46 protein-coding genes, 3 tRNA genes and 3 pseudogenes (1 of these 52 cut by a window edge) are annotated in these 53,978 nt (G+C 73.4%); 25 read left to right on the top strand and 27 right to left on the bottom strand.

Features of this window, described 5'->3' with window-relative positions:
* Positions 1-125: 125 nt before the first annotated feature.
* Positions 126-713 carry a TetR/AcrR family transcriptional regulator gene (locus ACZ7H1_RS08835; protein WP_470784926.1) on the bottom strand — a complete coding sequence of 196 codons (588 nt, stop codon included), beginning with the start codon at positions 711-713 and terminating at the stop codon, positions 126-128.
* 20 nt (positions 714-733) lie between these two features.
* Complete coding sequence (locus tag ACZ7H1_RS08830) at positions 734-1,750, bottom strand: aldo/keto reductase (protein WP_470784925.1); 1,017 nt, start codon at positions 1,748-1,750, stop codon at positions 734-736.
* Positions 1,751-1,882: 132 nt separating this feature from the next.
* Here ACZ7H1_RS08830 and dusB point away from each other — a divergent pair, with 132 nt between their 5' ends.
* The 3 genes from dusB (at position 1,883) to ACZ7H1_RS08815 (ending at position 7,552) form a co-directional block, all read left to right on the top strand.
* Entirely contained in the window at positions 1,883-3,043 is a 1,161-nt protein-coding gene (gene dusB / locus ACZ7H1_RS08825) for a tRNA dihydrouridine synthase DusB (protein ID WP_470784923.1), read from the top strand.
* Between the two features lie 354 nt (positions 3,044-3,397).
* On the top strand, positions 3,398-6,106 hold the full coding sequence (ppdK, locus tag ACZ7H1_RS08820; RefSeq protein ID WP_470784921.1) for a pyruvate, phosphate dikinase: 2,709 nt from the start codon (positions 3,398-3,400) through the stop codon (positions 6,104-6,106).
* A 444-nt stretch (positions 6,107-6,550) separates the two neighbouring features.
* Positions 6,551-7,552, top strand: coding sequence for an ArsR/SmtB family transcription factor (locus tag ACZ7H1_RS08815; protein ID WP_470784919.1), 1,002 nt, complete (start codon positions 6,551-6,553; stop codon positions 7,550-7,552).
* A gap of 108 nt (positions 7,553-7,660) precedes the next feature.
* On the opposite strand, the gene ACZ7H1_RS08810 is transcribed toward ACZ7H1_RS08815, so the two are convergent.
* Positions 7,661-8,818, bottom strand: coding sequence for an alkaline phosphatase PhoX (locus tag ACZ7H1_RS08810; protein ID WP_470784917.1), 1,158 nt, complete (start codon positions 8,816-8,818; stop codon positions 7,661-7,663).
* 134 nt (positions 8,819-8,952) lie between these two features.
* Positions 8,953-9,537 carry an SRPBCC family protein gene (locus ACZ7H1_RS08805; protein WP_470784915.1) on the bottom strand — a complete coding sequence of 195 codons (585 nt, stop codon included), beginning with the start codon at positions 9,535-9,537 and terminating at the stop codon, positions 8,953-8,955.
* 160 nt (positions 9,538-9,697) lie between these two features.
* On the opposite strand from ACZ7H1_RS08805, the gene ACZ7H1_RS08800 reads away from it, so the two are divergent.
* A complete protein-coding gene (locus tag ACZ7H1_RS08800) occupies positions 9,698-10,105 on the top strand; it encodes a VOC family protein (RefSeq protein ID WP_470784914.1) in 408 nt (135 codons plus the stop codon).
* Positions 10,106-10,114: 9 nt separating this feature from the next.
* Here ACZ7H1_RS08800 and nirD read toward each other — a convergent pair whose 3' ends face one another.
* The 3 genes from nirD to ACZ7H1_RS08785 are packed head-to-tail and all read right to left on the bottom strand — an operon-like array spanning position 10,115 to position 14,257.
* Positions 10,115-10,465, bottom strand: coding sequence for a nitrite reductase small subunit NirD (gene nirD / locus ACZ7H1_RS08795; RefSeq protein ID WP_470784913.1), 351 nt, complete (start codon positions 10,463-10,465; stop codon positions 10,115-10,117).
* Positions 10,462-13,029, bottom strand: a complete 2,568-nt coding sequence (gene nirB, locus ACZ7H1_RS08790) for a nitrite reductase large subunit NirB (RefSeq protein ID WP_470784911.1) — start codon at positions 13,027-13,029, stop codon at positions 10,462-10,464. The genes nirD and nirB overlap by 4 nt, the downstream gene beginning before the upstream one ends.
* A complete protein-coding gene (locus ACZ7H1_RS08785; protein WP_470784909.1) occupies positions 13,016-14,257 on the bottom strand; it encodes an NAD(P)/FAD-dependent oxidoreductase in 1,242 nt (413 codons plus the stop codon). The genes nirB and ACZ7H1_RS08785 overlap by 14 nt, the downstream gene beginning before the upstream one ends.
* 271 nt (positions 14,258-14,528) lie before the next feature.
* Here ACZ7H1_RS08785 and ACZ7H1_RS08780 point away from each other — a divergent pair, with 271 nt between their 5' ends.
* The 3 genes from ACZ7H1_RS08780 to ACZ7H1_RS08770 are packed head-to-tail and all read left to right on the top strand — an operon-like array spanning position 14,529 to position 16,913.
* Positions 14,529-15,833: a ferredoxin reductase family protein gene (locus ACZ7H1_RS08780; protein WP_470784908.1), complete on the top strand. Its 1,305-nt coding sequence runs from the start codon at positions 14,529-14,531 to the stop codon at positions 15,831-15,833.
* A 14-nt stretch (positions 15,834-15,847) separates the two neighbouring features.
* Positions 15,848-16,093 (top strand): hypothetical protein, encoded by a 246-nt coding sequence (locus ACZ7H1_RS08775; RefSeq protein ID WP_470784906.1) that lies wholly within the window; start codon positions 15,848-15,850, stop codon positions 16,091-16,093.
* A gap of 37 nt (positions 16,094-16,130) precedes the next feature.
* Positions 16,131-16,913, top strand: coding sequence for a sulfite exporter TauE/SafE family protein (locus ACZ7H1_RS08770; protein WP_470784905.1), 783 nt, complete (start codon positions 16,131-16,133; stop codon positions 16,911-16,913).
* 31 nt (positions 16,914-16,944) lie between these two features.
* Here the strand turns inward: ACZ7H1_RS08770 and ACZ7H1_RS08765 are convergent, their stop codons facing one another.
* The 3 genes and pseudogenes from ACZ7H1_RS08765 to ACZ7H1_RS08755 all read right to left on the bottom strand — a co-directional run.
* A complete protein-coding gene (locus ACZ7H1_RS08765; protein WP_470784903.1) occupies positions 16,945-17,634 on the bottom strand; it encodes a class F sortase in 690 nt (229 codons plus the stop codon).
* Between the two features lie 169 nt (positions 17,635-17,803).
* Positions 17,804-18,313: a hypothetical protein gene (locus tag ACZ7H1_RS08760; RefSeq protein WP_470784901.1), complete on the bottom strand. Its 510-nt coding sequence runs from the start codon at positions 18,311-18,313 to the stop codon at positions 17,804-17,806.
* A gap of 231 nt (positions 18,314-18,544) precedes the next feature.
* Positions 18,545-18,756, bottom strand: a pseudogene (locus ACZ7H1_RS08755) (ATP-binding protein); the annotation flags it as partial.
* A 390-nt stretch (positions 18,757-19,146) separates the two neighbouring features.
* Between ACZ7H1_RS08755 and cutA the strand changes: the two are divergent.
* Together cutA and ACZ7H1_RS08745 are read left to right on the top strand one after the other, a co-directional pair.
* Positions 19,147-19,458, top strand: coding sequence for a divalent-cation tolerance protein CutA (cutA, locus tag ACZ7H1_RS08750; RefSeq protein WP_470785157.1), 312 nt, complete (start codon positions 19,147-19,149; stop codon positions 19,456-19,458).
* On the top strand, positions 19,455-19,904 hold the full coding sequence (locus tag ACZ7H1_RS08745; protein ID WP_470784899.1) for a gamma-glutamylcyclotransferase family protein: 450 nt from the start codon (positions 19,455-19,457) through the stop codon (positions 19,902-19,904). The genes cutA and ACZ7H1_RS08745 overlap by 4 nt, the downstream gene beginning before the upstream one ends.
* Positions 19,905-19,953: 49 nt before the next feature.
* On the opposite strand, the gene ACZ7H1_RS08740 is transcribed toward ACZ7H1_RS08745, so the two are convergent.
* The 3 genes and pseudogenes from ACZ7H1_RS08740 to ACZ7H1_RS08730 form a co-directional block, all read right to left on the bottom strand.
* Entirely contained in the window at positions 19,954-22,068 is a 2,115-nt protein-coding gene (locus ACZ7H1_RS08740) for a molybdopterin oxidoreductase family protein (protein WP_470784897.1), read from the bottom strand.
* Between the two features lie 67 nt (positions 22,069-22,135).
* Positions 22,136-22,467 (bottom strand): annotated as a pseudogene (locus tag ACZ7H1_RS08735) (SDR family oxidoreductase); the annotation flags it as partial.
* 118 nt (positions 22,468-22,585) lie between these two features.
* Positions 22,586-23,253, bottom strand: a pseudogene (locus ACZ7H1_RS08730) (SanA/YdcF family protein).
* Between the two features lie 404 nt (positions 23,254-23,657).
* On the opposite strand from ACZ7H1_RS08730, the gene ACZ7H1_RS08725 reads away from it, so the two are divergent.
* The 5 genes from ACZ7H1_RS08725 (at position 23,658) to ACZ7H1_RS08705 (ending at position 30,367) form a co-directional block, all read left to right on the top strand.
* Positions 23,658-24,446: a sirohydrochlorin chelatase gene (locus ACZ7H1_RS08725; protein ID WP_470784895.1), complete on the top strand. Its 789-nt coding sequence runs from the start codon at positions 23,658-23,660 to the stop codon at positions 24,444-24,446.
* A gap of 46 nt (positions 24,447-24,492) precedes the next feature.
* Entirely contained in the window at positions 24,493-25,794 is a 1,302-nt protein-coding gene (locus tag ACZ7H1_RS08720; protein ID WP_470784893.1) for a deoxyguanosinetriphosphate triphosphohydrolase, read from the top strand.
* Positions 25,795-25,882: 88 nt separating this feature from the next.
* Positions 25,883-27,145, top strand: coding sequence for an NAD(P)/FAD-dependent oxidoreductase (locus tag ACZ7H1_RS08715; RefSeq protein WP_470784892.1), 1,263 nt, complete (start codon positions 25,883-25,885; stop codon positions 27,143-27,145).
* 61 nt (positions 27,146-27,206) lie between these two features.
* Positions 27,207-29,105 carry a DNA primase gene (dnaG, locus tag ACZ7H1_RS08710; protein ID WP_470784890.1) on the top strand — a complete coding sequence of 633 codons (1,899 nt, stop codon included), beginning with the start codon at positions 27,207-27,209 and terminating at the stop codon, positions 29,103-29,105.
* A gap of 155 nt (positions 29,106-29,260) precedes the next feature.
* A complete protein-coding gene (locus tag ACZ7H1_RS08705) occupies positions 29,261-30,367 on the top strand; it encodes an RNA polymerase sigma factor (protein ID WP_470785156.1) in 1,107 nt (368 codons plus the stop codon).
* Between the two features lie 22 nt (positions 30,368-30,389).
* Here the strand turns inward: ACZ7H1_RS08705 and ACZ7H1_RS08700 are convergent, their stop codons facing one another.
* From ACZ7H1_RS08700 to ACZ7H1_RS08685, 4 genes are all read right to left on the bottom strand, one after another.
* Positions 30,390-32,336 carry an ABC transporter ATP-binding protein gene (locus tag ACZ7H1_RS08700; protein ID WP_470784889.1) on the bottom strand — a complete coding sequence of 649 codons (1,947 nt, stop codon included), beginning with the start codon at positions 32,334-32,336 and terminating at the stop codon, positions 30,390-30,392.
* On the bottom strand, positions 32,333-34,066 hold the full coding sequence (locus ACZ7H1_RS08695) for an ABC transporter ATP-binding protein (protein WP_470784887.1): 1,734 nt from the start codon (positions 34,064-34,066) through the stop codon (positions 32,333-32,335). Before ACZ7H1_RS08695 ends, ACZ7H1_RS08700 begins: the two co-directional genes overlap by 4 nt.
* A gap of 121 nt (positions 34,067-34,187) precedes the next feature.
* Positions 34,188-35,627, bottom strand: a complete 1,440-nt coding sequence (locus ACZ7H1_RS08690) for an FGGY family carbohydrate kinase (RefSeq protein ID WP_470784886.1) — start codon at positions 35,625-35,627, stop codon at positions 34,188-34,190.
* Between the two features lie 53 nt (positions 35,628-35,680).
* Complete coding sequence (locus tag ACZ7H1_RS08685) at positions 35,681-35,989, bottom strand: YtxH domain-containing protein (protein WP_470784884.1); 309 nt, start codon at positions 35,987-35,989, stop codon at positions 35,681-35,683.
* A 150-nt stretch (positions 35,990-36,139) separates the two neighbouring features.
* Between ACZ7H1_RS08685 and ACZ7H1_RS08680 the strand changes: the two genes are divergently transcribed.
* From ACZ7H1_RS08680 to ACZ7H1_RS08670, 3 genes are all read left to right on the top strand, one after another.
* Positions 36,140-36,212: transfer RNA gene (locus ACZ7H1_RS08680), tRNA-Asn, on the top strand.
* A gap of 5 nt (positions 36,213-36,217) precedes the next feature.
* A tRNA-Asn gene (locus ACZ7H1_RS08675) sits at positions 36,218-36,293 on the top strand.
* A gap of 186 nt (positions 36,294-36,479) precedes the next feature.
* Positions 36,480-36,553, top strand: a tRNA-Ile gene (locus ACZ7H1_RS08670).
* A 131-nt stretch (positions 36,554-36,684) separates the two neighbouring features.
* On the opposite strand, the gene ACZ7H1_RS08665 is transcribed toward ACZ7H1_RS08670, so the two are convergent.
* Positions 36,685-37,836: a carboxylate-amine ligase gene (locus ACZ7H1_RS08665; protein ID WP_470784882.1), complete on the bottom strand. Its 1,152-nt coding sequence runs from the start codon at positions 37,834-37,836 to the stop codon at positions 36,685-36,687.
* Between the two features lie 328 nt (positions 37,837-38,164).
* Here ACZ7H1_RS08665 and ACZ7H1_RS08660 point away from each other — a divergent pair, with 328 nt between their 5' ends.
* Both ACZ7H1_RS08660 and ACZ7H1_RS08655 read left to right on the top strand, forming a co-directional pair.
* Positions 38,165-39,388 (top strand): MFS transporter, encoded by a 1,224-nt coding sequence (locus ACZ7H1_RS08660; protein WP_470785154.1) that lies wholly within the window; start codon positions 38,165-38,167, stop codon positions 39,386-39,388.
* Between the two features lie 26 nt (positions 39,389-39,414).
* Positions 39,415-40,065 carry an esterase-like activity of phytase family protein gene (locus tag ACZ7H1_RS08655; protein ID WP_470784880.1) on the top strand — a complete coding sequence of 217 codons (651 nt, stop codon included), beginning with the start codon at positions 39,415-39,417 and terminating at the stop codon, positions 40,063-40,065.
* Here ACZ7H1_RS08655 and ACZ7H1_RS08650 read toward each other — a convergent pair.
* From ACZ7H1_RS08650 to mreB, 5 genes are all read right to left on the bottom strand, one after another.
* Complete coding sequence (locus ACZ7H1_RS08650; protein WP_470785152.1) at positions 40,062-41,363, bottom strand: carboxyl transferase domain-containing protein; 1,302 nt, start codon at positions 41,361-41,363, stop codon at positions 40,062-40,064. The genes ACZ7H1_RS08655 and ACZ7H1_RS08650 overlap by 4 nt on opposite strands.
* A gap of 116 nt (positions 41,364-41,479) precedes the next feature.
* A complete protein-coding gene (locus ACZ7H1_RS08645; protein WP_470784878.1) occupies positions 41,480-42,979 on the bottom strand; it encodes an acyl-CoA synthetase in 1,500 nt (499 codons plus the stop codon).
* Positions 42,980-42,988: 9 nt separating this feature from the next.
* Positions 42,989-43,153, bottom strand: coding sequence for a hypothetical protein (locus ACZ7H1_RS08640; protein WP_470784876.1), 165 nt, complete (start codon positions 43,151-43,153; stop codon positions 42,989-42,991).
* 329 nt (positions 43,154-43,482) lie between these two features.
* The gene (locus ACZ7H1_RS08635) at positions 43,483-45,105 is read right to left on the bottom strand and encodes a GAF domain-containing protein (RefSeq protein WP_470784875.1); all 1,623 of its coding nucleotides are present in this window, start codon (positions 45,103-45,105) and stop codon (positions 43,483-43,485) included.
* Positions 45,102-46,139 (bottom strand): rod shape-determining protein MreB, encoded by a 1,038-nt coding sequence (gene mreB, locus ACZ7H1_RS08630; RefSeq protein ID WP_470784873.1) that lies wholly within the window; start codon positions 46,137-46,139, stop codon positions 45,102-45,104. The genes ACZ7H1_RS08635 and mreB overlap by 4 nt, the downstream gene beginning before the upstream one ends.
* A gap of 227 nt (positions 46,140-46,366) precedes the next feature.
* Between mreB and ACZ7H1_RS08625 the strand changes: the two genes are divergently transcribed.
* The gene (locus ACZ7H1_RS08625) at positions 46,367-47,077 is read left to right on the top strand and encodes an esterase/lipase family protein (RefSeq protein WP_470784872.1); all 711 of its coding nucleotides are present in this window, start codon (positions 46,367-46,369) and stop codon (positions 47,075-47,077) included.
* 3 nt (positions 47,078-47,080) lie between these two features.
* Here the strand turns inward: ACZ7H1_RS08625 and ACZ7H1_RS08620 are convergent, their stop codons facing one another.
* On the bottom strand, positions 47,081-47,677 hold the full coding sequence (locus tag ACZ7H1_RS08620) for an RNA-binding protein (RefSeq protein WP_470784870.1): 597 nt from the start codon (positions 47,675-47,677) through the stop codon (positions 47,081-47,083).
* 78 nt (positions 47,678-47,755) lie between these two features.
* Here ACZ7H1_RS08620 and ACZ7H1_RS08615 point away from each other — a divergent pair, with 78 nt between their 5' ends.
* The gene (locus tag ACZ7H1_RS08615) at positions 47,756-48,547 is read left to right on the top strand and encodes an SCO2400 family protein (RefSeq protein ID WP_470784869.1); all 792 of its coding nucleotides are present in this window, start codon (positions 47,756-47,758) and stop codon (positions 48,545-48,547) included.
* Positions 48,548-48,619: 72 nt separating this feature from the next.
* Here the strand turns inward: ACZ7H1_RS08615 and ACZ7H1_RS08610 are convergent, their stop codons facing one another.
* Entirely contained in the window at positions 48,620-49,042 is a 423-nt protein-coding gene (locus ACZ7H1_RS08610) for a MarR family winged helix-turn-helix transcriptional regulator (protein WP_470784867.1), read from the bottom strand.
* Between the two features lie 129 nt (positions 49,043-49,171).
* Between ACZ7H1_RS08610 and ACZ7H1_RS08605 the strand changes: the two genes are divergently transcribed.
* From ACZ7H1_RS08605 to ACZ7H1_RS08595, 3 genes are all read left to right on the top strand, one after another.
* Positions 49,172-50,227, top strand: coding sequence for an NADP-dependent oxidoreductase (locus ACZ7H1_RS08605; protein WP_470784865.1), 1,056 nt, complete (start codon positions 49,172-49,174; stop codon positions 50,225-50,227).
* A 64-nt stretch (positions 50,228-50,291) separates the two neighbouring features.
* Positions 50,292-50,717 (top strand): organic hydroperoxide resistance protein, encoded by a 426-nt coding sequence (locus tag ACZ7H1_RS08600; RefSeq protein ID WP_470784863.1) that lies wholly within the window; start codon positions 50,292-50,294, stop codon positions 50,715-50,717.
* A 118-nt stretch (positions 50,718-50,835) separates the two neighbouring features.
* Positions 50,836-51,648, top strand: coding sequence for an EI24 domain-containing protein (locus tag ACZ7H1_RS08595; protein ID WP_470784861.1), 813 nt, complete (start codon positions 50,836-50,838; stop codon positions 51,646-51,648).
* 39 nt (positions 51,649-51,687) lie between these two features.
* Here the strand turns inward: ACZ7H1_RS08595 and ACZ7H1_RS08590 are convergent, their stop codons facing one another.
* Positions 51,688-52,395, bottom strand: a complete 708-nt coding sequence (locus tag ACZ7H1_RS08590; RefSeq protein WP_470784860.1) for a carbon-nitrogen hydrolase family protein — start codon at positions 52,393-52,395, stop codon at positions 51,688-51,690.
* The gene (locus ACZ7H1_RS08585; protein WP_470784858.1) at positions 52,392-52,973 is read right to left on the bottom strand and encodes a TetR/AcrR family transcriptional regulator; all 582 of its coding nucleotides are present in this window, start codon (positions 52,971-52,973) and stop codon (positions 52,392-52,394) included. Before ACZ7H1_RS08585 ends, ACZ7H1_RS08590 begins: the two co-directional genes overlap by 4 nt.
* Before the next feature lie 158 nt (positions 52,974-53,131).
* On the opposite strand from ACZ7H1_RS08585, the gene ACZ7H1_RS08580 reads away from it, so the two are divergent.
* Positions 53,132-53,978, top strand: partial view of a glycoside hydrolase family 3 protein gene (locus tag ACZ7H1_RS08580; RefSeq protein WP_470784857.1) — the beginning only. Its footprint extends 1,649 nt past the window's final position; 847 of the gene's 2,496 nt are visible here — the first part of the coding sequence; it begins with the start codon at positions 53,132-53,134; its stop codon lies beyond the right edge, outside the window.

The raw sequence follows: 53,978 nt of genomic DNA, 5'->3' as shown, positions 1-53,978 counted from the left end.
TTCCCCCTCTCCCTCCCCCCCCCCCCCCCCCGCCCCCCCGGGAAAACCACCTGGCTCCCCCTTTGCGCAGTGCGCACCGGGCCACCGGTCTTTTTCGTTCCGTACGTGCTCGGCGCCGGGACCCGTCAGGCTCGCAGACCCCGGATGACCAGGGCGGACACGGCCTCGAACTCCGTGACGATCTCCGGGCGCTGCCATTCCGCCGCGTACTGCGGGTCGTGGAAGCGGGCCGTCGCGTCGAAGACCGCGCGGGCGGCGCCCGGGACGTCCTCGGCGGTGAACTCGCCCGAGGCCGCACCCTCGCCGATGATCCGGGCCAGCTGGGAGATCAGCTCGGTCAGATGGGCGTCGACGACCCCGCTGCTCTCGGCGAGCAGGACGGTGTACGTCGCGAACAGCTCGGGGTCGTCGCCGGCCTTGTGGCGCTTGGCCTCGAAGAGGGCCTCCAGCCAGGCCTCGAGCTTGGTGGGGGCCGCCTCCGCCGGGGCCGAGGTGATCTCCTCCAGCCGGCCGACGGTCCGGCCCAGCCAGCGGTCGGTCACGGCCTCGCGCAGGGCGGCCTTGGAGGGGAAGTGGCGGTAGACGCTGCCGTGGCTGACCCCGAGGGCCCGGGCGACGTCGACCACGGTCGCCTTGCCGGGCCCGAAGCGGCGCAGTACCTCCTCAGTGGCTTCGAGGATGCGCTCGGGGGTCAGGGCTTCGGCGGGTGGCATGGGACGACCGTACCCGGAGGTCAGTGCTCGCTGTCGAGGTGGGCCATCTGGGCTGCCGGGTAGCGCTCGCCCGCAGCGGCCCCGGCCGGGACCGCCTCCTCGATCGCCGCGAGGTCGGACGCGTCGAGGGCGATCTCCAGGGCTCCCAGCGCCTCGGCCAGCCGGTCCCGGCGCCGGGCCCCGATCAGCGGCACCACGTCGTCGCCGCGGGAGAGCACCCAGGCGATGGCGGTCTGCGCCACCGAGACCCCCTTGGCCTCGGCGACCTTGCGCAGGGCCTCGACCAGGTCGAGGTTGCGGTGGAGGTTGTCGCCCTGGAAGCGCGGGCTCATCCCGCGGAAGTCCCCGGGGGCGAGCAGCCGGTCGCGGGTGAAGTGCCCGCTGATCAGCCCGCGGGACAGCACGCCGTACGCCGTCACGCCGATGCCGAGCTCCCGCGCGGTGGGCAGGATCTCCGCCTCGATGCCCCGGGAGATCAGCGAGTACTCGATCTGGAGGTCGGAGATCGGGGCGACGGCGGCGGCGCGGCGCATCGTGTCCGCACCCACCTCGGAGAGCCCGATGTGGCGCACGTGTCCGGCCTGCACGGCCTCGGCGATCGCGCCGATCGTCTCCTCGATCGGCACGTCGGGGTCGACGCGGGCGATCCGGTAGACGTCGATGTGGTCCCGGCCCAGCCGCTGGAGGGAGTACGCGAGGAAGTTGCGCACCGCCTCGGGGCGGCCGTCGTACCCGGTGAAGCCGCCCTCGACCGTGCGCAGCGCCCCGAACTTGACGCTGGTGAGGGCCTTGTCGCGGACGGCTGCGGGGGCCGTGCGCAGGGCTTCGTTGATGAGGAGTTCGTTGTGCCCCATGCCGTAGAAGTCACCGGTGTCCAGCAGGGTGACGCCGGCGTCGAGGGCGGCGTGGATGGTCGCGATCGACTCGGCGCGGTCGGCGTCGCCGTACAGCGCGGACATCCCCATGCAGCCGAGGCCGAGGGGGAACACGGAGGGGCCGGCCGAGCCGAGGGAGCGGAGGGGTGCGTCAGTGGTCATGGCACGAGGATGACATGACGGCTGACAGATTTCAATATCTGTCAGCCGTCAGGATGGAAGTGCCCTCGGAGATGCCGTCGGCGGCGCGACCCGGAAGGGGGATCGATAGTATGACTAACTAACGAATATGCGATGCGCGACAATGGGGGGATGACCACGCTCCCCGCCGCCCTGACGATCGGCCCGCACACCGTGCAGCCGCCGGTGGTGCTCGCGCCCATGGCCGGTATCACCAACGCTCCCTTCCGTACCCTCTGCCGCGAGTTCAGCGGTGGCAAGGGGCTCTTCGTGAGCGAGATGATCACCACGCGGGCGCTGGTCGAGCGCAACGAGAAGACCATGCAGCTGATCCACTTCGACGCGGCCGAGAAGCCGCGCTCGATCCAGCTCTACGGCGTCGACCCGGCCACGGTCGGCAAGGCGGTCCGGATGATCGTCGAAGAGGACCGGGCCGACCACATCGACCTGAACTTCGGCTGCCCGGTGCCCAAGGTCACCCGCAAGGGCGGCGGCTCGGCCCTGCCCTACAAGCGCAACCTGCTCCGCGCCATCCTGCGCGAGGCCGTGTCCGGCGCCGGGGACCTCCCGGTGACGATGAAGATGCGCAAGGGCATCGACGACGACCACCTGACCTACCTCGACGCCGGCCGGATCGCCGTCGAGGAGGGCGTCACCGCCATCGCCCTGCACGGACGCACCACCGCCCAGCACTACGGCGGCACCGCCGACTGGGAGGCCATCGCGCGACTCAAGGAGCACGTGCCGGAGATCCCCGTGCTCGGCAACGGCGACATCTGGTGCGCCGAGGACGCCCTGCGCATGGTCCGCGAGACCGGCTGCGACGGCGTGGTCGTCGGCCGCGGCTGCCTGGGGCGCCCGTGGCTCTTCAACGACCTGGTGGCGGCCTTCGAGGGCCGGCCGCAGGACTACTACGCACCGGCGCTGCGGGAGGTGGCCGCGGTCATGCTGCGGCACGCCACCCTGCTCGGCGAGTGGATCGGCGACGAGGCCCGCGGAGTGATCGACTTCCGTAAGCACGTGGCCTGGTACCTCAAGGGCTTCTCGGTCGGTTCGGAGATGCGCAAGAAGCTCGCCGTCATCTCCTCCCTGGCCGAGTTGGACGCTCATCTGAGCGAGCTCGATCTGGATCAGCCCTGGCCGGAGAGCGCGGACGGCCCGCGGGGCCGTACGTCCGGAAACAACCGAGTTGTCCTCCCGGAGGGCTGGCTCAAGGATCCGTACGACTGTGCCGGGGTGAGCGAGGAAGCCGAACTGGACACGTCCGGAGGCTGAACGATGGGCGTGATATGCGCCACGCATGCGAGGGGTTGCGCTCAGATGAGCGCATAAATCGCGGATGCACTTCTCAAAGGGTGGCACTGGGTGCCACCCTTTGTGTGTTCAAGGCTTGAACGCAAATGGATCGATGATCGCTCATCTGGGCGTGGGCAAGCCTCTCCGGGCGTCTCGGCCTTCGGGATGTGAAGGCTTTTGGGGGGATCGGGCTACTCAACAGTTACTTTCGATCTGGTGGCGGACGGGTGGTTGAAGCCGTATGACGACCAAGTGGACGTACCGGGATGCCTTCGATCTGGGTATGTTCCTGGCCGTCAGGGCAGCCACCGAGTCCTCGAGGAGTCGAGACCCGTGTCGGAAAACAAAGATCAGAAGTTCGTCTACGACTTCACCGAGGGCAACCGGGACCTCAAGGACCTTCTCGGCGGCAAGGGGGCCAACCTCGCCGAGATGACCAACCTGGGTCTGCCGGTTCCTCCCGGCTTCACCATCACCACCGAGGCCTGCAAGGTCTACCTGGAGAGCGGCGAGGCACCGGCCGCGCTGCGCGACGAGGTCAGCGCCCACCTGGACGCCCTCGAAGCGAAGATGGGCAAGAAGCTCGGCCAGTCCGACGACCCGCTGCTGGTCTCCGTCCGCTCCGGCGCCAAGTTCTCGATGCCGGGCATGATGGACACGGTCCTCAACATCGGTCTCTCCGACGAGTCGGTCGTCGGCCTCGCCCGCCAGGCCGACAACGAGCGCTTCGCCTGGGACTCGTACCGCCGCCTGGTCCAGATGTTCGGCAAGACCGTCCTCGGCATCGACGGCGAGCTCTTCGAGGACGCCCTCGACGAGGCCAAGGCCGCCAAGAAGGTCACCGTCGACACCGACCTCGACGCCGCCGACCTGAAGAAGCTGGTCAAGCACTTCAAGAAGATCGTGGCCAAGGAAGCCGGCCGCGAGTTCCCGCAGGACGCCCGCGAGCAGCTGGACCTCGCCGTCGAGGCGGTCTTCAACTCGTGGAACACCGACCGCGCCAAGCTCTACCGCCGTCAGGAGCGCATCCCGAGCGACCTGGGCACCGCGGTCAACATCTGCTCCATGGTCTTCGGCAACCTGGGCCCCGACTCCGGCACCGGCGTCGCCTTCACCCGCGACCCCGCCAGCGGCCACGCGGGCGTCTACGGCGACTACCTCCAGAACGCCCAGGGCGAGGACGTGGTCGCGGGCATCCGCAACACCGTGCCGCTCGCGGACCTGGAGGCCATCGACAAGGCCTCGTACGACCAGCTCATGACGATCATGACGACGCTGGAGAACCACTACAAGGATCTCTGCGACATCGAGTTCACCATCGAGCGCGGCCAGCTGTGGATGCTCCAGACCCGCGTCGGCAAGCGCACCGCGGGCGCGGCCTTCCGCATCGCCACCCAGCTCGTGGACCAGGGCCTCATCACCGAGGCCGAGGCCCTCCAGCGCGTCACCGGCCACCAGCTGGCGCAGCTGATGTTCCCGCGCTTCGACGAGGGCGCCAAGACCACCCTGCTCGGCCGCGGCATCGCCGCCTCCCCGGGCGCGGCGGTCGGCAAGGCCGTCTTCGACTCGTACACGGCCGTCAAGTGGTCCCGCTCCGGCGAGAAGGTCATCCTGATCCGCCGCGAGACCAACCCGGACGACCTGGACGGCATGATCGCCTCCGAGGGCATCCTGACCTCGCGCGGCGGCAAGACCTCGCACGCCGCCGTCGTCGCCCGCGGCATGGGCAAGACCTGTGTCTGCGGCGCCGAGGAGCTCGACGTCGACACCAAGCGCCGCCGCATGACGGTCGGCGGGACGGTCATCGAAGAGGGCGACGTCGTCTCCATCGACGGCTCCACCGGCAAGGTCTACCTCGGTGAGGTACCCGTCGTACCGTCGCCGGTCGTCGAGTACTTCGAGGGCCGCATGCACGCCGGCGCCGACGACGCCGACGAGCTCGTCGCCGCCGTGCACCGGATCATGGCGTACGCGGACCGCGTCCGCCGCCTGCGGGTGCGCGCCAACGCCGACAACGCCGAGGACGCGCTGCGCGCCCGCCGCTTCGGCGCCCAGGGCATCGGCCTGTGCCGCACCGAGCACATGTTCCTCGGCGAGCGCCGCGAGATGGTCGAGCGCCTGATCCTCGCGGACACCGACTCGGAGCGGGAGGAGGCACTCAGTGCCCTCCTGCCGCTGCAGAAGAAGGACTTCATCGAGCTGTTCGAGGCGATGGACGGCCTGCCCGTCACCGTCCGGCTGCTCGACCCGCCGCTGCACGAGTTCCTGCCCGACATCACCGAGCTGTCGGTGCGCGTCGCCCTCGCCGAGTCCCGCAAGGACGCCAACGAGAACGACCTGCGCCTGCTCCAGGCCGTCCACAAGCTGCACGAGCAGAACCCGATGCTCGGTCTGCGCGGTGTCCGCCTCGGCCTGGTCATCCCCGGTCTGTTCGCCATGCAGGTCAAGGCGATCGCCGAGGCCGCGGCCGAGCGCGCCAACGCCAAGGGCGACCCGCGGGTCGAGATCATGATCCCGCTCGTGGGCACCGTCCAGGAGCTCGAGATCGTCCGCGAAGAGGCCGACCAGGTCATCGCCGAGGTCGAGGCCGCCACGGGCACCAGCCTCAAGCTGAGCATCGGAACGATGATCGAGCTGCCGCGCGCCGCCCTGACGGCCGGGCAGATCGCCGAGGCCGCGCAGTTCTTCTCCTTCGGTACGAACGACCTGACCCAGACGGTGTGGGGCTTCTCCCGCGACGACGTCGAGGCCAGCTTCTTCACCGCGTACCTGGAGAAGGGCATCTTCGGGGTCTCGCCCTTCGAGACCATCGACAGGGACGGCGTCGGCTCCCTGGTCCGCAGCGCCGTCCAGGCCGGCCGGGCCACCCGCCCCGACCTCAAGCTCGGCGTCTGCGGCGAGCACGGCGGCGACCCCGAGTCGGTGCACTTCTTCCACGAGGTCGGCCTCGACTACGTCTCCTGCTCGCCGTTCCGGATCCCGGTGGCGCGCCTGGAGGCCGGCCGTGCCGCCGCCGAGGCGAAGGGCAGCGACAGCCGCTGACCGGCGCACCACAGACTGCGCCCGGCCCCGGGGATCCCTGACACCCCGGGGCGGGGCGCACCCACTCCGGAACCGTCACAGGCTCACCAGAACCCTCACCGAGCCGGTGGCGGTTCCGGCGCGTCCGCGCCCGGCCGGCGATTAACCGGAATTCACACACCAGCAGGCGGCGGACGGATCCCCACCCGTCCGCCGCCTCCTGTCAATCTGCCGGACACGTCGGCGCATCCCAGTGCGACCGACCGCCAGGCTCCGCAAAGCCCCCCACGGCCTTCGCGAAGCGTTTCCGGTCGCCCCGGAGTGTGCCCGGCGGACTACAGCATTTCGCTTGTCACGCCCCTGCCGAAAGGGGTTTCAACTGTGGCCGAAAGGACGTGGTGACGTCGCGTGACGGTGTGCATACTCATGGGGCGGGGGGATTGCGGTTGCACAGGTGGGGGTTCGGTGCTGCGTATCCATTTCACTGGAGTGGACCTGGCACGGGTGCGGATGGCAGGAAGACCCGATGCGTTGTGGGAAACGATTCTGAGTTTCCATCGATTAAGAGACCGGCGGGATGTCCGACTGTTCGGTGAATGGCGTACGGAAACCCGTACCCGGTTGAATGGTGAAACACGCCTCCTGGGCGCGTTGATACCTACCCGCGGGTATTTCCCGGACTTTCTGACGCCCGTGGAGGGCCGGTACGGCATGGACCTCGGGCTCGACGCGATCCTCGGCACGCGCGCGCCCAGGCTGCGCCGCGAGACGGCCCTGCTGGCCCGTCCGGGGCAGGCGCTGCCGGGGCGGGTGCGGGAGTTCGCCGAGGGCGGCCCGGGGCAGGTGTCCCGGCTGGTCGCGGAGCTGCGCCGGTACCACCGGGCGGCCGTGGAGCCGTACTGGCCGCACATCCAGGCCCAGATCGAGGCCGAGCGGGCCGCGCGCGGCCGGGCGCTGCTCGACGGCGGTGCGGACGAGCTGCTGTCCTCGCTGCCGACGATGATGCGTTGGCGGGCCCCGGTGCTGGAGTGCGACTACCCGGTGGACCGGGACGTGCGGCTGCGCGGGCGGGGCCTGCTGCTCCAGCCGTCGTTCTTCTGCCGCCGGACCGCGGTGACCCTGCACGATCCCGAGCTGCCGCCGGTGCTCGTGTACCCGGCCGCCGCCCAGCTCGCCTCGGCGTACCCGGGCGGGGATCCGGCGCGCCCGGGGGAGGAGTACCGCCAGCGGACCCTGGGGAAGCTGGTCGGGCACACCCGCTCGGTGGTGCTGCGCGCCATAGGGGACGGGGCGACGACCAGCGAGCTCGCCCGCCGGGCCGGCGTCTCGCTGGCCTCCGCCAGCCAGCACGCCTGCGTGATGCGCGAGGCGGGTCTCGTCACCACGCTGCGGCACGGCAACGCCGTCCTGCACACGGTCACCCCGCTGGGGGCGGCGCTGCTGAGGGGCGGCGCGGTCGCCTCGTAAGCGGAAGGGAACGCCGCAAGGCCCCCGCCGGGATCTTCCGGCCGGGGGCCTTGCGTCGTCGGGCACGTGGGCCCGGCACTGGTCCGGCACCGGTCCGGTGCCGGGCGGTCAGGTGCGGAAGGGGCCGGTGACCTCGTACGTGATGCCGCCGGAGGAGCTGCCGCTCGTACCGCGCTGGCTGGAGAAGTACAGGCGGTTTCCGGCCGGGGAGAAGGCCGGGCCGGTGATCTCGGAGGAGGACTGCCCGGTGATCCGCAGGAACGGCGCGACGACGTCGTCCGGGGTGATCACGCAGATCTCCATGTTGCCGCCGTCCTCGGCGACGTACAGGTCGCCGAACGACGAGCCGGTGACGTTGTCGACGCCCGTCAGCGGGGCGCCGCCGCTCACGAGCGAGTCGTCGTAGGCCAGCTCGTAGGTGCTGTTCGTCAGGTTGAGCTGCCAGACGCGGTTGTCGCCCTTGGTGGTGAACCACACGGTGTCGTTGGCGTAGTGGCAGCCCTCCCCGCCGTTGAACTTCTTCGAGCCCGAGACCTGGCTGCGGGTGGCGGTCGGCGAGCCGTCCGGGTCGGGCACGGTCTGCCAGGTGAAGGAGCCGGAGGTGGCCGTGCCGGCCTTGAGCACCTGGAGGGTGCCGGAGGAGAGGTTGCCCCAGGTGGTGGGGATGAAGCGGTAGAAGCAGCCGCTCGACTCGTCCTCGGTCAGGTAGATCACCTGGCGCACCGGGTCGGCGGCCGCGGCCTCGTGCTTGAAGCGGCCCAGGGCGGGGCGCTGCACGGCGGCGTTGACGCCGTACGGGTCGGTCTCGTACACGAAGCCGCGGTCCACCTCCTCGCAGGACAGCCAGGTGTTCCACGGGGTCTTGCCGCCCGCGCAGTTGGTACGGGTGTTGGAGAGGATCCGGTACGCGCCGGTGACGGTGCCCGAGGAGTTGAACTTCACCGCGCTCGCGCCGCCGCCGGGGTTGATCTCGGAGTTCGAGACGTAGATCCAGCCCGAGCCGTCGGTGTAACAGGCACCGCCGTCGGGGGCGTTGTGCCAGGTGTACGAGGTGCCGCTGACGGTCTGGCCGGAGCGGGCGATCACCCTGCTGGTGAAGCCGCTCGGCAGCATGATCCCGTTCGCATCCGCCGCGCCGAGCGCTCCGTACGGGCCGGGGCCGGGCTGGGCGGGCGCCGCGTAGGCCGCCCCGTGCATCAGCGTGCCGCCGAAGGCTGCGGCCGAGGTGCCGATCACGGCACCGCGCAGGAAGTTACGACGTTCCACGGTCACTCCATGGGGGGAGGGAGGCCCCGCGGCCGGCCGGCCGCGAGGTCGCGCGCCGAGGAACATAGGAGTGCGGAATTGACGCCACGTCAACGGGGCGTGTCGTGACGGAATCCGGAGGCCGTCCTTGCGGTTCAGCCTTCGAGGAGGTCCTTGAGGACCCCCAGGCGTTCCTTCCAGTACGTCTTGTAGACGGCCACCGCGTCCGCGTCCGCGAGCTTGGTGTGGCCCACCCCCACCTGCGTCCGGTCCGCGCCCTTCGGGGTCAGGTAGACCGAGATCCGGCTGCTGCCGCCGTCCCAGTCCGCCGTCACCGACTTGCCGGGCCGGTGGGTGCGCAGGCTGAAGTCGGCATGGGGGAGCCAGCGCGCACGCAGGGCGTCGTCCGCGAAGGCCTCGGTGACCCGCTCGGCGGGCGCGTGCACGGTCCGGCTGCCGCTCGCCTGCCAGTCCCCGTCGCAGGACTGCCCGACCTCGCGCAGGCCGCGCTCCTGCTCGTACCCGACGGTGACCGACTGGGCGTACCAGCCGCTCACGCCGTACGCCTCGACCAGGTGGCGGGCGATCTCGGTGTGCGTGCGGCCGGTCGCGCCCCAGGCGTCGAGCTCGGCGAACCACGCGGGCCAGTCCCGGCCGGTCTCCGCGGCCAGCGCCTCGCCCGACAGCTTCTCGGTGATCTTCTTGACGGCCATGTCCCCGACGCTACTGGTTGCGCTCATGTCCTGCTCATCGGCTGCCTGACCTGCGGTTTCGCGGACCTTGCCGGGGTCCTGGAAAATGTGTGCCAGAGACCGATGAGTTCCGCAGGGGCCTGCGGTCTACCTCTCGAAAGCTGCACGACGCCGCACCGCCCGGAGCGCCGAGAGAAAAGAGAAACCGATGCCCGCCACCATGATCTTCGTGAACCTGCCGGTCAAGGACCTGGAGGCGAGCAAGACCTTCTGGGGCAAGCTGGGCTACTCCTTCAACCCCCAGTTCTCCGACGACACGGCCGCCTGCATGGTCATCAGCGACACGATCTTCGCCATGCTGCTGACCGAGCCCAAGTTCAAGGAGTTCACCAAGAAGGACATCGCGGACGCCCGGCGGTCGACCGAGGCGATCATCGCGCTGAGCGCGGACAGCCGTGCGCAGGTCGACGAGCTGGCCGACGCGGCCGAGGCCGCCGGCGCCACCCGGACCCGGGACGCCGACGACTACGGCTTCATGTACTCCCGCTCCTTCGACGACCTGGACGGCCACCAGTGGGAGCTCGTCTGGATGGACCCGCAGGCGGAGCAGGGCTGACGGCTGCGGTCACGCGCGGGGCGCGGCGGCCGAGGTGGGAGCGGTCCGGACCCGGTAGGTGCGGACCGCCACCTCGTCGTCGTCCAGGCAGCGCCCCGATTCGAGGTCGAAGCGCTGCTTGAGCAGCGGGGAGGCCACGAACGGCCGCCCGGCCGCGGAGCCGAGCAGCCCGCGGGAGAGCACCTGGGCCCCGGTGAACGGATCCCGGTTGCCGATGGCGTACGGGCGGCCGGACCGGTCCAGGAAGACGGCGGCCTGGCTGCCGTCGGGCAGCAGCGCGGCCACCCCGCGCCCGGGGGTCACGGCCCCGAGCTCGCACACCGTGAGCCACGTCTCGTCGAGGCACAGTTCGATCGTCATCGGGCGGAGCTTCCTTCCAGGGGGCGGGCCGGCGGGCTGAGGGTGAGCACGGTCAGGTCGGGCTTGACCTGGTCGCGCTCCGGCACGAAGCGCACCGACGGGTCGGGCGCCCCGGGCGCGTTCACGAACGACACGAACCTGCGCAGCCGGTCCGGGTCGTCGAGGGTCTCGGCCCACTCGTCGCGGTAGTGGGCCACGTGGTCGGCCATCAGGGACTCCAGCTCGCCGCACAGCCCGAGCGAGTCGTGCACGATCACGTCGCGGAGGTGGCCGAGTCCCCCCTCCAGCCGCTCCAGCCAGGTCGAGGTGCGCTCCAGCCGGTCGGCGGTGCGGATGTAGAACATGAGGAACCGGTCGATGAGGCGGACGAGCTCGGCGTCCGACAGGTCCTGGGCGAGCAGGTCGGCGTGGCGCGGGGTGGCCCCGCCGTTGCCGCCCACGTACAGGTTCCATCCACCGGCGGTCGCGATCACCCCGAAGTCCTTGCTCTGCGCCTCCGCGCATTCGCGGGCGCAGCCGGAGACGGCCGACTTGAGCTTGTGCGGGGCGCGCAGGCCCCGGTAGCGCAGCTCGAGGTCGATGGCCATGCGGACGCTGTCCTGGACGCCGTAGCGGCACCAGGTCTGCCCCACGCACGACTTCACCGTGCGCAGCGCCTTGCCGTACGCGTGCCCGGACTCGAATCCGGCGTCCACCAGCCGGGCCCAGATCTGCGGGAGCTGGTCCACGCGCGCGCCGAACAGGTCGATGCGCTGCCCGCCGGTGATCTTCGTGTAGAGGCCGAAGTCGCGGGCCACCTCGCCGATCACGATGAGCTTCTCGGGGGTGATCTCGCCGCCGGGGATCCGGGGGACGACCGAGTACGAGCCGTTGCGCTGCATGTTCGCGAGGAAGTGGTCGTTGGTGTCCTGGAGGGCTGCCTGCTCGCCGGCCAGGACGTAGCCCTGCGCGCCGATGGTCGGTGCGAGCGAGGCGATGATCGAGCCGATGGCGGGCTTGCAGACCTCGCAGCCCTCGCCGCCCCGGGCCTCCGCCCGCCCGTGGCTGTCCAGCAGGGCGGCGAAGGAGGTCAGGCGCAGGGTGCGGACGATCTCGTAGAGCTCGGCGCGGGTGTGCGGGAAGCAGCCGCACAGGCCCTTGTCCCCGGCGGCCGGCAGCAGCTGGCCGATGACCTTCACGCACGAGCCGCAGCCGGTGCCCGCCTTGGTGCACTTCTTGACCTCGGGGAGGGTCGTGCAGGCGGTGATGGCCTTCTTGGTGACGTTGTGGCAGGAGCAGATCACCGCGTCGTCGGGCAGGGAGGCCGGGCCGAGGGCGGCCGGGGCGCCTATCCCGGCGGGCAGCACCAGCTGCTCGGGGGAGACGGGCGGTACGGAGCCGGTGAGCGGGCGCAGCAGCCCGTAGGAGTCGGCGTCGCCCACCAGCACGCCGCCGAGCAGGATGCCGTCCGGGCCGACGACCAGCTTCTTGTAGACGCCGGAGCGGGAGTCGGAGTAGACGACGTCCAGGCAGCCTTCGGCGGTGCCGTGCGCGTCGCCGAAGGAGGCCACGTCGACGCCGAGCAGCTTGAGCTTGGTGGACAGGTCGGCGCCGGTGAACGTCAGCTCGCGGCGGCCGGCCAGGTCGTCCGCTGCGGTCAGGGCCATCTCGTAGCCGGGTGCGACGAGTCCGTAGACCCGGCCGTCGGCCGCGAGGGCGCACTCGCCGATCGCGTAGATGCGGGGGTCGGAGGTGCGGCAGTTCTCGTCGACGGTGATGCCGCCGCGCTCGCCGACCGCGAGGCCGCAGTCCCGGGCCAGCTGGTCGCGGGGGCGGACGCCGGCGGAGAAGACGACGAGTCCGGCGTCGACGGTGCTGCCGTCGGAGAGCTTCATCCCGGTGACCGAGCCGTCGGGCCCGGTGACGATCTCCTGGGTGCCCACGCCGGTGTGGACGGTCAGGCCCATGGACTCGACGGTCCGCCGCAGGGCGGCGCCGCCGCCCTCGTCGACCTGTACGGGCATCAGCCGGGGCGCGAACTCCACGATCCGGGTGCCCAGGCCGAGGCCCTGGAGCGCGCCGGCGGCCTCCAGCCCGAGCAGGCCGCCGCCGACGACGGCGCCCTCCGTCTTGTCCTTGGCGTACTCCTCGATCGCGAGGAGGTCCTCGACCGTGCGGTAGACGAAGCAGCCCGGGGCGTCCTTGCCCGGAACGGGCGGGACGAAGGGGTACGAGCCGGTGGCGAGCACCAGCGTGTCGTACCGGAACACCCGGCCGGAGCGGGCGGTGACGGTGCGCGCCTCCCGGTCGACCGCCTCGGCGGGGTCTCCGAGGTGCAGCTCGATCCCGTGCTCCTCCATGAACCCGGCCGGGGTAAGGGAGAGGTCCTCGGGGCTGCTGCCGGAGAAGTACGAGGTGAGGTGCACGCGGTCGTAGGCGGGGCGGGGCTCCTCGCAGAGGACGACGATCCGGTGGGTCCGGCCGTTCACTCCGCGGTCGGTGAGCGCTTCGAGGTAGCGCTGACCGACCATGCCGTGCCCGATGAGCACGATCGTTTCAGGGGTGGTCACGTCAGGAGCCTCCATCGTCGGTGAGCAGGTGGAGCAGCGGATTCCGGGGGGAATCCGGAAGCGGTTCGTCGCTCTCCCAGGTCCGGGCGAGGGCGCCCACGGTGGAGAGCTCGCCGAGCAGCACGCCGCCGACCAGCCGGTCGCCGCGCACGACGACCTTGCGGTAGGTGCTGCGGGTGGCGTCGGCCAGGTGCAGGACGTCGTCGCCCGGCAGGGGGGTGGTCTCGCCGAAGGCGGCCAGGTCGAGCGGCCGGTCGCCCGCGACGAGGGTGAGCCGGGTCAGGGCGCGGGTGCCGGTGTAGTGGCCGGCGCCGGCGGGGCGGGTGCCGGTGAGGACGGCGGCCAGCGCGTCGGCTTGTTCCAGGGCCGGCCCGGCGAGCCCGTACACCCGGCCGTCGTGCTCGGCGCAGTCCCCGATCGCGTGGATGTGCGGGTCGCTGGTGCGCAGCTCGTCGTCGACCACGATGCCCTTGCGTACGGTCAGCCCGGCGGCCTGGGCGAGTCCGGTGCGGGGGCGCACCCCGCAGGCCAGCACGACCAGGTCGGCGTCCAGGCGCAGGCCGTTCGCGAGCTCGACGCCGGTGACGCGGCGGGGGCCGGGGGCGGTGGTGAGGCCGCGGACCCGGCACTCGGTGTGCACCTCCACGCCCAGCGCGCCGATGTGCCGCAGCAGCAGGGCCGAGGCCTCCTCGTCGAGCTGGCGCTCCATCAGGCGGTCGCCCTGCTGGGCCAGGACCACCTGCGCGCCCCGCTCGGCGAGCGCGCGGGCCGCCGAGACGCCGAGCAGTCCGCCGCCGACGACGACCGTGCGCAGGCCGGGGCGGACCGCCTCGGACAGGGCCAGGCAGTCGGCCATGGTGCGGAAGGGGTGCACGCCGTCGGGCAGGTCGCGGCCCCCGGGCTCGAAGAGCCCGCGGAGCGGGGGCAGTACGGGGTTGGAGCCGGTGGCGAGCACGAGGGTGTCGTACGGCAGGGCCGCGCCGTCGTCGCAGTGGACGGTACGGTCGGCCGGGTCGATGCGGACGGCGCGGACGCCGCGCCGCAGGGCGGGGCCGGGAGCCGGGAGCGCGGTGACCTCCGGGCCGTAGCGGCCCGCGAGCACCTCGGCGAGCAGCACCCGGTTGTACGGGGCGTGCGGCTCCTCGCCGAGCACGGTCACGGAGGCGGCGGGGCCGAGGCGCTGGGCGAGCCGCAGGCCGGCCATCCCGGCGCCGATCACCACCACACGCGGTTGCGAGGTCATACCGGTGAGCGTGCGGCGTCGCTGTTTCCCGCGGGGAACCCCCCTGTTTCCCACACGGAACGCTGCCCTCACCTGCCGTGCCCCGGACTGTGAGCCCCGCCCTGCCGCCCCCGGCCCGCCGCGTCGCGGCGGCCCTCGGCACGCGTCCGGCAGGCCGCGCCCGGCAGGTCCGTTAACCCGTGGTGAGGCGCGGCTCAAGGGCGCCTTAAGGATCACCGCGGGGCCGTCGGAGCCGCCTGGCACCCCGCTGGAGCCGCTTAGCGTGGGGAGCATGAAGACCGCCCCCGCGCAGCTCCGCGCCGGGCTGGCAGCCGGTGCGGGGGCAGTCGTCCTGCTGTGGGGCGCGCAGCTGCGGCCCTCTGCCCGCCCCGACGCGCTGTTCGCCGCCGCCGCCCATCTCACCGGCCTCCTCGCCGGGTACGGGATCCTCGTCATGCTGTTCCTGATGGCCCGCGTCCCCGCGGTCGAGCACGGCGTCGGCGCGGACCGCCTCGCCCGGTGGCACGCCCGCGGCGGCCGCCTGGTGCTCTCGCTCTGCTTCGGGCACGCCCTCCTCGCCCTCCTCGGGTACGCCGTGCACACCGGTACCGACCTGATCGCCGCCACCGCCGGGCTGCTCGGCTACCCCGCACTGGCCGCCGCGGCCGCCGGCACCGCGCTGCTCGCCGCGGTCGGCGTCAGCTCCGCCCGCTCCGTGCGCCGCCGCGTGGCCCACGAGACCTGGCGGGGCGTCCACTTCGGCGCCTACCTCGCCGCCGCCCTCGCCTTCGCCCACCAGCTCGCCGGGCCCGATCTCGCGTCGTTCGCCCCGGTCGCGTGGCTCTGGGCCCTGCTGCACTCGGCCGTCGCCGTCCTGCTGGTCTGGTACCGCGGCGTGGTTCCGGTCCGGCAGGCGCTGCGGCACGCGCTGCGCGTCGCCGAAGTGCGCTCCGAGGGGCCCGGGGTGGTGTCCGTGCTCGTCCGCGGGCAGGCGCTGGGCGAGCTGCGCGCCGAACCCGGCCAGTTCCTGCGCTGGCGTTTCCTCCAGCGCAGGCTCTGGTACACCGCACTGCCCTTCTCCCTCTCGGCGCCGGTGCAGGGCGACTTCCTGCGGATCACGGTCAAGGCGCTCGGCGGCCACTCCCGCCGGATCCGCCGGCTCCGCCCCGGCACCCGCGTCCTCGCCACCGGCCCCTTCGGCGCGCTCACCGCGCACCGCCGGACCCGCCCGCGCGTGCTGCTGATCGCCGGCGGGGTCGGCATCACCCCGCTGCGCGCGCTCTTCGAGACCCTGCCGGGCGGCCCCGGCGACCTCACGCTGCTCTACCGGGCGGGCGCGGCGGAGCAGCTGGTGCTGCGGCACGAGCTGGAGGCCATCGCGGCGGCCCGGCAGGCCGGGCTGCACTTCCTGCTCGGCCCGTCCGACGCCGCGTACCAGCCGCTGGCCCCGCAGGCCCTGCGCCGGCTGGTCCCGGACCTCGCCGAACGCGACGTGTACCTGTGCGGACCGCCCGCCATGGCCGACGCCACCACCGCCGCCCTGATCCGCGCCGGGGTCCCGGCCGGACACATCCACTCCGAATGCTTCAGCTTCTGAGGAGCGCCGTCCCGATGGCCCGTCACCGCAAACCCTCCCCGCTGCGCACCTGCCCGCCGAAGGCGCGGGCGCTGCTGGTCTCCGCCCGCGCTGTGCTGGCGGGCGTCCCGCCGCAGCGGCGGCTGGCCGCAGGCCTGGCCACGGCCAGCGCGCTCGCCGCCACCGTGCTCACCACGGCGGTCGACCCGGCCGCCCCCGTCGCCCCCGACCGGGCGCGCCCGGCCGAAAGCTCAAGCGCAGCGCAACTTTCCGGAGATTGATGGACTCTGCACCTAACTGCTTCGTAAGGTCGCGGGCGTGCCCGAGATACCGCTGACCGTCCTGATCCTCCTCTGCCTCGCCGCGGCCGCCGCGGGCTGGGTGGACGCCGTGGTCGGGGGTGGCGGGCTGCTGCTGCTCCCCGCGCTCCTGCTGGGCCTGCCCTCCGGGACCGCGCCCGTGTACGCGCTCGGCACCAACAAGGCCGTCGGAATCGTCGGCACGTCGGGCGCCGCCGTCACCTACGCGCGCCGGGCACCGGTCGACGTACGGACCGCCGTGCGGATCGGGCTTGCCGCGCTGGCCGGTTCGACGGCGGGCGCGGCCTGCGCCGGGCTCCTCGGCCGCGACGCGCTCCGGCCGCTGATCATGGCCGTGCTGCTGCTGGTCGCGGGCTTCGTGATCTTCAAGCCCGCCTTCGGCACCGCCCCGCCCCCCGGCCCGGTCTCGCGCCGCCGCATGGCCGCCGCGGTCCTCCTGGCCGGAGTGGGCATCGGCTTCTACGACGGCATGATCGGTCCGGGTACGGGCACGTTCCTCGTGCTGTCGCTGACGGCCGTGCTCCACCTCGACCTGGTCGCCGCCTCCGCCACCGCCAAGATCGTCAACGTCTGCACCAACGCCGGCGCGCTCGCGATGTTCGCCTACCAGGGCCAGGTGCTGTGGCAGCTGGCCGCCCTGCTCGCGGTGTTCAACCTCGCCGGCGGGATGGCGGGGGCGCGCACGGCCCTCAAGAAGGGCACAGGTTTCGTCCGCGGCGTGCTGCTCTCCGTGGTGTGCGCGCTCGTGGTCAAGCTCGGCTTCGAGCAGTGGGCCGCCTGAGGCGGTCGGCGGGCGCGCCGACCGCCGCCCGTCAGTAGGTGCCGGACAGCCGGGCGAAGACGACGACGTTGCCGCGGTATCCGGTGCGCTCCGAGAAGCCGCCGCCGCAGGTGATCACCCGCAGCTCGGCGCCCGGCGCCGGGCCGTACACCTTCCGGTCAGGGAAGGCCTTCGCGTCGTACACCTCGACGGCGTACACCGTGAACACCGCGGTACGGCCGTCCCGGCGGGCCACCTCGACGGCGTCGCCCCGGTGCAGCGCGCCCAGTTCGTAGAAGACGGCCCGGCCCTTTGCGTGGTCCACGTGCCCGGCCACGATCGCGGTGCCGGCGGCACCGGGCGCGGTGCCGCCGCGGTACCAGCCCGCGAGGTTCCGGCGCTCCGGCGGCGGCACCTGGAGCCGCCCGTCGCGCTGGAGCCCGAGACCGGTCAGCGGGGCGTCCACGCGGATGGCGGGGATCCGGATCCGGTCGGGCGGGGCGGGGGGCAGCGGGGTGACCGCCCGGGACGCGTACTCCGTGCCCGCGGCCCGGCCGGAGTCGGAGCCGGCGGCGGCTCCGGACGTACGGGCGCCGGCGCCGGCGCCCGCGAGCGACTCGCTGGCGGCGGGCTGCGGCGGCTCCTCGCGCACGCCGAGGCCGTTGCCGATCAGCCAGATGCCGGTGCAGACGGCGAGGGCGACGGCGCCGCAGTGGCGGGCGGTGCGGTTGTCGCCGGGCATGGGAGGACCCCCTCGGGTGCGGATGCCGGACGGGGAAGCACGGAGAAGCACGGGGAAGCACGGGGAAGCACGGGAAAGGACGCGGAGGAGAGCCGTCGCCCGCCCGCGCGAGCGGGGGGACCTCGGGGGCGGGCGACGGGGACGGTACCTGCGGACCGCGGGGAGTCCGTCAGGCCTGCGCGCCGCTCGCCCGGCGACGCAGGACCCAGGTACCGCCGACGGCGGCCGCGGCCAGCACGGCCACTCCCGCCGCGATCTGGACGGGGTCGGCGGAATCCTTCGTACCGCCGCCCACGCCGGTCTGCACGTGGCCCTGCGGGCCGCGCTCGGTGACGATCACGTCGCCCGTGGCGAACTTGCCGTTGGCGCAGGTGACTCCGATGCCGTAGGTGCCGTGGCGGGTGTCGTGCGCGACCCGGAAGTGGCCGGCCACCCCTTCCTTGCGGCTGCCGGGCACCAGGTGGAAGCGGCCGCCGCCGACGGTGGTCGCGTCGCCGTCGGCGTTGCCGTGCGGGCCGCACGCCGTGGTGCTGACGGTGACGGTGTCCCCGGGCGCGGCCGACCGCGGCGAGATCTCCAGCGGTGCGAAGTCCCCGGCGGCGGCGAAGGCGGCCGCCGGACCGGCCAGGGCGGCGGACAGCAGGGTGCCGGTCAGCAGGACTGCGGGGCGGCGGCGCATGGATCGCTCCTCCGGAAGGCGCGGGGTCGTGTCTCCGAGGTAAGGCCCCGCGGCGGCGCCGCGCCTTCTGACCCTGTTTCAGATCCGGCCGGGTGCGGCGGATTGGGCCCCGGCGCCGGGGCGTTCGGGCACGTCAGAGGCCCGTACGCGAATTCCGCGGCATCCGGGTCACCACCGCCCCGTCCGGGTGACGCCGCGGCCTCGCCCGCCCGTCACCCCCGCCGCGGCCGGTCAGGCCGCAGGCAGTACGACGGAAGCGCACGCGCCGCCCCCGGTGCGGTTCGCGAGCGTGACCCGGGCCCCGATCACCTGCGCCTGGCCGAGCGCGATCGTCAGGCCCAGCCCGGTCCCCCGACCGCGCTCCGTCGCGCCCGTCAGGAACCGCTGCGGGCCCTCGCGCAGCAGCTTCGCCGGGAACCGGGCCCGCGGTCGGCCACCGTGACATACGGCGGGCGCGGGCTCGCCCCGGGCCAGCCCGCCGGGTGCGGCGCAGCCACCTGCGCAGAGGACTGCGACGAGGGCTCCGGCGAGTGCCGGAGCGGCCGCGGTGCGCCGGGCGGTACGGCGGGGGACTGGGGTCATGGGGGGTCGTCGCAGGGGGTCGGGGGCGCGGACAATCGACCGTAGACGGCGGTCCGTCGCGGACACCGGGACGTCGTGTAACAGCGGCGCATACGATGCGCCGACACACGTGACTCGGGACTTCCGGCCGGGGCCGGAACTCCCGTTGTAACCGAGGGAGGCACCCCGTGACATCGGTCGAACGGCCGGAACCGGCAGTCCCGCCGACGCGATCGCCGGCACAGGCACAGGCACAGGCACAGGCGCCGTCGGTGCTCGCGGTCCTGACCACCGTGGACTCGGCGGACGGGGCCGGGGCGCTGGCCCGCGATGCGGTCGCCGCCCGGCTCGCCGCCTGCGCACGGATATCGGGCCCGGTCACCTCCGTCTACCGCTGGAAGGGCGAGGTGGAGACCGCCTCGGAGTGGCAGGTGCTGTTCAAGGCGACCGCCGCGGCCTACGACGCCCTGGAGGCGTGGCTGCTGGAGGCGCATCCGTACGACACCCCGGAGATCATCGCCACGCCCGTGGTCCGGGGGAGCGCCGCGTACCTGGACTGGGTGGCCGCGGAGACCGCGCCGTGAGCGCCGCTGCCGGACTCCAGGGGCAGCTGCCGTTCTTCGTCTACGGCACCCTGCGGCCGGGCGAGGTCAACCACGACCTGTTCCTGCGCGGCCGCACCGCGGCGGAGGTCCCGGCCCGCCTCCCGGGCGCGGCCCTGTACGACGGGCCGGGCTATCCGTACGCCGTCGAGCGGGCGGGGGCGCAGATCGTCGGCGAGCTGATCACCCCGGTGGCCGTGCGGTACGCCGAACTGCTCGCGGAGCTCGACGTGCTGGAGGAGTACGACGGCCCGGGGCGCCCCGGGAACCTCTACGACCGGGTCGCGCGCGACGTCCTGCTGGCCGACGGCACGGCCGTACCCGCATGGGTCTACCTCGCGGCCCCCCTGCTGGCCCGCCGCCTGGCCCGGTCGGGCACGCCGATCCCGACCGGCGACTGGCTCACCCGCCGCCCCGCCCGGCCGTGAGGCGCCCGCGGCGGCCCGGCCCGGCCGCGCGGCGCACCGGCGGCCGGGGCTACGGTGCCGGGACTGGGACTGCCCCGAGCGGCCGCACGCGCACCGCGCAGACCTTGAACTCCGGCATCCGGGAGACCGGGTCGAGCGCAGGGTTCGTCAGGGAGTTGGCCCGGCCCTCGCCCGGCCAGTGGAACGGCATGAAGACGGTGTCCGCCCGGATCGCGTCCGAGATCCGGGCCGGGGCCACCGCGCGGCCCCGGCGCGAGACCACCTCCAGCGGGGCGCCCTCGACGGCCCCGATCCGCTCGGCCAGCCGCGGGTGCAGCTCCACGAACGGCCCCGGCGCGGCCGCGTTGAGCTCCGCCACCCGGCGGGTCTGCGCGCCGGACTGGTACTGGGCGACCACCCGCCCCGTCGTCAGCAGCAGCGGGTACTCCGCGTCCGGCATCTCGGCCGCCTCCCGGTGCGCCACGGGCACGAACCGCGCCCGCCCGTCGTCCGTCGCGAACCGGTCGAGGAACAGCCGCGGCGTGCCCTGCGTCCCCTCGGGGCAGGGCCAGAACACCCCGTCCTCGGCGGCGATCCGCCCGTAGTCGATCCCGGAGTAGTCCGCCGGCCCGCCCGCGGACGCGCGCCGCAGCTCCTCGAACACCTCCTCCGGGTCGGCCGGGAAACCCTTGTCGGCGTTCTCGACGCCGAGCCGGGCCGCCAGCCCGTGCAGCACCTCCAGGTCGCTGCGCACACCGGCCGGGGGAGTCAGGGCCCGGCGCCGCAGCAGCACCCGCCCCTCCAGGTTGGTCGTGGTGCCCGTCTCCTCCGCCCACTGCGTCACCGGCAGCACCACGTCCGCCAGCGCCGCCGTCTCCGACAGCACCACGTCCGCGACCGCGAGGAAGTCCAGCGACCGCATCCGCTCCTCGATGTGCGCGGCCCGCGGGGCCGACACCACCGGGTTCGAGCCCATCAGCAGCAGCGCCTTCACGTCGCCGCCGAGCGCGTCGAGCAGTTCGTACGCGCTGCGCCCCGGACCGGGCAGCGAATCCGGGTCCACCCCCCACACCGCGGCCACGTGCGCCCGCGCCGCCGGGTCGGTCAGCTTCCGGTAGCCGGGCAGCTGGTCGGCTTTCTGGCCGTGCTCCCGCCCGCCCTGCCCGTTGCCCTGGCCGGTCAGGCAGCCGTACCCGGACAGCGGCCGGCCCGCCCGGCCGGTGGCCAGGCACAGGTTGATCCACGCGCCCACCGTGTCGGTGCCCTTGGACTGCTGCTCGGGCCCGCGGGCGGTGAGCACCATCGCCGACTCCGGCGCGCAGAACATCCGTACCGCCTCGCGCAGCTTCGGCACGGGCACCCCGGTGATCCGTTCGACGAGCTCCGGCCAGTGCGCCATCGCCGAGGCGCGGGCCTCGTCCCAGCCGGTCGTACGGGCCGCGATGAACTCCTCGTCGGTCCGGCCTTCGGAGACCACCAGGTGCAGCAGGCCCAGCGCGAGCGCCAGGTCGGTGCCGGGGCGCGGGGCCAGGTGCAGGTCGGCCTGCTCGGCGGTCCGCGTCCGGCGCGGGTCGATGACGATCAGGGTGCCGCCGTTCTCCTTCAGCTCGGTCAGGAAGCGCAGCGCCGGCGGCATGGTCTCGGCGAGGTTGGAGCCGACCAGGATCACGCAGCCGGTGCGCGGGACGTCCTCCAGCGGGAAGGGCAGCCCGCGGTCGAGGCCGAAGGCCCGCTGGTGCGCGGCGGCGGCCGAGGACATGCAGAAGCGGCCGTTGTAGTCGATCTGCGAGGTGCGCAGCGCGACACGGGCGAACTTCCCGAGCGCGTACGCCTTCTCGTTCGTCAGCCCGCCGCCGCCGAAGACCCCGACGGCGTCCCGGCCGTGGACGCGGCCGGTGCGGGCCAGCCCCTCGGCGACCGCGTCGAGGGCCTCCTCCCAGCCGGCCGGCTCGAGCCGGCCCGTGGCGCGGGAGCGGATCAGGGGCTCGGTCAGCCGCACCCGGGACGAGAGCAGCGCGGGCGCGGTACGGCCCTTGCCGCACAGCGCGCCCCGGTTGACCGGGAAGTCCGGCCGCTCCGCCACCGTGACGCCCTCCGGCGCGGGCTGCAGGTTCATGCCGCACTGGAGCGCGCAGTAGGGGCAGTGCGTCGGGGTGGTCGCGGCGGCGGGGTCCTCGGGGTGCATGGGCCCAGCGTGCGACGCGGGTGTTACGCCCGGCCCCGGCGCACGTTACGCCGAGGACACGCCGCCCTCAGCGTCCCGGACCCGCTCCGGTGAGGCGCCCGGCCGTCATGCCCGCCGTCCAGCCGCCGTCCACGGCCGGCTCCGCGCCCGTCACGTACGCCGCCGCGTCCGACAGCAGGAACGCCACCGCGGCCGCGACCTCTCCGGGTACGCCGACCCGCCCCATCGGAGTGCCGGGGTAGTCGCCCTCGCCCGCCCTGATGCCGACCGGGGCGGTCATCGGGGTCAGCGTCATGCCCGGGTGGACGGAGTTCACCCGGATCCGGGCCTCCGCCAGCTCGACGGCGCCGATCTCGACAGGCCGCGCACGCCCCTTTGCCACTCAGATCGACCGGATCCGGTACAGCCACGGTGAGCACCTCATCGCGCAGTCCGGGGATCCGCTTCGGGTAGCCGCGCACCGTATGACTGTTCGTCACAGGGTCGTGGCGGCAGTCTGCCAGAGCGTCCCCCGCTGTCAGCGCGCCTGCGGCTGCCCGTCGGCACCCGCCAGCGCCCGCGCGACCCCGTCCTCCCGCGGCCCCAGGAAGTGCGGATCGGGGGTGAAGGCCGCGTCCAGCGCCGCCTTCCCCGCGGCGAACACCTCCCGCGCGCCGCCGTAGTACCAGGTCGCGTCGTGCACGTCGGTCACGCCCACGCCGTACGACTCGACCCCGGCGGCCTGGCACAGCGCTACCGCGCGCCGGATGTGGAAGCCCTGGCTGATCAGCACCGCCCGGTCCACGCCGAAGATCTTCTTGGTGCGGACGCACGAGTCCCAGGTGTCGAAGCCGGCGTGGTCGCTGACGACCCGGTCGGCGGGGACGCCGTGCGCGGTCAGGTACGTCCGCATGGCGTCCGGCTCGTCGTACTCGGTGCGGCTGTTGTCCCGGTCACCAGCACCACCTTGACCTTGCCGGTCCGGTACAGGTCGGCGGCGGCGTCGAGCCGGCGGGCCAGGTAGGGCGTCGGCCGGCCCTTCCAGAGCCCGGCGCCGAAGACCACCGCGACGTCCGCGGCCGGCGCGTCCGCGGTCGTCCGCAGCCGGTCCGCGGCCGTCGTGTGCGTCCACGCCGAGGGAAGCAGCGCGATCACGCACCCCGCCATCACGGCCTGAACGGTCCGCCGCCAGCCTCGTATGCCCATGTTCTCCCCCGTGCCGTTCCGTGCCGTGCTGCCGTGCTGCCGTGTGCCGGCCCGTGCCGCTCCGCGACAGGCCGCTGCGGTGCCCGGCGGGCGCTGCCCGCCCGCCCCGCCGTGACGATCTCTGTCCTGGGACGCGCCGAAGCCCCCCGCGGTTTCATCTCCGGGCCCCGCCCGCTTCCGTGAGCAGCCGGAAAACACCCGTCACGCCCGCGCAACCGCAGCGCAACCTCCGCCGGTCAGGATCGGTTCATGACGGAGCCGGTGCACCCTCCCGAGTCGTTTCCCCTGCTCGCCCCCCTTCCCTTCGGCAGCCCGGCCGAGCTGCTCGGCCGGATCACCCTCCAGCTCGGCACCCAGCTCAGCGGCCTGCGCCCGCCGAGGGCCCGGCGGAACGGAGCCCCCGCATGCCCACCCTCGTCGCCGTCGCCCACGGCAGCCGTGACCCGCGAGCCCTCGAGACCGTGACCGCCCTGCTCGACCGGGTCCGCGAGCTGAGCCCGCGGCTGCGAGTCCGGCTCGGCCACATCGAGCTGAACGAGCCGCTCCTCGACCACACCCTCGCCACCCTCGGCGGACCCGACACCCCCGGCGGACCCGGCGCGCCCGGAGCCTGCGACGGCGAGGCCGTCCTCGTCCCCCTCCTCCTCGGCCGCGGCCACCACGTCACGCACGACCTGCCCCGCGCCGCCGCCGGCGCGGCCGACGCCACCGGCCTGCGCGCCCGGGTGGCCGACCCCCTCGGCCCGCACCCCCTCCTCGTCGAGGCCCTCCACGACCGCCTCCTCGACACCGGCTGGAGCCCCGGCGCGGGCGCGGCCGTCGTCCTCGCCTGCGCCGGCTCCCGCGACCCGCGCTCCGCCGCAGACGCGCGCACCACCGCGCGGATGCTGTCCGAGCGCCTCGGCGGCACCCCCGTGCTCCCCGGCTACGCCTCCGCCGCCGCGCCCACCGTCCCCGAGGCCGTCCGCGCCCTCACCGCCCGCGGCCACCACCGGATCGCCGTCGCCTCGTACTTCACCGCTCCCGGCCGCTTCGCCGCCCAGAGCGCCGCGGCCGCCCCCGGAGCCGCCGCCGAGCCCCTCGGCGCCCACCCGGCCCTGGCCCGGCTGGTCCTGCACCGCTACGCCCGGGCCCTGACCCGCCCGTACGCCGCCCCGCACCAGCGCCCCCACCGGGAACTGGCGCCCGCCTGACCCGGTATGGCCCCGCAATGTCGGTGCCTCCGGTTAACGTCGGTGCATGGAAGGCACCGCACGTGAACCGTTCTACGACCCCTCCGCCACCGAACGCTGGGCCACCGAGCCCGACAAGCGGCCGGGACGCACGGCCTTCCAGCGCGACCGCGCCCGCGTGCTGCACTCCGCCGCGCTGCGCCGCCTCGCCGGGAAGACCCAGGTCGTCACCCCGGGCACCCGCTCCCAGGACTGGGACGCCAGCCCCCGCACCCGCCTCACCCACTCCCTCGAATGCGCCCAGGTCGGCCGTGAGCTCGGCGCCGCCCTCGGCTGCGACCCCGACCTCGTCGAGGCCGCCTGCCTCTCCCACGACATGGGCCACCCGCCCTTCGGGCACAACGGCGAAGAAGTCCTCAACGACTTCGCGAAGGACTGCGGCGGCTTCGAGGGCAACGCCCAGTCCCTGCGCCTGCTGACCCGCCTCGAGCCGAAGCGCTTCGTGCCCTCCGACGACACCGGCGAGCTGGTCAGCGTCGGCCTGAACCTCACCCGCGCCTGCCTCGACGCCGCCACCAAGTACCCGTGGGCGCGCGGCGGCCACCCCACCGAACCCGACTCGGTCAAGTTCGGCGCGTACGACGACGACCTGCCCGTCTTCGAATGGCTGCGGCGGGGCGCCCCCGTCGACCGCAAGTGCTTCGAGGCCCAGGTCATGGACTGGTCCGACGACGTCGCGTACTCCGTCCACGACTTCGAGGACGGCCTGCACGCCGGTCACCTCGACCCGAACCTCCTCTTCGCGGACCCCGAGCGCGACGAGATCTGGCGGGTCGCGATCGGCCGGTACGTCCCCGCCGACACGGACCCCGAGGAGTTGCGCGAGGCCCTCGACCGGCTCATGGGCGAGGACTGGTGGCCCCACGGCTACGACGGCTCCGCCGTGGCCCAGGCCCGCCTCAAGGACGCCACCAGCCAGCTGATCGGCCGCTTCTGCATGGCGGCCGAGAGCGCGACCCGTGAGGCCCACGGCCCCGGCCACCTGACCCGGTACGCCGCCGAACTGGTCATCCCGCGCGCCGCCCGCAACGAATGCGCGGTCCTCAAGGCCGTCGCGGACCTGTACGTCATGCAGCGCGAGGAGCAGGAGCGGGTGCGCGCCGACCAGCGCATCGTCCTGGCCGAACTGGCCGAGGCGCTCAGCGCCCGCGCCCCCGAGGGCCTCGACCCCCAGTTCCGCGCCCTCTTCGACGCCGCGCCCGACGACAAGGCCCGCAAACGCGCCGTCATCGACCAGCTCGCGTCCCTGACGGACGCCTCCGCGCGCTCCCTGCACGCCCGCCTCACGACGCGCCGGGGGGTGAGGTGATCGGGCCACTCCCTCTTCACGCGGCACGCTCAGTGCGGGACGCTCGCATGTGCCCGCATGTGGCGCAGAGGTTATGAGGAGGCATCAGGTGGTCGACGCACACCGGACATTTGTCATCGTCGGCGGAGGACTGGCCGGGGCCAAGGCGGCCGAGACGCTCAGGTCCGAGGGGTTCACCGGCCGGGTGATCATGATCTGCGACGAGCGCGACCATCCGTACGAACGGCCGCCCCTGTCCAAGGGCTTCCTGACCGGCAAGGAGGAGCGCGAGTCCGTCTTCGTGCACGAACCGGCCTGGTACGCCGCCTCCGACGTCGAGCTGCACCTCGGCCAGGCGGCCGTCCAGCTCGACCGGGAGGCCAAGACCGTCCTCCTCGGCGACGGCACCGTCGTCCACTACGACCGGCTGCTGCTCGCCACCGGCGCCGAGCCCCGCCGCCTCGACATCCCCGGCACCGACCTCGCGGGCGTGCACCACCTGCGGCGCCTCGCCCACGCCGAGCGGCTGCGCCGCGTCCTGGCCGCCCTCGGCCGGGACAACGGCCACCTCGTGATCGCCGGCGCCGGCTGGATCGGCCTGGAGGTCGCCGCCGCCGCCCGCGGCTACGGCGCCGAGGTCACCGTCGTCGAACCGGAACCCACCCCGCTGCACGGCGTGCTCGGCCCCGAGCTCGGCCGGCTCTTCACCGACCTGCACTCCGAGCACGGCGTCCGCTTCCACTTCGGAGCGAGGCTCACCGAGATCACCGGCCAGGACGGCATGGTGCTGGCCGCCCGCAGCGACGACGGCGAGGAGCACCCGGCCCACGCCGTCCTCGCCGCGATCGGCGCCGCCCCGCGCACCGGGCTCGCCGAGTCCGCCGGCCTGGCCATGGTCGACCGGGCGCACGGCGGCGGCATCGCCGTCGACGCCTCGCTGCGCACCTCCGACCCGGACATCTTCGCCGTGGGCGACGTCGCCGCCGCCCACCACCCGCTGCTCGGCACCCGGCTCCGCGTCGAGCACTGGGCCAACGCCCTCAACGGCGGACCGGCCGCCGCCCGCGCCATGCTCGGCCAGCAGGTCTCGTACGACCGGGTCCCGTACTTCTTCTCCGACCAGTACGACGTCGGCCTGGAGTACTCCGGCTACGCCCCGCCGGGCAGCTACGACCAGGTGGTGATCCGCGGCGACGCGGCCAAGCGGGAGTTCATCGCGTTCTGGCTGTCCGAGGGCCGGGTCCTCGCGGGCATGAACGTCAACGTGTGGGACGTGACCGAACCGATCCAGGCCCTGATCAGGTCCGGTGCGACCGTCGACCAGGACGCCCTGGCCGATGCCTCGGTGGCGCTGGAGGCGCTCACCGGCTGATCCCGACCGGCCCCGCAGGGCTGCGGAGGGGATTGTCGGAGCGCGGCCGTAGACTTCACGCGTGGCAGGCAGGATCAACGACGACGACGTGAAGGCGGTACGGGACGCGGTCCCGATCGACGCCGTGGTCTCCGAGTACCTCCAGCTGCGCAACGCCGGCGGCGGCAATCTGAAAGGCCTCTGCCCCTTCCACGACGAGAAGTCCCCGTCCTTCCAGGTCAGCCCCAGCAAGGGCCTGTACCACTGCTTCGGCTGCCAGGCGGGCGGGGACACCCTCGACTTCATCATGAAGATCGACCACCTCTCCTTCTCGGAGGCGGTGGAGCGGCTGGCCGGCACGGCCGGCATCACCCTGCGGTACGAAGAGGGCGGGTACACCGCCGGCACCAGCGGCCGCGGCGAGCGGATCCGCCTGGTGGAGGCGCACAAGGCCGCCGCCCAGTTCTACGTCGCCCAGCTGGAGAGCCCCGAGGCGGAGATCGGCCGCAAGTTCCTCGCCGAGCGCGGCTTCGACCAGGCCGCGGCCGCGCACTTCGGGGTGGGCTACAGCCCGGCCGGCTGGGACCACCTGACCCGCTTCCTGCGCGGCAAGGGCTTCAGCGACAAGGAGCTCATCACCTCCGGCCTGGCCCAGGACAGCCGCAGCGGCAAGCCGATCGACCGGTTCCGCGGCCGGCTGATGTGGCCCATCCGCGACATCACCGGCGAGGTCGTCGGCTTCGGCGCGCGCAAGCTCCGCGACGACGACAACGGCCCCAAGTACCTGAACACGCCCGAGACGGCGATCTACAAGAAGTCCCAGGTCCTGTACGGCATCGACCTGGCGAAGAAGGAGATCGCGAAGACGAGCCGCGCGGTCGTGGTCGAGGGCTACACCGACGTCATGGCCTGCCACATGGCCGGCGTCACCGCCGCCATCGCCACCTGCGGCACCGCCTTCGGCGGCGACCACATCAAGATCCTGCGGCGGCTCCTGATGGACAACGCCACGGCCGAGGTGATCTTCACCTTCGACGGCGACGCGGCCGGCCAGAAGGCCGCCCTGCGCGCCTTCGAGGACGACCAGAAGTTCGCCGCCGAGACCTCGATCGCGATCACCCCGGGCGGGATGGACCCCTGCGAGCTCCGCCTCGCCGAGGGCGACCCGGCCGTCGCCGCGCTGGTGGAGTCCCGGACCCCGCTCTTCGAGTTCGCCCTGCGCCACATCGTGGCCCGGCACAACCTCGAAAACCCGGCCGGGCGGGCGGCCGCCCTGGACGAGGCCGCCCCGGTCGTCGCCCACATCAAGAACATCGCCATCCAGCACGAGTCCGCCGTACAGCTCGCGGGCATGCTGGGCGTGCGCGACGAGCAGTTCGTCGTCAAGCGGGTCGCGCAGCTCGCCCGGTGGGCGCGCGACCGGGGCAACCGCCCCCCGCAGCCCTCGCGCGGCGGCCCGGCGTACGAATCCGCCCCCGCCCCGGCCGCCCAGCCGTCCGGACCGGCGCTCAACCTCCGCAGCCCCGCCCACCGCACCGAGCGCGAGCTCCTCAAGCTCGCCCTCCAGCGGCCCGAGCTGGTCTCGCCGGCCTTCGACGCGTACGGCGCCGACGAGTTCACGGCGCCCCCGTACGCGACGGTCCGCCAGGCCATCCAGGACGCGGGCGGCGCGGCCCTGGGCACCGACGACTACCTCGCCCGGGTCCGGGACGCGGCGCCGAACGACTCGGTCCGCGCCCTCGTCACCGAACTGGCCGTGGAGGCCATCCACGCCAAGACCGTCGACGAGACGTACGCCGGCGTCCAGCTGGTCCAGGTCCGCCTCCGCGCGGTCGACCGCCGCATCCACGACGTCCAGGGCTCCCTGGCCCGCCTGGGCCCCCACGCCTCCGCCGACCAGCTCGCCGCGGTGCAGAACGAACTGTGGGTGCTCCAGCAGTACGGCCAGTCCCTGCGCAACAGGGGCGCAGCCGCACTCTGACCGGACTTCCCGGACGTGTGTGCGAAGGGCATCGGGTTCGGGCCCGGTGGGTAACCATCCGGTCACGCACCGGACTCAGAAAGTGCTCGCACGCCCCTCGTGGCAGCGATGTGTCGTACCCCACACTGAGTTGCGGTGCCTGAGTCCTCGGAGCCCTGGAGGTCGCCCCCGTGCAGACCCAGACCGTGACGGAAGCCGTGCCCCCGCAGAGGCGGGCGGAGCATCACCCCGAGGCCGACGTGCCCGAGCCCGATCCCGTCCACGAGCCCGATCCCGAGGCCGTTTCCGGGCCGGCCGACGCCGAGGCCGCGGACGAGGCGCCGGTCCCGCCCCGGCGCGCCGACACGGGCGGGCCCACCTCCGACCTGTTCCGGCAGTACTTGCGCGAGATAGGCCGCATCCCGCTGCTGACGGCCGCGGAGGAGGTGGAACTGGCCCGCCGGGTCGAGGCGGGACTCTTCGCCGAGGAGAAGCTCGGCACGGCCCGCGACCTCGACTCCCAGCTCGCCGTCGACCTCGACCGGCTCGTCGTCATGGGACGGATGGCCAAGCGCCGCCTGATCGAGGCGAACCTCCGGCTCGTCGTCTCGGTCGCCAAGCGGTACGTCGGGCGCGGGCTCACCATGCTCGACCTGGTCCAGGAGGGCAATCTCGGACTCATCAGGGCGGTCGAGAAGTTCGACTACGCCCGCGGGTACAAGTTCTCCACCTACGCCACCTGGTGGATCCGCCAGGCCATGTCCCGGGCCCTCGCCGACCAGGCCAGGACCATCCGGGTCCCCGTCCACGTCGTCGAACTGATCAACCGCGTCGTGCGCGTCCAGCGCCGCATGCTCCAGGAGCGCGGGTACGAGCCCACCGCCGAAGAGGTCGCCGTCCACCTGGAACTGACGCCCGAGCGCGTCGGCGAGGTCCTCCGGCTCGCCCAGGAACCGGTCTCCCTGCACGCGCCCGTCGGCGAGGAGGACGACGTCGCCCTCGGCGACCTCATCGAGGACGGCGACGCCGCCTCCCCGGTCGAGTCGGCCGCGTTCTTCCTGCTCCGCGAGCACCTGGAGGCCGTGCTCTCCACCCTCGGCGAACGCGAACGCAAGGTGGTCCAGCTGCGCTACGGCCTCGCCGACGGGCGGCCGCGCACCCTGGAGGAGATCGGCCGGATCTTCGGCGTGACCCGCGAGCGGATCCGCCAGATCGAGTCCAAGACCCTCAACAAACTGCGCGACCACGCCTTCGCCGACCAGCTGCGCGGCTACCTCGACTGACGGCCCGCCCGGCGCGGCCGGCTCAGTCCACCTCGGCGACTGCCTGCGCGAACTGGGCCGCGTACAGCCTCGCGTACGCGCCCTGCGCCGCCAGCAGCTCGCCGTGCGTGCCCTGTTCGACGATCGAGCCGTTCTCCATCACCAGGATCACGTCGGCGTCCCGGATCGTCGACAGCCGGTGCGCGATCACGAACGACGTCCGGCCGTGCGCCAGGCGTGCCATCGCCTTCTGGATCAGCACCTCGGTACGGGTGTCGACCGAGCTCGTCGCCTCGTCCAGAACCAGGATCACCGGATCGGAGAGGAACGCCCGCGCGATCGTGATCAGCTGCTTCTCGCCCGCACTGACCCCCGCACCCTCGTCGTCCAGCACCGTGTCGTAGCCGTCCGGCAGGGTGCGGACGAACCGGTCCGCGTGCGCCGCCCGCGCCGCCGCCTCGATCTCCGCCCGGGTGACCTCCCGCGCCGCGCCGTCTCCGGAGGAATGGCGGTAGCCATACGCGATGTTCTCCGCGATCGTGCCGCCGAACAGCCAGGTGTCCTGGAGCACCATGCCGATCCCGGACCGCAGCTCCTCGCGGGTCATCTTCGCGATGTCCACCCCGTCGAGGCAGATCCGCCCGCCCGTCACCTCGTAGAACCGCATGAGCAGGTTGACCAGCGTGGTCTTGCCGGCGCCCGTCGGGCCCACGATCGCGACCGTCTGACCCGGCTCGACCGCCAGCGACAGGGCCTCGATCAGCGGCTTGTCCGCGTCGTAGCGGAACGCCACGTCCTCCAGGGTGACCTGGCCCTTGACCTCGGCCGGGCGCTCCGGAAGGTCGGCCTCCGGCTCCTGCTCCGGAGCGTCGAGGACCTCGTAGACCCGCTCGGCGGACGCCACACCGGACTGGATGAGGTTCGCCATCGACGCGACCTGCGTCAGCGGCATGGAGAACTGCCGCGAGTACTGGATGAAGGCCTGCACGTCGCCGATCGACAACGTGCCGGTCGCCACCCGCAGCCCGCCGACGACCGCCACCAGCACGTAGTTGATGTTCGAGACGAAGAACATCACCGGCTGCATCAGACCGCTGACGAACTGCGCCCTGAACGACGCGCGGAACAGCGCTTCGTTGGACTCCGCGAAGGCCTCGACGGACTCCTTCTGGCGCCCGAAGACCTTCACCAGCGTGTGCCCCGAGTACATCTCCTCGATATGGGCGTTCAGCGTGCCGGTGGTCTTCCACTGCGCCACGAACTGCGGCTGCGACTTCTTGCCGATCCGCGCCGCGATCACCACGGACACGGGCACGGTCACCAGCGCGACCAGCGCCAGCAGCGGCGAGATCCAGAGCATCATCGCGAGCACGCCCACGATCGTCAGCAGCGAGTTCATCAGCTGGCCCAGCGTCTGCTGGAGCGTCTGCCCGATGTTGTCGATGTCGTTCGTCGCCCGGCTGAGCACCTCGCCGCGCTTCTGCTGGTCGAAGTACGACAGCGGCAGCCGCGAGAGCTTGGCCTGGAGCTCCTCGCGCATCCGGAAGACCGTGCCGTTCATCACGTGGTTCGCCAGCCGCGTGGCCACCAGCATCAGCAGGCCGGCCAGGGCGAACACCACCAGCGCCCACAGCGCGACCGCCCCGACCGCATCGAAGTCGATGCCCTGGCCCGGGGTGAAGTCCGTCCCGGACAGCATGTCGGCCGTGCCGTCCTCGCCCCTGGCGCGCAGCCCCTCCAGGGCCTGCTCCCGGGTGATCCCCTCCGGCATCTGCCGGCCCACGATCCCGGCGAAGACCAGGTCCGTGGCCTCGCCCAGGATCTTCGGCCCGAGCACCGTCATCGTGACGCTGCCGACCACGGCCGCGACCATGCCCCACAGCTTGACCCGGTCCTTCGCCAGTTGCTTCAGCAGCCGCCTGCCCGAGCCCTTGAAGTCCATGGACCGCTGGGCGGGCCCCATCATCATCCGTCCACCGGGCCCGCTCATGCGGCCTCCGCCTCCGTCAGCTGGGAGAGCACGATCTCCCGATAGGTCTCGTTCCCGGCCATCAGCTCGTGATGGCGGCCCACACCGACGACCTGCCCCTCGTCCAGGACCACGATCCGGTCCGCCTCGCGGATGGTCGACACCCGCTGGGCGACGATCACCACCGTGGCGTCCTCGGTCTCGCGCGCCAGCGCCGCGCGCAGCGCCGCGTCGGTCGCGTAGTCGAGCGCCGAGAACGAGTCGTCGAACAGATAGATCTCGGGGCGCTGCACCAGGGTCCGGGCGATGGCCAGGCGCTGGCGCTGGCCGCCGGAGACGTTCGTGCCGCCCTGGGCGACCGGCGCGTCCAGCCCGCCGTCCAGCAGCTCCACGAAGTCCTTGGCCTGGGCCACCTCCAGGGCCCTCCACAGCTCCTCGTCCGTCGCGTCCGGCCGCCCGTAGCGGAGGTTCGTCGCGACCGTGCCGGAGAAGAGGTACGGCTTCTGCGGGACGATGCCCACCGTGCGGGCGAGCAGCGCCGGATCGATCCGCCGCACGTCCTCGCCGTCGACGAGCACCTCGCCGCCCGTCGCGTCGAACAGCCGCGGCACCAGCCCCAGCAGCGTGGACTTCCCGCTGCCCGTGGACCCGATCACCGCGGTGGTCTCGCCGGGGCGCGCCACGAGGTCGACACCGATCAGCACCGGGGCCTCCGCGCCGGGGTAGCGGAAGTCCGCGCCCCGCAGCTCCAGGGTCCCGCGCACGGCGAGCTCCCGTACCGTCTCGGCCGGCGGGACCACGCTGGACTCGGTGGCCAGGACCTCCTGGATGCGCTCGGCGCACACCTCGGCCCGCGGCACCATCATGAACATGAACGTGGCCATCATCACGGCCATCACGATCTGCATCAGGTACGCGAGGAAGGCGGTCAGCGCGCCGATCTCCATGCCGCCGCTGTCGATGCGCATCGCACCGAACCAGACGACGGCGACGCTGGAGATGTTCACGACGAGGATGACGGTGGGGAACATCAGCGCCAGCAGCCGTCCGGCGGACAGCGAGACGTCCGTCAGCTCGGTGTTCGCCTGCCGGAAGCGGTCCTGCTCGTAGGTGTCCCGTACGAACGCCCGGATGACGCGGTTGCCGGTGATCTGCTCCCGCAGCACGCGGTTCACCGTGTCGAGCCGGGTCTGCATCCGGCGGAACAGCGGCCGCGTCCGCAGCACGACCGAGCCGACCGCGATGCCGAGCACCGGGACGACGGCCAGCAGCACTCCCGACAGCCGCACGTCCAGCGCCAGCGCCATCGCGATGCCGCCGACGCACATGATCGGTGCCGACACCATCAGGGTGAACGCCATCAGCGTCAGCATCTGGATCTGCTGCACGTCGTTGGTCGTACGGGTGATCAGCGAGGGAGCGCCGAACTGGCCCAGCTCGCGGGCCGAGAAGCTCTGCACCCGGTCGAACACGGCGGCCCGGACGTCGCGTCCCAGCGCCGCCGCGGTGCGCGCGCCGAAGTAGACGGCTCCTGTGTTGCACGCCAGCTGGACCACGCTGACGCCGAGCATCACGGCACCGAAGCCCAGGATGTAGCCGGTGTCGCCCTTGACGACGCCCTGGTCGATGATGTCGGCGTTCAGCGTCGGCAGGTAGAGGGTCGCGCTGGTCTGCAGCAGCTGGAGCAGGACCAGCAGCGCGATGGGTTTCCGGTACGGGCCCAGGTGGGTCCGCAGAAGTCTGATGAGCACGCGTAGGCTCCGGGTCGGCAAGATCGGGGGTTCACCCCATCTTCGGCCAACCCGGTCGCGGATCCTCACCGATTTTCGCAAAGCCGGTCCAAAGGCCGACCGTGCGTGTGAACCGGGTGGGTCAGAAGGCGCCCGGGTGGATCTGCTCGCGCGTGGCGATGTACTGCTGCCGCACGGCCTGCCAGGCGGCGAGCTCCTCGCCGGCCTCGAAGACCTGAACGGCCGCACCCTGCCAGGCGGGCGGCGTGCGCGGGTCCAGCGTGCCCTGCTGCACCCCCAGCGCCCAGGCGGCCTGGCGGGCGGCGCCGAGGGCCGCGTAGTCCGCGGGCTGCGGCACCACGATCTGCGTGCCGAAGAGCCCGGGAGCCGCGGCCTGGACGGCGGGCAGCTCGGCCGCCGCGCCGAGGAGGAACACCCGGCGGATCTCGACCCCGCGGGTCCGCAGCACGTCGAGCGCGTCCACCAGCCCGCAGAGCATCCCCTCGAAGGCCGCGCGGGCCAGGTGCTCGGGCTTCATCGAGTCGCGGCGCAGCCCGCTGAGGGTGCCTGCGGTGTGCGGCAGCTCCGGGGTCCGCTCGCCTTCCAGGTAGGGGAGCAGGACCAGCCCGTGCGCGCCGGGCGTGGACTTCAGAGCCAGGGCCGAGAGCCCTTCCAGGTCGGTGCCCAGCAGCTCGGCGGTGCCGCGCAGGGTCCGTACGGCGTTGGAGGTGTAGACGACCGGCAGGTGCATGCCCGTGGCGTCCGCCAGCGAGGTGATCATGCCGTCGGGCTCGGAGAGCGCCGAGTGGTGCACGGCCATGACCGATCCGGAGGCGCCGAGCGAGACCACCGCGTCGCCCGGACCCAGGCCCAGTCCGAGGGCGGCCGCCATGGTCTCGCCGGTGCCGGCGGATATCAGCAGGCCTTCGGGGGTGGTGCCGGCGGCCTCGGCCGGGGCGAGCACCTCCGGCAGCATCGCGCGGTGGCCGAGCGCCAGCTCCACCAGGTCGGGCCGGTACGTGCCGGAGGCCGGGGACCAGTAGCCGGTGCCCGAGGCCGCGCCGCGGTCGGTGGTCCGGCGTGCCGGGCGGCCCAGGAGCTGCCAGACCAGCCAGTCGTGCGGCTGGAGGAGACCGGCGATGCGGCGGGCGGCGTCCGGTTCGGTGCGGGCCAGCCAGGTGAGCTTGGCGATCGCCTGCGCGGACTGCGGCACGCACCCGACGGCCTCCGCCCAGGCCTGTCGGCCGCCGAGCGCGTCGATCAGGTCGAGTGCCGCGACCTGGGCCCGCTTGTCGTTGCCGACGAGGGCCGGGCGCACCAGCCCGCCCTTGGCGTCGAGCGGGAGCAGGCCGTGCTGCTGGGCGGAGACGCCTATGGCCTGCACGCCCTCCAGGAGACCGCCGCCCGCCGCCTCGCCGAGGGAGAGCAGCCAGCCCTGCGGATCGGTCTCGTGCGGTCTGGGTTCGCCTTCCGGCTGGGGATGGGGCGCGTAGCCCTGGCGCAGCACGGCGCCCGTGTCCGTATCGCAGACGACGATGCGAGTGAAGGCGGAAGAGCTGTCCAGCCCGGCGACTATCCCCATGCGGGAGATTGTGCCGCACGGGCCGGAGCGCTCGACCGCGACCCGGGGCGGGCTCAGGTGTTGCTGGTGCCCCACTCGTCGTCGAAGCCGTTCGACCGGGCCTTGAGGGAACGGACCCGGTGGCCGAGGGAGTCGGGGATCGCGTCGCCGACCTTGTCGCTCACCGCGGCGAAGGCCTTGCCCGCGAACTGGCTCGCCGACTGGCCGGCCGTCTCGGCGGCGTTGCGTACCGCAGGGTTCTGCGAGATCTCCCGCGCGGACTTCTTCAGCTGCTCGTAGCGCTCGCGCCCCGCACGGGTCCCCAGCACGTACCCGAGGGCCAGTCCGACGGCGAACGTGAGCCTGTACCGCATGCCTGCCACCCTTCGTTGTGTCGGTGCCCGGCTGCCCATCGGTACGTCTGGCGATACCGATTGGCGGAGCACCCCCCTGCTTGCGCTAATCTATGTCTCGCAGCGAACGCACGCCGCCCGGCAAGGCCGGAGGAGCGTCTGTTCGGTGCAACGCAGCAATCCCCTGTAGCTCAATTGGCAGAGCAGCCGGCTGTTAACCGGCAGGTTACTGGTTCGAGTCCAGTCGGGGGAGCGCGATCCCCTGTAGCTCAATTGGCAGAGCATTCGGCTGTTAACCGGAGGGTTGCTGGTTCGAGTCCAGCCGGGGGAGCCAGACGGAAGAGGACCCCCTGCCGGGTCCTCTTTCGCATTTTCCGACCGCTTCCGGGAACCGGGCAGCGCTCAGCGCGGTCTCTCTGAACAAGCGAAGCCGATCATGCGGGGCATCCGAAGCAGGAGATCGTATGAGCGGCTATGCTGCGGCAGACGGCGCGCACACGTGTACGCGCCACGCCGTAGAGGGGCGGTAGCTCAGCCGGTTAGAGCAGCGGACTCATAATCCGTCGGCCGTGGGTTCGAGTCCCACCCGCCCCACTGCGAGCCGCAGGTGCAGAAACGATCGCACCTGCGGCTTTGGCGTTTCTGGCGGCAGGTTGCGGATCCGGGACGCGTGGAGCCGCGGGCGGGGGTCCTCCCGCCCGGGGCTCAGCCGCCGTCCCGTCCCGCTAGACGGCCTCGGTGGCGTCCGCCAGGTGGCGGAGGACGTCGGTCAGGTTCTCGCGGCGGGCGTAGACGGCCCGCTGGCGGTGTGCGCCCGAGCCGTCGCGGAGCAGGGCGGCCAGGGCGTCCGCGGTGTGGTCGAGGTCACCGGCCTCCGCCAGAGCCGGGGCCAGCAGGTCGAGGAGGGCTCCGGCCAGGGTTGCGGCCGGCACCTCGGCGCCGGTGTACGGGTCCAGGCCGTAGCCCTCCAGGCCGTCGTGAGCGGCCCGCCAGCGCGCCAGTCGCAGGATGTCGTCCCGGACCGGCGGCACCGGCTCGTCCGCCTCCCGCAGCGCGGTGGCCACCAGGGCCCGGCCGAGGGCCGCCTGGAGAACGGCGGCGTCCAGGTCGGGGGACATGTCGGGGGCCCGGATCTCGAGCGTGGGCCAGGCTCGCGAGGGGCGGAGGTCCCAGTAGACCATCTTGGTGTCGAGGGCGGCCCCGGAGCTCAGCAGCATCTCCACGGAGTGCCGGTAGTGGGCCGTCGAGGTGAAGTGCGGGGGAAGCCCGGCGGACGGCCAGGATCCCCAGGCCAGTGCCCGCCAGCTGGCGTGACCGGTGTCCCGCCCGTCCCAGAACGGCGAGTTGGCCCCCAGCGCGATCAGCGTGGGCAGCCAGGGCCGCACCCGGTTGGCGACCCACACCGCGGTGTCGGTGTCGAGCGAGCCGACGTGGATGTGCCGGCCGCACCCGATCAGGTTGTCCGTGAGCGCCCCGAAGCGCTGGTACTGCTCGCGCTGGCGCGGCTCGTCGTGGTTGAGGGCGAGCGGGACCTGCCGGGCGAGGACCGGGGACGGGCTGGCCAGCAGCCGGCAACCGTGCTCCCGCGCCGCCTTGGTCAGCAGCCGCCGCAGGCCCGCCAGCTCTGCGCGGAGCCGGCCGGCCGTGCCGGCGACGGGGGTGGCGATCTCCACCTGGTAACGGGTGCCTTCCGCGTGCAGCTCCGGCCGGACCCCGCCGACGGAGGCCAGGACTTCGGGTGCGGCAGGCACCAGCCGCCAGGTGCGGGCGTCTACGAGCAGGAACTCCTCCTCGACGCCCAGAGTGAGGGGGACCGTCCCGGCCTGCCGTACGCCGGTCCCGGGATTGCCTGAAGTGCTCTTGCCAGGTTCGATCACTGCGCCTCCCTGGACATACGAGTCGTTTCATCATGAGCCGCCCAGCGGCCGCAGGCGAACGCCCTTTCGGTCAATCCCGGGTGAACGGCGGCGAGTTCCATTGCGCCTGTTGTGCGAACAGTCCGTGTCCGGCGCCCCGGGGCGGCCCCCGCGATCTCCAAGGGGCCGCGGATCCGTCCGGGCATCCCAGCAAATGAGAACGTGTTCTCGAATGTGAAGCGCCCGGTTACCATCCCGTGTGACTCGAACGACTTCGGACAAGGCAACCCCCGACCGACCGGACCGGCCCGGCGGGGAAGGGGCGGGAGGGGCGCGGCCCCGGGCGCGGATATTCGCCGACCTGACGCCGCTGCGGACCTCCGCGGACTACCGGCGCCTGTGGGTCGGGAACACCATCTCCTGGCTCGGCCAGGGCATGACCGCACTCGCGATCTCGCTCCAGGTCTACGACATCACCGGGTCCAGCTTCTCCGTCGGGCTCGTCGGGCTCTTCTCCCTCGTGCCGCTCGTCGTCTTCGGGCTGTACGGCGGCGCGATCGCCGACACCGTAGACCGGCGCAAGCTCGGGCTGTACAGCGCCGCCGGGGCCGCCGTGCTGTCCGTCGCCCTCGCCGCGGCGGCAGTGCTCGGCTACCACCGGGTCTGGTTCCTGTACGCGGTGGTCGCCCTCCAGGCGGTCTGCTTCGCGCTGATCTCGCCCGCCCGCAACTCGATGATCCCCAAGCTGCTCCCGCCCGAGCAGCTGCCCGCCGCCAACGCCCTCGGGTCCGTCACCAACACCACCGGCATGATGGCCGGCCCCATGCTGGGCGGGCTGATCGTGGGCTGGTGGGGCTACCAGGCGGCGTACCTGATCGACGTGGTCACCTTCGCCGCCGCCCTCTACGCGATGTGGCGGCTGCCCTCCATGCGGCCGGACCGGGCCGAGGGCGCGCGCGGCCCGGCCTCCGTGCTCGACGGGCTGCGCTTCCTCGCCACCCGGCCGAACATCCGCATGACCTTCTTCTCCGACATGTGCGCCATGGTGCTCGCACACCCGCGCGCGCTGTTCCCGGCCGTCGCCGTCCTCTGGTACGACGGGGACGCGAAGACGGTCGGCCTGCTGGTCGCCGCCCCGGCGGTGGGCGCCCTGCTCGGCGGGCTGTTCTCCGGCCGGCTCGGCCGCATCCGGCGGCACGGGCTCGCGATCCTGCTCGCCGTGGCCGCCTGGGGCACCGCGATCGCGGTCTTCGGGCTCACCCGCAACCTGTGGCTCGGGCTGTTCTTCCTCGCGCTCGCCGGCTGGTCCGACACCGTCTCGATGGTGTTCCGCTCGACGATGCTCCAGGCGGCCACCCCCGACGAGATGCGCGGACGGCTCCAGGGCGTCTTCATCGTGGTCGTCGCGGGCGGACCGCGCCTCGGCGACTTCCTCGCCGGCACGGTCGCCGACCTCACCTCGCCGGGCATCGCCGTCACGGGCGGAGGCGTCGCCTGCGTGCTCGCCGTCGCGCTGCTGGCCGCCCGGTGGCGCGCCTTCGCCCGCTACGACGCACGGGACCCGCAGGCCTGAGGGCGGCGGCGGGGGCCGTCGCGGGCGTGACGGCCTCCCTGCCCGTGCCGAAGGCCCTGCGGCTCGAGCCGGAAGGCCGCGCCGCCCAGAACCAGACCTTCGAGTCGCTGACCCTGCTCCCGGGCGGCCGGACCCTGGTCGCGGGCGTCGAGGGCCCGCTCGCGGGCGACGGCACCGACGCGCGGGGCCGCACCCTCCAGCGGATCCGGACCTGGGAGCGGCGCCACGGAGGGGAGTTCGTCCCGGCCCGCCGGTACGCGTACGCCGTCGACCCGGGCCACGGGCTCGTCGAGCTCGCGGCGACCCGGGACGGGCGGCTGCTGGTCCTGGAGCGCGGATTCACGCGGGAGTTCAAGATCACCGCACGGCTGTACGTCGCGGACCCCGCCGGCGCCGCGGACGTGAGCCGGGTCGGGAGCCTGGCCGGGGAGCCGCGGTTGCGCGCGGTCCGCAAGACGCTCCCCGCCGACCTCGACGACTGCCCCGCCCTCGGGGCCCCTTCGAAGCTCCCGCGGAACCACCCGCTCGTCGACGACATCGAGGCCATGGCCGTCACCGGCGCCGACGGCAGCAGGCGGCTGCGGCTGCTGCTCGCCTCCGACGACGACGAGCTCCCGCAGCAGATCACCCGCCTCTACCGGCTGGAGGTCACCCTGCCGCACCGCTCCCGGCGCTAGGGAGTGTCGTCAAAGTGGCGTCGGCCTTCGCCGACCACCCCGCGGACCAGGCCCAGTGCCACCAGGTCCTGGGGGCGGACGCGGAGCTGCTCGGCGGTCAGCGGGGCCTCCTCGGCGGGCCGTTTGAGGATGGCCGCGGCCAGTTCCGGGGCGATCACGGAGAAGTAGCTGTCCGGGGTGGCCCAGGTGTTGCCGGGCGCCGCCAGAGCCAGGGCGCCGCCCGAGCCGCCCTCGCCGATGAGCAGCGTGGTCACCGGGACCCGGGCCGCCGCCACCGCAGCGAAGGTGTCGGCGATCGCCGGACCCGCGCCCGCGTGCTCCGCCGCGGCGTCGTTGGCCGCGCCGGGGGTGTCCACCAGCGTCAGCACGGGGAAGCCGAGCCGGTCCGCGAGCCGGATCAGCCGGGACGCGGTCCGGTACCCGGCCGGGCGGGTCGCGGTGCCGCACTGGGCGGCGTAGGCGACGGTCCGGCCCTCGCGCAGCCCGAACCCGCACAGCATCCCCGGGTCGGTGCCGCCGGCCCGGTCCCCGGACAGCGGCATCCGCAGCTCGAAGTACGCGTCCAGATAGGCCTCGGCGCGCGGCCGGCCGGGATGCCTGGCCTGCTGTACGGCCGCCCAGCCGGTCGCGGGCAGCGGCACGGCCGCCGGTACGGACGGGGGCTCGGCGGGGACCGGCGGCCGGACGGGGGCGGCCAGCAGCCACAGCCAGGCGGCCAGTGCGTCCGGCAGGTCCGCCCGCGGCACCACGGCGTCCACCTGCCCGGCGGCGTACTGGCCTTCAGCGGAGTACGCGGCCGGATCGGCGTCCGCGGGCCGGACCCGCGACCCGGCGAAGCCCACTTGCGCGCCGGGCAGCGCGAGGACGACGTCGGCACCGGCGCCGAGGGTGGCCCAGCCGCCGCCGGTGGTCGGATCCTGCACGACGGCGATCTGCGGCAGGCCCGCGGCCCGGGTCAGCACGGACTGCCGGGCCACGCGCTGGAGCTGGGTGAGGGCGAGCATGCCCTCCTGCATCCGCGAACCGCCGGTGGCGATCAGCGAGACGAGCGGCAGGCGGCGGTCGCGGGCGTGGGTGTACGCGGCTTCGAGGCGGTCTCCGGTGCGCTCGCCGAGCGAGCCGCCGAGGAAGCCGAACTCGAAGGAGATCAGCACCGCTTCGCGGCCGCCGATGCGGGCCGTGCCGCAGACCACGGACTCCTGCTCGCCGGTGCGCGCGGCGGCGCGGGCGCGCGAGGCGTCGTAGCCGGGCCAGCCGAGCGGGCCGTCCGGGGCGGACCCGCCGGGCGGCGGCGGCAGTTCGGTGAAGCTGCCCGGGTCGGTGACGGCGGCGAGGGTCGCGCGGGCGGAACGGCGGCCGGGGCCGGCCGCGGTGCCGTTGCCCGGCGTGCTGCCGCCCGGCGTGGCGTCGCCGGTCACGAGAGGGACTTCTTCATGACCTTGCCCAGATCGTTGCGCGGCAGGGCGTCGAGGTACCGGACCGTGCGCGGCCGCTTGTGCGGGGCGAGGCGCCCGGCCACGTGCCCGGCCAGCTCCTCCGCCGAGGGCGGCGCCTGCGGGTCCTCGGGCACGATCCAGGCGACGACGCGCTCGCCGAGGTCGGGGTCGGGCTCGCCGGTCACGGCGGCCTCGCGGACACCCGGATGGTCGAGGAGGGCGTTCTCGATCTCGCCCGCGCCGATCTTGTACCCGCCGCTCTTGATGAGGTCGGTGGCCTTGCGGCCGACGATCCGGATGTTTCCGTCCCGGTCGCGCACGGCCATGTCGCCGGTGCGGAACCAGCCGTCCGCGGTGAACGCGGCCGCCGTCGCCTCCGGCCGGTTCAGGTACTCCGTGAACAGGCTCGGGCCGCGGACCTGGATCTCGCCGATGGTCTCGCCGTCGGACGTGCCGAGCGGGTCGAGGATGCCGTCGGTCCCGTCGGTCCCGTCGGCGTCGTCAGGTTCGTCGGACTCGTCGACCAGGCGCAGTTCCACGCCCTTGACGGGCAGGCCGACGCTGCCCGGACGGCCGGCCGGGTCGGCGGCCGGGTCGCGCTGGGAGCACAGCATCAGGGTCTCGGTCATGCCGTAGCGCTCGATCACCCGGCGGCCGGTCGCGGCGGCGAGCCGCTCGTGGTCGTGCAGCGGGAGCCCGGCGGAGCCGGAGACCAGCAGGCGGGCCCCGGCCAGCGCCTTCGCGAGCGCCGGATCGTCGCCGACGGCTCCGGCGAGGCGGTGGTACATCGTGGGTACTCCGAAGAGCATCGTCCCGCCGCCGGACAGGGCGCTCGCGACGCCGTCCGCCGAGAACGCGCCGAGGTGGTGCACGGATCCGCCGCGGCGCAGCGGCCCGAGGACGCCGAGCACCAGCCCGTGGACGTGGAAGAGCGGCAGGGCGTGGACGACCGTGTCGGCCCCGGTCCAGCCCCAGGCGTCCTCCAGCGCGTCGAGGCTGGAGGCGAGGGCCCGGCGTGGGAGTACGGCACCCTTGGGCGGGCCCGTGGTGCCGGAGGTGTAGATCACGAAGGCCGGGTCCTCGTCCCCGGCGGCCGTGCGGACCGGTGCGGCCGCGGCGGCATCGCTCCGGACCTCGACGTCCGTACGGGGCAGGGCCGCGAGCCGGGCCGGGAGCCCGGCGCCCGCCGCGGCGAGGACCAGGTCCGGGGTGCTGTCGGCCAGGATGTGGGCGAGCTCCTGCTCTCCGGTCTTCGGGTTGAGCGGCACCACGGGCACCCCGGCCAGCAGCGCGGCCACCGCCCCGACCGCGGTCTCCAGGGACGGCGTGGCCCAGAGCGCGACGCGCCGGCAGCCGGTGAGCCCGGCGGCCAGGGTGCCTGCCGCGTCGGCGAGTTGGCGGTACGTCAGGTCCCGGTCGCCGAAGCGCAGCGCCGTCCGGTCCGAGGGGATGTCCAGGGCGGGGAAGAGGTTGGCCACGGGTTCACCCTACGGTGCCCACGGGAGCGGGAGGGTGATCTTCACGGCATAGACGGCGACCAGTCCGCAGCCGACCCGGAAGGTCCAGGCGCGGGCCGCGGGGGAGATCCTGGACCCGGCGAACGAACCGGCCAGCACGAGGAATCGCTGCCAGGCGAGCGAGGCGAGGAACACGGCTCCGGCGAAGACCGCGCCGGCCGTCCCGCGGGCGAGCGCGGCGCCCTGCGCGGTGGTGAGGGCGGCGCCCTGCGCGGTGGTGAGGGCGGCGAAGTAGAGCGCGGTGGCGGGATTGACGGCGGTCAGGCCCGCGAACCGCCCGAAACTCCGCCGGGCACCGCCCCCGCGTCCGGCACCGCCCCCGCGTCCGGTGCCGTCCGGGCGGCCGGGGTCCTCGTCCGGGCGGTGCTGCCCCGGCGCGGGTCGGTCCCGGCGGGGGGAGCCGCGGTGCGCAGGCCGTGGGCGGCGAGGGCCAGGAGGATCAGGGCGGAGAGGAGGCCGGCGCTCTAGGAGCCGTCCGCCGTGAGCGCCGATTCCCAGGTCAGCGTCGTCCCCCGGGTGCCGGTATCCGTGCGGCCGTCGTCCTCGACCCGCAGCCGGACGCGTGCGGGGTCCGCGTCGACCTGCACCTCGATCGAGGTGACCCCGGTCCGCCGGTGGGCCGCCGCCAGCGCGCTCCGCAGGGCCGCCAGCAGGTCGTCCGCCACCGCGTCCGGCAGCAGCGCGTCCACCGCGCCCGAGAAGTGCACCGACGGCTGGAATCCCAGCAGCACCGCCGCTCCGCCGGTCTCCCGCAGCACCCGGCCCCGGAAGGTGGTCGGCGCGTCCGTCGGCGGCTGCTGGAGCGCGAAGATCGCCGTCCGTACCTCCTGGATCGTCGAGTCCAGCTCGTCCACCGCGCGGCCCAGCTCGTCGCCGACCGTGTCCGCCACCGGCGCCGCCGCCCCGCGCCGCCGGGTCGCGTCCAGCATCATCTCCGTGGCGAACAGCCGCTGGACCACCAGGTCGTGCAGGTCGCGGGCGATCCGGTCGCGGTCCTCGTACACCGCCAGCTGCTCCCGGTCGTGCTGCGCGTCCGCCAGCACCAGCGCCAGCGCGGCCTGCGAGGCGAACTGCGAGGCCAGCAGCCGGTCCACCGCGTCGTACGGCCTGCCGCCGCGGCGGCGCGGCAGCGCGAGCGTGCCGATCAGCTGACCGCCGCTCTGCAGCGGCAGCAGCATGCTGGGCCCGAACCGCTCCCGCACGTGCGTGGTCATCCGGGGGTCGGTGGCCGAGTCCTCGACGAACACCGGCTCGCCGCCCAGCAGCTGTTCCAGCACCGGACTGCCCGGCGCGATCGTGGTGCCGACCAGGTCGCCGGGGTCGTCGTGCGTGGAGGCGGCCACGATCTCCATGCCGCCCTGCGGGGTCGGCTGGAGCACCACGCCGGCCGCCGCGTCCGCCAGCAGCCGCGCCCGCTCGGCCACGCACATCAGCGCGTCCGCGGCCGGGCGGCCGGCCAGCAGGGTCGTGGTCACCGCGGCCGCACCCTCGATCCACCGCTCGCGGCGGCGGGCCGTCTCGTACAGCCGGGCGTTGCCGATCGCTATCCCCGCCTGGGAGGCCAGCACCCGCAGCAGGGCCAGGTCGTCGACCGTGAACGGTTCGCCGCCCTGCTTCTCGGTCAGGTACAGGTTCCCGAACACCTCGGTGTGCACCCGGATCGGCACGCCGAGGAAGCTGCGCATCGGCGGATGGCCGGGCGGGAAGCCCACCGAGCGAGGGTCCTCGGTGAGGTCCGCGAGCATCAGCGGCCGCGGGTCGCGGACGAGCGCGCCCAGGATCCCCGACCGCCCGTCGGGCAGCCGGGGGATCCGGGCGCGCTCCTCGTCCGTCATGCCTGCGGTGATCAGATCGGTGAGCCGGCCGCCGGTCTCGCCATCGGGTTCGAGGACGCCCAGCGCGCCGTACCTCGCCCCGCACAGCTCCCGCGCGGACTCCACGATGTGCTGGAGCGTGGCGTGCAACTCCAGGTCGCTGCCGACGCTGAGGACGGCTTCGAGCAGCATCGGCAGCCCGTGCGGGACGGGTCGCTCGGCCGGGGCCCGGCCGGAGCCGGGCGGGTCCGGCGGTCCGGTCACGCCGGTCATTCGGACAGCGGGTCCAGGACCATGGGGGCGATCTTCCCTTCGAGCATCGCGCCGAGACCGAGCACGGCGCACACGTCGGGCCGTTCCGCAATGGCGACGGGCATCCCGGTGGCGTCGCGCAGCATCTGGTCCAGCCCCGGCAGCAGGGCGCTGCCTCCCACCATCATGATTCCCCGGTCCGTCAGGTCGGCGACCAGGTCGGGCGGGCATTCGCGCAGCACCTTGCCGATGCCGTCGAGGACGGCGGTCAGCGGGGTGTGGATGGCGTTGCGGACCGCCGCCGTGTCGACCTGTACGGAACGGGCGAGTCCGGTGGCCACGTCGCGGCCGTGGATCTCGGTGGAGGCGGGGCCGTGCGGGGTGATGCCGTTGCCGTGCAGGGCCAGCTGGAGGGGGCGTACGGCCTGGCTGGGCAGCATCAGCTCGTGCTGGTGGCGCAGGTGCTGCACGATCGCGTGGTCGATGGCGTCGCCGCCGACCGCGATCCGTTCGGCGGTCACGATGGAGCCGAGCGAGAGCACGGCGATCTGGGTGGCCGCCGCCCCGCACACCATGATCATCGTCGCGGTCGGCTGCTCCACCGGCAGGCCGCAGCCGACGGCCGCCGCGATCAGGGTGTCCACGAGCTCGACCCTGCGGGCGCCGAGCCCGACGAGGGTCTCCACGGCGGCGCGCTGGGCGAGCGGGTCCGCGTCGTGCGGGGTGCAGGCCGCGGCCCGCAGCCGGGGCTTGCGGCGCAGGGCGCGGCGGAGCTTCTCGCCGAGCAGGTGGCGCAGCATCCGCTGGGCCATCTCGATGTCGACGACCGTACCGCCGGAGACGGGGCGGACCACCCGGATGTAGTCGGGGGTGCGGCCGGTCATCCGTTCGGCGAAGGTGCCGACGGCGATGAGGGCGCCGGTGCGGGTGTTGACCGCGGCGACGCTGGGCTCGTCCACGACGAGGCCGGCGCCCTTGACGTAGACGCGGGTTCTCGCTGCCCCCAGATCGACGGCAACGTGGCAGCGGCGCAACTGCTCAAGGCTGACGGTCACGGCGGATCCTCCCGAGACGCTGACGCTGGTGCTGAAAGACCGGCGACCGCCGATCACATTTCGCATCATTTCGGGCAAAGTGGGCGTGTCGCGCGCTGGGGTGGGCCAGCCGGGGGGTCTGACGGTGCGCCGAGCGAGTCGTGAGGTGCTGCACGGGGGTGGTCTTCTGGCGTGTCAGGCAGCACCATTCCGCTACTACTCGCGCGTAACCAGGTAAGGGGGAGGCCGTGCTGACGGTCCGCCAGAGACTGTGCACCCTGCTCGCGCTCATTGCGGCCCTGCTCGTGCAGCTGCCCGCCCAGGCCGCCGAACGGGTGGCCGACACCGCCGCTGAGCAGGCACTGTCCGGCAATCCGGTGGTGTTCGTCCACGGCTACAACGCCGACCCCGGCGTCTGGGGCGAGCTGCGCTCCGACCTCCGGGCCGCCGGCTACCCCGACTCGCGGCTGTTCTCGTGGGGTTACGACACCCACCAGTCGGTTAACGAGGTCCTGGCCGGCCGCTTCGCCGCGTACGTCGACGAGGTCCGCCGCCAGACCGGCGCCGCGCGCGTCGACGTCGTCTCGCACTCCTTCGGCTCGCTCGTCAGCCGCTGGTACGTGAAGTTCGGCGGCGGCGCCGGCGCGGTGGCCCACTGGGTCTCGCTCGCCGGTCCCAACCACGGCACGTACATCAGCTGGGGCTGCGTCATCTGGGACCAGGCCTGCCGCGACATGAGCCCCGGGTCGTACGTCCAGAAGAAGCTGGCTGAGGGCGACGAGACGCCCGGCGCGGTCGCGTACGCGACCTTCTGGTCCGACTGCGACGAGGTCGTCAACCCGGACAGCAGCGTCCCCCTCACGGGCGCGGCGAACACGTACGCCGGCTGCCTCAAGCACAACGACTTCCTCTGGAACGACGGCGTCTCGGCCGGCGTGCGCGCCTTCCTCGCCTCGTAGCCGTCAGGGGGTGCCGCCGGGGAAGGAGACGCGCTGGAGCAGCCCCCAGGTGAACTCCGCCACGCACGGACGGCCGGTGGCCGGGTCGGTGAAGGCCAGCCGCCAGCGGGTCGGGGCCGTGCCCTCCATCGGGCGCACCGGGGCGAAGGCCCGGGCCACCTCGTCCACCGTGCAGGACCAGGGCAGCAGGTCGGCCGCGGAGGCCGGCGACGGGCCGGCCGCACCGGGGGCGCGGACGAGCCATTCGTTCCACACCGCGCCGTCCGGGGCGGCCAGCACCTCGAACCGCAGGTCCGGCCAGAGCGGTACGGGCCACAGCAGCGCCTCGCACTCCAGGTCCCCGATGGTCCGGCGGGCCACCGACACGGGCGGGCCGAGGACGGAGCGGTAGCGGGCGAGCGCACCCCGCGACCGGGGCGAACGCACCATCGCCTGCCAGCGTTTGTTCGCCTCGCGCTGCTCGGCGAGGGAGGCGCCCAGCCGGAGCCGGGCGCGCTCGGCCAGCTCCGGCTGGAAGTCCGCCAGCCGGCGCAGGAGGACGAGCTGGAACGCGGCGGGCCCGAACGCGGCAGGTCCGCGGGACGCGGCAGAGGCAGTCATGGCAGCCAGATTTCCACACAGGATCCTTACAGCACCGGGACACGGTTGTTGCCGGGGGCCGCGTAGCCTGCGGGCGCCATGGACTACTGCCACGCATGCCGACGGCACCTCAACGGCGCACTGGCGTGCGCCGGCTGCGGGACGCCGGCCGAACACCTGACCGCCGCTCCCGAGCTGCCCGTCGTCGATCTGTCGGCCGCGCCCGTGCCGCCCGCGTTCGCGGGCTACACCGGCACGGGTGCCGGGCGTGCCACCGGACGCCGGCGCGCCGCCGCCCACCGCAGGCGCCGCCGCACCGCGCTCACCGTCGGCCTCGGACTCGTCTTCGCGGCCGGCGGCTCGCTCGCCCTGGCCCGGCTGACGGCCGACGACCCGTACGCCGACCGCGCCTCGACCGTCGTGCGCCAGGAAGAGCTCGGCTCCCGGCAGCCGGACGCGCCCGAGACGCCCGCCGGCCACACCTCGCCGCCGTCCGTGCCGTCCGCACAGGCCCCCTCGGGCAGCGCCGACCCGGCCGGGACGGAGCCCGCGGAGCCCGCGCAGCCTGCGGAAACGGAAGACGCGCCGACGGGCGCGCCCGGTGCTCCCCGGACCGCGAGCGCCACCGGGGGACCCGGGGCCGCGCCGGTCGTCCGCGCGCCCGAGGAGCCCGGGCAGCCGGAGGATCCCGGTAGGGACGACAGGGGCACGGCCGGTACGGGCGCCGAGCCGGAGGAGTCCGACGAGCCGGAGGCCGAGCCTTCCGACAGCAGCGGTCCCGAGCCGCGCCCGGGCGGGCCGGGCGGTCCGCCCGCCACTCCGCCCGGCCAGGCGGACCCCACCCCGGAGCCCGAGGAGGAATGCGAGTGGTTCCTCTGGTGGTGCGTCTGACGCGAGCGCCGGGCGCGTACGCGTGACGCGCCTGCCGGGCGGCCCGTGCGCGTGACGTGACCGCGCGCGGGGTCAGGCGCCCAGCATCCGCTGGAGCAGGTCCCGCAGCACGGTCCGCTCGGCCGCGCTGAGCCCGGCCAGCGGCTCCCGCGCGAAGCCCAGCGACGCGCGCAGCTGCTCCGCGGTCCGCAGGCCCTCCTCGGTGGGGGCGGCGAGCTTCACCCGGCGGTCGGCGGGGTCCGGCCGCCGCTCGACCAGTCCGCGGCCCTCCAGCCGGTCCACGATCCCGGTGATGTTCGACGGCTCGCACTTCAGCTTCTGGGCGATCCGGCGCATGGGCGTGGGGTCCACCGCCAGCAACCCCAGCACGCGGGCCTGGGCGCCGGTCAGCTGGTGGCTCGCGGCAGCCTGCTCGTACTCCTCGTGGTAGCGGGCCACGACGGCGCCGATGAGCTCGACGACCTCGAGGGTCAGGGGGTCAGTGCTTCGGGGCATGGAACCAGGCATGGAACCAGCCTACCCATTTACTTGACAACATGAAATATCCAGGGGCATGGTTGTTTCACTTGCTGAAGTAAAACTTTCCGGGAGAGACCCTTCCGGAAGAAAGCGCAGGGAGCAACCGTGTCTGACACGTCCACCACGACCACCGCGTCCACCGCGTCCGCCATCCCCGCCGTCAGCCGCGAGTGGCACCTGACCGCCCGCCCCCAGGGCTGGCCGACCGCCGGCGACTTCGCCCTGCGCGAGGTGCCGGTCGCCGCGCCCGCCGCCGGCCGGATCCTGGTCCGCAACCTGCACATGTCGGTGGACCCGTACATGCGCGGCCGGATGAACGACACGAAGTCGTACATCCCGCCCTTCCAGCTCGACGCCCCCATGGACGGCGGCGCGGTCGGCGAGGTCGTGGCCTCCGCCGCCGAGGGCTTCGAGGTGGGCGACCACGTGCTGCACGGCCTGGGCTGGCGCGAGTACGCCGACGTGGACGCGAAGCACGCGACCAAGGTCGACGGCTCGCTCGCGCCCCTCTCCGCGTACCTGGGCGTGCTCGGCATGCCGGGCCTGACCGCCTACGCCGGCCTCTTCGAGACCGCCTCCTTCAAGGAGGGCGACGCGGTCTTCGTCTCCGGCGCCGCCGGTGCGGTCGGCAGCCTCGTCGGCCAGTTCGCGAAGATCAAGGGCGCGTCCCGGGTGATCGGCTCCGCCGGCTCGGACGACAAGGTCAAGCTCCTGACCGGCAAGTACGGCTTCGACGCCGCGTTCAACTACAAGAACGGCCCGGTCGCCGGCCAGCTGCGCGAGGCCGCGCCCGAGGGCATCGACGTGTACTTCGACAACGTCGGCGGAGACCACCTGGAGGCGGCCATCGGCTCGCTGAAGGTGCACGGCCGGGCCACCCTGTGCGGGGCGATAGCGCAGTACAACGAGACCGAGCCGGTCCCCGGCCCGTCCAACCTCGTCGCGGTGATCGGCAAGCGCCTGCGCCTGCAGGGCATCCTCGTGGGCGACCACGCCGGCATCCAGCAGCAGTTCGTCCAGGACGTCGCCGGATGGCTGCGCTCCGGCGAGCTGACGTACGACGAGACGGTCGTCGAGGGCATCGAGAACGGCGTCGAGGCCTTCCTCGGCCTGCTCCGCGGGGACAACACCGGAAAGATGATCGTTTCTTTCACCCGGTAGGCTCACCCCAGGCCGTCGCGATCGTGGGCGCGAGTCGCGGCGACAACCAGGAGGATCGTCTTACATGTCCATCCAGCAGTCCGACGTTCTGTACACCGCCGTCGCCACCGCCGAGAACGGCCGCGACGGCCGCGTCGCCAGCGACGACGGCCAGCTCGACGTCGTCGTCAACCCGCCGAAGGCCATGGGCGGAAGCGGCGCCGGCACCAACCCGGAGCAGCTGTTCGCCGCCGGCTACAGCGCCTGCTTCCAGGGTGCCCTGGGCGTCGTCGCCCGCAACGAGAACGCCGACATCTCCGGCGCCACCGTGACCGCCGAGGTGGGCATCGGCAAGAACGACGACGGCTTCGGCATCATCGTCAAGATCGTCGCCTCCATCCCGGCCGTGGACCAGGAGCGCGCCAAGGACCTGGTCGAGAAGGCCCACCAGGTGTGCCCGTACTCCAAGGCCACCCGCGGCAACATCGCCGTCGAGCTGTCCGTCGTCTGACACGGCGCGCACGGCACGCACAGCGCGCACAGCGTGCGCAGTACGCACGGCTGAAGGTCGCACCCCCCGCGTTCAGGGGGGTGCGGCCTTCGTCGTACGCACCCCCTAAGCTGGCCCGATGCGTGATCTCGTGGGGGGTTTCCGGTACCTGGCGGCCGGACAGAGGTGGGTGGTCGGACACGGCAGATGGCTGGGGTTCGGCCTGCTGCCCGGACTGGTCTCCCTGCTCCTCTACGCCGGGGCGCTCGTCGGGCTCGGCTACGGCGCCGACGACCTCACCGCCTGGGCGACGCCCTTCGCCGACGACTGGTCCGCGCCCTGGTCGGGCCTGTTCCGGGGCTTCCTGACCGCCCTGGTGTTCTGCCTGGGCCTCTTCCTCGCCGTGATCACCTTCACCGCGGTGACCCTGCTGATCGGCCAGCCCTTCTACGAGTCCCTGTCCGAGCAGGTCGACCGGGCCGAGGGCGGTGCGGTCCCGGAGTCGGGCCTGCCGCTCTGGCGGGAACTGTGGATCTCGGGGCGCGACAGCCTGCGGATCCTCGTCCGCGTCGTGCTGTACGGCGCCGTGCTCTTCGCCCTCGGCTTCGTCCCCGTCATCGGCCAGACCGTGGTCCCGGCCCTCGGCTTCGCCGTCTCCGGCTTCTTCCTCGCCCACGAGCTCACCGCGGTCGCCCTCCAGCGCCGCAAGATCGACCTCGCCGAGCGGCTGGAGCTGCTGCGCGGCCGCCGGATGCTCGCCCTCGGCTTCGGCGTACCGCTGGTGCTGGCCTTCCTGGTCCCGCTCGTCGCCGTCTTCCTGATGCCCGGCGCCGTCGCCGGGGCCACCCTGCTGGCCCGCGACCTCACCGGCGAGAAGACGGACGGCGAGGCCGGAAGCGAGCCCGAGGCGGCCGGCGAGCCCGAGGCGGCCGGCGGGCCGGTCGGCGGCTGACGCCGGGCAGCCCCACCACCCTCTCCTGAAGGGGACGGCCTAGCCGACCTCGGCGGTGACCACCGTGGGCGTACGGTCGTCCGCCTCGGCGAGGAGGGCGCCGCCCGGTGCCCAGACGGCCGAGCGGCCGCAGCCCGTCCAGGGGCCCGCGGGGCCCACGTGGTTGGCGAGGACCACGTACATGCCGTCGTCCGCGGCGATGCGGGGGTAGACCGCGGCCCGCTCGTGCAGGCCGCCGCCCGTGCCGTACAGCGAACTGGCCAGGTGCACCCGGCAGCCGTCCGCGGCGCCGCGCGCGGTGAGCTCCGGGAAGTGGTTGTCGTAGCAGACCGCCAGGGCGAAGGAGAGCCCGCCGAAGTCGAACCGCCCGTCGTGCCCGCCGGCCGCGAAGGCCCCGCACTCGTGCCCGTACAGGTGCTGCTTGGCGTACGTCGTGATCAGGCCGCCGTCCGGGCCGAAGACCAGCGATCCGATGGCGGGCAGCGGTCCGTCCGTGCGGACGGCGCAGTTGACCACGGTGGCGATCCCGCTCGCCCGCAGCGGGTCCAGCCGCGGGTCGTCCGCGTCCACCCACAGGCCGGGGTCCTGCGCCAGCAAGCCGAGCTCGTACCCGGTGAGCGCGAACTCGGGGAGGACCACCAGCTCGGCGCCCTCCTCGCGGGCCCGGCCGGCCAGGCGGGCCGACTGCCCGACGTTGGCGGCCACGTCCCCGGGCACGCAGGTCAGTTGGGCTGCGGCGATCTTCACGGCGTGGCCGGGGTGCCGTGGAGCAGGGTCAGGAACGCGCGGAAGGCCGACGGCATGTCGACGGCGTCCGGAGCCAGCAGCCACTGGTACTGCAAGCCGTCCAGTACGGCCACCAGAAGCGGCGCCGCGGCCTCCGGTGACAGGCCCGAGGGCAGCCGTTCGCCGAACTCCGCCCGCAGCACCGTCGCCATCTCCGCACGTACCTGGGCGTACCGGCTGGTGAAGAACTCCCGCGCCGGGTGCCCGTCCGTGACGCTCTCGCCCAGCAGTGCCGAGAAGGTCTGCACGATGCCCGGACGCATGGCGTTGTACTCCACGAGCGAGGCGAGCAGGTCCAGCCGCCAGGTCCCGGCGGCCGAGCGGGAGCCGCCGCCGGTGTCCCAGCGGTCCCGCTCCTCCAGCACCGCGACGAGCAGCGCCTCCTTGGTCGGGTAGTAGTGCAGCACCCCCTGCTGGGTCAGTCCCACCCGCTCCGCCACCGCGGCCAGCGACGCGCCCCGGTAGCCGCGCTCCGCGATGACCTCCAGCGCCGCGTGCAGGATCTCGCCGCGCCGCTCCTCGCTCCTGGCCCTGGCCATCCGACCCCGTACCCCTCCCGCTCGCCCTCGTCAGAAGGACCGTACGACATCCGGACACCACACAGGAATGTCACGAAGAGATAACGAAACCTACCGCCCTACAGGTAAACGCGCCACGATGGGGGCACCCGCACCGCACTCACCGAGGAGGCACGGCCGTGGCAGGCGCGAATCCCCACCGGTCCCCCCAGCACACCGAGGCCACCCCCCACACCGATCCCGGCCGGGCCGACCGGGCCCGCACGGACGCCGTCGAGGCGGCGCTCGGCAAACTCGACCTCGACACCAAGGCGCGGCTGCTCGCCGGGCAGGACATGTGGTCCCTGCCCGCACTCCCCGAGATCGGGCTGCAGTCCCTGGTCATGTCCGACGGGCCGATCGGCGTCCGCGGCGTCCGCTGGACCGCCGACGACCCGTCCATCGCCCTCCCCTCGCCTACCGCCCTCGCCGCCACCTGGGATCCCGCCCTGGCCCGCCGGGCCGGGCGCCTCCTCGCGCAGGAAGCCCGCCGCAAGGGCGTCCACGTCCTCCTCGCGCCCACCGTCAACCTCCACCGCTCGCCGCTCGGCGGCCGCCACTTCGAGTGCTACTCCGAAGACCCGTACCTGACCGGCGAGATCGGCTCCGGCTACGTGAACGGCGTCCAGGAGGGCGGCGTCGGCACCACCGTCAAGCACTTCGTCGGCAACGACGCCGAAACCGACCGCTTCACCGTCGACAACACCATCGCCCCGCGCCCCCTGCGCGAGCTCTACCTGGCCCCCTTCGAGGCGATCGTCGAAAACGCCCACCCCTGGGGCATCATGACCGCGTACAACCAGGTCAACGGCCGCACCATGACCGAACACCGCTACCTCGTCAACGACGTCCTGCGCGGCGAGTGGGGCTTCGACGGCTTCAACGTCTCCGACTGGATGGCCGCCCGCTCCACCACCGGCGACCTCGACGGCGGCCTCGACGTCGCCATGCCCGGCCCCTCGACGGTCTACGGACCCGCGCTCGCCG

It is taken from the genome of Streptomyces sp. NPDC037401, assembly GCF_055602345.1.
Note: the sequence above shows the minus strand (reverse complement) of the source record. Positions and strands in the feature narration are given on the sequence as shown.

Excerpts from the sequence above, each read along its gene's own strand:
- ACZ7H1_RS08610 (WP_470784867.1), bottom strand. The coding sequence starts at position 49,042 with ATGCCCCGAAGCACTGACCCCCTGACCCTCGAGGTCGTCGAGCTCATC.
- ACZ7H1_RS08785 (WP_470784909.1), bottom strand. The coding sequence starts at position 14,257 with ATGACCTCGCAACCGCGTGTGGTGGTGATCGGCGCCGGGATGGCCGGC.
- ACZ7H1_RS08740 (WP_470784897.1), bottom strand. The coding sequence starts at position 22,068 with ATGCACCCCGAGGACCCCGCCGCCGCGACCACCCCGACGCACTGCCCC.
- ACZ7H1_RS08830 (WP_470784925.1), bottom strand. The coding sequence starts at position 1,750 with ATGACCACTGACGCACCCCTCCGCTCCCTCGGCTCGGCCGGCCCCTCC.
- ACZ7H1_RS08760 (WP_470784901.1), bottom strand. The coding sequence starts at position 18,313 with ATGCGCCGCCGCCCCGCAGTCCTGCTGACCGGCACCCTGCTGTCCGCC.
- ACZ7H1_RS08720 (WP_470784893.1), top strand. The coding sequence starts at position 24,493 with ATGGAAGGCACCGCACGTGAACCGTTCTACGACCCCTCCGCCACCGAA.
- ACZ7H1_RS08620 (WP_470784870.1), bottom strand. The coding sequence starts at position 47,677 with ATGACTGCCTCTGCCGCGTCCCGCGGACCTGCCGCGTTCGGGCCCGCC.
- ACZ7H1_RS08805 (WP_470784915.1), bottom strand. The coding sequence starts at position 9,537 with ATGAGCGCAACCAGTAGCGTCGGGGACATGGCCGTCAAGAAGATCACC.
- ACZ7H1_RS08725 (WP_470784895.1), top strand. The coding sequence starts at position 23,658 with ATGCCCACCCTCGTCGCCGTCGCCCACGGCAGCCGTGACCCGCGAGCC.
- ACZ7H1_RS08615 (WP_470784869.1), top strand. The coding sequence starts at position 47,756 with ATGGACTACTGCCACGCATGCCGACGGCACCTCAACGGCGCACTGGCG.
- ACZ7H1_RS08775 (WP_470784906.1), top strand. The coding sequence starts at position 15,848 with ATGGCCCGTCACCGCAAACCCTCCCCGCTGCGCACCTGCCCGCCGAAG.
- ACZ7H1_RS08700 (WP_470784889.1), bottom strand. The coding sequence starts at position 32,336 with ATGAGCGGGCCCGGTGGACGGATGATGATGGGGCCCGCCCAGCGGTCC.
- ACZ7H1_RS08780 (WP_470784908.1), top strand. The coding sequence starts at position 14,529 with ATGAAGACCGCCCCCGCGCAGCTCCGCGCCGGGCTGGCAGCCGGTGCG.
- dusB (WP_470784923.1), top strand. The coding sequence starts at position 1,883 with ATGCGCGACAATGGGGGGATGACCACGCTCCCCGCCGCCCTGACGATC.
- ACZ7H1_RS08635 (WP_470784875.1), bottom strand. The coding sequence starts at position 45,105 with ATGACCGGCGTGACCGGACCGCCGGACCCGCCCGGCTCCGGCCGGGCC.
- nirB (WP_470784911.1), bottom strand. The coding sequence starts at position 13,029 with ATGGAGGCTCCTGACGTGACCACCCCTGAAACGATCGTGCTCATCGGG.
- ACZ7H1_RS08585 (WP_470784858.1), bottom strand. The coding sequence starts at position 52,973 with ATGGCCAGGGCCAGGAGCGAGGAGCGGCGCGGCGAGATCCTGCACGCG.
- ACZ7H1_RS08600 (WP_470784863.1), top strand. The coding sequence starts at position 50,292 with ATGTCCATCCAGCAGTCCGACGTTCTGTACACCGCCGTCGCCACCGCC.
- ACZ7H1_RS08835 (WP_470784926.1), bottom strand. The coding sequence starts at position 713 with ATGCCACCCGCCGAAGCCCTGACCCCCGAGCGCATCCTCGAAGCCACT.
- ACZ7H1_RS08595 (WP_470784861.1), top strand. The coding sequence starts at position 50,836 with ATGCGTGATCTCGTGGGGGGTTTCCGGTACCTGGCGGCCGGACAGAGG.
- ACZ7H1_RS08690 (WP_470784886.1), bottom strand. The coding sequence starts at position 35,627 with ATGGGGATAGTCGCCGGGCTGGACAGCTCTTCCGCCTTCACTCGCATC.
- ACZ7H1_RS08765 (WP_470784903.1), bottom strand. The coding sequence starts at position 17,634 with ATGCCCGGCGACAACCGCACCGCCCGCCACTGCGGCGCCGTCGCCCTC.
- nirD (WP_470784913.1), bottom strand. The coding sequence starts at position 10,465 with ATGACGATCGAACTGTGCCTCGACGAGACGTGGCTCACGGTGTGCGAG.
- ACZ7H1_RS08800 (WP_470784914.1), top strand. The coding sequence starts at position 9,698 with ATGCCCGCCACCATGATCTTCGTGAACCTGCCGGTCAAGGACCTGGAG.